The organism is Enterobacter sp. KBR-315C3_2022 (assembly GCF_041399425.1).
Lineage (GTDB): Bacteria > Pseudomonadota > Gammaproteobacteria > Enterobacterales > Enterobacteriaceae > Enterobacter.
This window is the reverse complement of record NZ_JBGKEB010000030.1, coordinates 1-40,693: the sequence shown is the minus strand read 5'-3', so window position 1 is coordinate 40,693 and position 40,693 is coordinate 1. Positions and strand designations below refer to the sequence as shown.

General features: G+C 59.6%; 37 protein-coding genes. 18 read left to right on the top strand and 19 right to left on the bottom strand.

Translation table 11 applies throughout. The features are described 5' to 3' along the window. Nucleotides 1-177: 177 nt before the first annotated feature. The 3 genes from AB8804_RS21135 to dgt all read right to left on the bottom strand — a co-directional run bounded on the left by AB8804_RS21135 (nt 178) and on the right by dgt (nt 4,582). On the bottom strand, nt 178-1,335 hold the full coding sequence (locus AB8804_RS21135) for a CdaR family transcriptional regulator (protein ID WP_371189904.1): 1,158 nt from the start codon (nt 1,333-1,335) through the stop codon (nt 178-180). Nucleotides 1,336-1,499: 164 nt separating this feature from the next. Further along, nucleotides 1,500-2,936, bottom strand: coding sequence for a serine endoprotease DegP (gene degP / locus AB8804_RS21130; RefSeq protein WP_371189903.1), 1,437 nt, complete (start codon nt 2,934-2,936; stop codon nt 1,500-1,502). 131 nt (nt 2,937-3,067) lie between these two features. Then, nucleotides 3,068-4,582 carry a dGTPase gene (gene dgt / locus AB8804_RS21125; RefSeq protein WP_371189902.1) on the bottom strand — a complete coding sequence of 505 codons (1,515 nt, stop codon included), beginning with the start codon at nt 4,580-4,582 and terminating at the stop codon, nt 3,068-3,070. Nucleotides 4,583-4,665: 83 nt separating this feature from the next. On the opposite strand from dgt, the gene mtnN reads away from it, so the two are divergent. From mtnN to AB8804_RS21110, 3 genes are read left to right on the top strand one after another with little or no spacing between them, the layout of a single operon-like run. Beyond that, nucleotides 4,666-5,364 carry a 5'-methylthioadenosine/S-adenosylhomocysteine nucleosidase gene (mtnN, locus tag AB8804_RS21120; RefSeq protein WP_371189901.1) on the top strand — a complete coding sequence of 233 codons (699 nt, stop codon included), beginning with the start codon at nt 4,666-4,668 and terminating at the stop codon, nt 5,362-5,364. After that, a complete protein-coding gene (gene btuF, locus AB8804_RS21115) occupies nt 5,357-6,160 on the top strand; it encodes a vitamin B12 ABC transporter substrate-binding protein BtuF (RefSeq protein WP_371189900.1) in 804 nt (267 codons plus the stop codon). The genes mtnN and btuF overlap by 8 nt, the downstream gene beginning before the upstream one ends. A 25-nt stretch (nt 6,161-6,185) precedes the next feature. Then, the gene (locus AB8804_RS21110; protein WP_371189899.1) at nt 6,186-6,809 is read left to right on the top strand and encodes a TRIC cation channel family protein; all 624 of its coding nucleotides are present in this window, start codon (nt 6,186-6,188) and stop codon (nt 6,807-6,809) included. A gap of 106 nt (nt 6,810-6,915) precedes the next feature. On the opposite strand, the gene erpA is transcribed toward AB8804_RS21110, so the two are convergent. Both erpA and clcA read right to left on the bottom strand, forming a co-directional pair. After that, a complete protein-coding gene (erpA, locus tag AB8804_RS21105; protein ID WP_112012828.1) occupies nt 6,916-7,260 on the bottom strand; it encodes an iron-sulfur cluster insertion protein ErpA in 345 nt (114 codons plus the stop codon). Between the two features lie 79 nt (nt 7,261-7,339). Beyond that, entirely contained in the window at nt 7,340-8,728 is a 1,389-nt protein-coding gene (gene clcA, locus AB8804_RS21100) for a H(+)/Cl(-) exchange transporter ClcA (protein ID WP_371189898.1), read from the bottom strand. A 176-nt stretch (nt 8,729-8,904) separates the two neighbouring features. Here clcA and hemL point away from each other — a divergent pair, with 176 nt between their 5' ends. Beyond that, a complete protein-coding gene (hemL, locus tag AB8804_RS21095; protein WP_371189896.1) occupies nt 8,905-10,185 on the top strand; it encodes a glutamate-1-semialdehyde 2,1-aminomutase in 1,281 nt (426 codons plus the stop codon). Nucleotides 10,186-10,281: 96 nt separating this feature from the next. Here hemL and fhuB read toward each other — a convergent pair whose 3' ends face one another. The 7 genes from fhuB to hrpB form a co-directional block, all read right to left on the bottom strand. Next, nucleotides 10,282-12,264, bottom strand: a complete 1,983-nt coding sequence (gene fhuB, locus AB8804_RS21090; RefSeq protein WP_371189895.1) for a Fe(3+)-hydroxamate ABC transporter permease FhuB — start codon at nt 12,262-12,264, stop codon at nt 10,282-10,284. Then, nucleotides 12,261-13,151, bottom strand: a complete 891-nt coding sequence (gene fhuD, locus AB8804_RS21085; protein WP_371189894.1) for a Fe(3+)-hydroxamate ABC transporter substrate-binding protein FhuD — start codon at nt 13,149-13,151, stop codon at nt 12,261-12,263. Before fhuD ends, fhuB begins: the two co-directional genes overlap by 4 nt. Further along, a complete protein-coding gene (gene fhuC / locus AB8804_RS21080; protein ID WP_371189893.1) occupies nt 13,151-13,948 on the bottom strand; it encodes a Fe3+-hydroxamate ABC transporter ATP-binding protein FhuC in 798 nt (265 codons plus the stop codon). The genes fhuD and fhuC overlap by 1 nt, the downstream gene beginning before the upstream one ends. A gap of 50 nt (nt 13,949-13,998) precedes the next feature. Then, complete coding sequence (gene fhuA / locus AB8804_RS21075; protein WP_371189892.1) at nt 13,999-16,248, bottom strand: ferrichrome porin FhuA; 2,250 nt, start codon at nt 16,246-16,248, stop codon at nt 13,999-14,001. A 236-nt stretch (nt 16,249-16,484) separates the two neighbouring features. Beyond that, nucleotides 16,485-19,007 (bottom strand): bifunctional glycosyl transferase/transpeptidase, encoded by a 2,523-nt coding sequence (gene mrcB / locus AB8804_RS21070; RefSeq protein ID WP_371189891.1) that lies wholly within the window; start codon nt 19,005-19,007, stop codon nt 16,485-16,487. Continuing rightward, entirely contained in the window at nt 18,994-19,200 is a 207-nt protein-coding gene (locus tag AB8804_RS21065) for a hypothetical protein (RefSeq protein ID WP_371189890.1), read from the bottom strand. Before AB8804_RS21065 ends, mrcB begins: the two co-directional genes overlap by 14 nt. Then, nucleotides 19,197-21,626 (bottom strand): ATP-dependent helicase HrpB, encoded by a 2,430-nt coding sequence (gene hrpB, locus AB8804_RS21060; protein ID WP_371189888.1) that lies wholly within the window; start codon nt 21,624-21,626, stop codon nt 19,197-19,199. The genes AB8804_RS21065 and hrpB overlap by 4 nt, the downstream gene beginning before the upstream one ends. Before the next feature lie 73 nt (nt 21,627-21,699). Here hrpB and thpR point away from each other — a divergent pair, with 73 nt between their 5' ends. The 9 genes from thpR to panD all read left to right on the top strand — a co-directional run bounded on the left by thpR (nt 21,700) and on the right by panD (nt 28,657). Continuing rightward, nucleotides 21,700-22,254 carry an RNA 2',3'-cyclic phosphodiesterase gene (thpR, locus tag AB8804_RS21055; RefSeq protein ID WP_371189887.1) on the top strand — a complete coding sequence of 185 codons (555 nt, stop codon included), beginning with the start codon at nt 21,700-21,702 and terminating at the stop codon, nt 22,252-22,254. After that, nucleotides 22,244-22,948 carry a DNA/RNA nuclease SfsA gene (gene sfsA / locus AB8804_RS21050; RefSeq protein WP_371189906.1) on the top strand — a complete coding sequence of 235 codons (705 nt, stop codon included), beginning with the start codon at nt 22,244-22,246 and terminating at the stop codon, nt 22,946-22,948. Before thpR ends, sfsA begins: the two co-directional genes overlap by 11 nt. A gap of 176 nt (nt 22,949-23,124) precedes the next feature. Beyond that, nucleotides 23,125-23,580, top strand: coding sequence for an RNA polymerase-binding protein DksA (dksA, locus tag AB8804_RS21045; protein WP_001155232.1), 456 nt, complete (start codon nt 23,125-23,127; stop codon nt 23,578-23,580). A 57-nt stretch (nt 23,581-23,637) separates the two neighbouring features. Continuing rightward, the gene (gluQRS, locus tag AB8804_RS21040; RefSeq protein WP_371189877.1) at nt 23,638-24,528 is read left to right on the top strand and encodes a tRNA glutamyl-Q(34) synthetase GluQRS; all 891 of its coding nucleotides are present in this window, start codon (nt 23,638-23,640) and stop codon (nt 24,526-24,528) included. Nucleotides 24,529-24,570: 42 nt separating this feature from the next. Next, nucleotides 24,571-25,968 carry a polynucleotide adenylyltransferase PcnB gene (pcnB, locus tag AB8804_RS21035; protein ID WP_371189905.1) on the top strand — a complete coding sequence of 466 codons (1,398 nt, stop codon included), beginning with the start codon at nt 24,571-24,573 and terminating at the stop codon, nt 25,966-25,968. Beyond that, nucleotides 25,965-26,444, top strand: a complete 480-nt coding sequence (folK, locus tag AB8804_RS21030) for a 2-amino-4-hydroxy-6-hydroxymethyldihydropteridine diphosphokinase (protein WP_371189876.1) — start codon at nt 25,965-25,967, stop codon at nt 26,442-26,444. Before pcnB ends, folK begins: the two co-directional genes overlap by 4 nt. Nucleotides 26,445-26,565: 121 nt before the next feature. After that, a complete protein-coding gene (gene panB, locus AB8804_RS21025) occupies nt 26,566-27,357 on the top strand; it encodes a 3-methyl-2-oxobutanoate hydroxymethyltransferase (protein WP_371189875.1) in 792 nt (263 codons plus the stop codon). An 11-nt stretch (nt 27,358-27,368) separates the two neighbouring features. After that, entirely contained in the window at nt 27,369-28,220 is an 852-nt protein-coding gene (panC, locus tag AB8804_RS21020; RefSeq protein ID WP_371189874.1) for a pantoate--beta-alanine ligase, read from the top strand. A 56-nt stretch (nt 28,221-28,276) separates the two neighbouring features. Beyond that, complete coding sequence (panD, locus tag AB8804_RS21015; RefSeq protein ID WP_003856284.1) at nt 28,277-28,657, top strand: aspartate 1-decarboxylase; 381 nt, start codon at nt 28,277-28,279, stop codon at nt 28,655-28,657. Nucleotides 28,658-28,660: 3 nt separating this feature from the next. Here panD and AB8804_RS21010 read toward each other — a convergent pair whose 3' ends face one another. The 4 genes from AB8804_RS21010 to AB8804_RS20995 form a co-directional block, all read right to left on the bottom strand. Next, the gene (locus AB8804_RS21010; RefSeq protein WP_371189873.1) at nt 28,661-29,908 is read right to left on the bottom strand and encodes a polysaccharide deacetylase family protein; all 1,248 of its coding nucleotides are present in this window, start codon (nt 29,906-29,908) and stop codon (nt 28,661-28,663) included. Between the two features lie 63 nt (nt 29,909-29,971). Next, nucleotides 29,972-30,412 carry a PTS sugar transporter subunit IIA gene (locus AB8804_RS21005; protein ID WP_371189872.1) on the bottom strand — a complete coding sequence of 147 codons (441 nt, stop codon included), beginning with the start codon at nt 30,410-30,412 and terminating at the stop codon, nt 29,972-29,974. A 102-nt stretch (nt 30,413-30,514) separates the two neighbouring features. Next, nucleotides 30,515-31,285 (bottom strand): ABC transporter permease, encoded by a 771-nt coding sequence (locus tag AB8804_RS21000; RefSeq protein ID WP_371189871.1) that lies wholly within the window; start codon nt 31,283-31,285, stop codon nt 30,515-30,517. Next, nucleotides 31,282-32,208: an ABC transporter ATP-binding protein gene (locus AB8804_RS20995; RefSeq protein ID WP_371189870.1), complete on the bottom strand. Its 927-nt coding sequence runs from the start codon at nt 32,206-32,208 to the stop codon at nt 31,282-31,284. Before AB8804_RS20995 ends, AB8804_RS21000 begins: the two co-directional genes overlap by 4 nt. A gap of 107 nt (nt 32,209-32,315) precedes the next feature. Between AB8804_RS20995 and can the strand changes: the two genes are divergently transcribed. Next, nucleotides 32,316-32,978 carry a carbonate dehydratase gene (gene can, locus AB8804_RS20990; RefSeq protein ID WP_371189869.1) on the top strand — a complete coding sequence of 221 codons (663 nt, stop codon included), beginning with the start codon at nt 32,316-32,318 and terminating at the stop codon, nt 32,976-32,978. A gap of 82 nt (nt 32,979-33,060) precedes the next feature. Here the strand turns inward: can and hpt are convergent, their stop codons facing one another. After that, entirely contained in the window at nt 33,061-33,597 is a 537-nt protein-coding gene (gene hpt, locus AB8804_RS20985) for a hypoxanthine phosphoribosyltransferase (protein WP_371189868.1), read from the bottom strand. A 207-nt stretch (nt 33,598-33,804) separates the two neighbouring features. On the opposite strand from hpt, the gene AB8804_RS20980 reads away from it, so the two are divergent. Next, nucleotides 33,805-36,195 carry a glucose/quinate/shikimate family membrane-bound PQQ-dependent dehydrogenase gene (locus AB8804_RS20980; RefSeq protein ID WP_371189867.1) on the top strand — a complete coding sequence of 797 codons (2,391 nt, stop codon included), beginning with the start codon at nt 33,805-33,807 and terminating at the stop codon, nt 36,193-36,195. Between the two features lie 85 nt (nt 36,196-36,280). Here the strand turns inward: AB8804_RS20980 and cueO are convergent, their stop codons facing one another. After that, on the bottom strand, nt 36,281-37,849 hold the full coding sequence (gene cueO, locus AB8804_RS20975; protein WP_371189866.1) for a multicopper oxidase CueO: 1,569 nt from the start codon (nt 37,847-37,849) through the stop codon (nt 36,281-36,283). Nucleotides 37,850-37,994: 145 nt separating this feature from the next. Here cueO and AB8804_RS20970 point away from each other — a divergent pair, with 145 nt between their 5' ends. From AB8804_RS20970 to speD, 3 genes are all read left to right on the top strand, one after another. Beyond that, nucleotides 37,995-38,342, top strand: a complete 348-nt coding sequence (locus tag AB8804_RS20970; RefSeq protein ID WP_371189865.1) for a YacC family pilotin-like protein — start codon at nt 37,995-37,997, stop codon at nt 38,340-38,342. Nucleotides 38,343-38,459: 117 nt separating this feature from the next. Continuing rightward, on the top strand, nt 38,460-39,329 hold the full coding sequence (gene speE / locus AB8804_RS20965; protein WP_371189864.1) for a polyamine aminopropyltransferase: 870 nt from the start codon (nt 38,460-38,462) through the stop codon (nt 39,327-39,329). Then, nucleotides 39,330-40,124 (top strand): adenosylmethionine decarboxylase, encoded by a 795-nt coding sequence (gene speD, locus AB8804_RS20960; RefSeq protein WP_371189863.1) that lies wholly within the window; start codon nt 39,330-39,332, stop codon nt 40,122-40,124. 30 nt (nt 40,125-40,154) lie between these two features. Here the strand turns inward: speD and yacL are convergent, their stop codons facing one another. Then, nucleotides 40,155-40,517 carry a protein YacL gene (gene yacL / locus AB8804_RS20955; RefSeq protein ID WP_371189861.1) on the bottom strand — a complete coding sequence of 121 codons (363 nt, stop codon included), beginning with the start codon at nt 40,515-40,517 and terminating at the stop codon, nt 40,155-40,157. Nucleotides 40,518-40,693: the final 176 nt, after the last annotated feature.

Here is a 40,693-nt window from a genome sequence, read left to right as displayed (position 1 = left end):
CCCCCGGAGAGTGAGGCGGCTGAATATAGGTAACGAGTTGAAAAGGATGGGAAAGGAGTACAGTAATATGGTCATGGAGGTATGACCATATTACTGGGGATCCCTCAGCCCACAGGGAGAGGGAGAAAACCATCATGTAGGCCGGGTAAGGCGAAGCCGCCACCCGGCAAAATAACCTCACCGCTGCTCATCCAGCTGCAGCGCCACGTACAGCAGCAGCCTGTCGTCGAAGTTCCCCAGATCCAGCCCCGTCAGCTCCGAAATGCGGTTAAGCCGATACTCCAGCGTATTGCGGTGAATAAACAGCGCTTTTGACGTTGCCAGCGGCTGCACGTTATGGCGAAACCACGCCTGAAGCGTGCGGCGCAGCAGGCCGTTATTATCCATCGCCTTCAGGCGAACGAGCGGACGCGCCAGCTCGTTGGCCTGCCAGCCGCCGCGCAGGCTATCAAGCAGCACCGGCAGCATCAGATCCTGGTAGAAATAGCTCCGGCTTTCCGGCATGCGCTGCTTGCCCACCATCATGGTGGTTCGCGCCGTTCGCCACGAGCGCGCAATGCTGCCCGGCCCGGTAAAGTAGTTGCCCAGCGCCACGCGAAAGCGCAGCTGGCCGTTCTCCTTCATGCGCGAAATCAGCAGCTCCACGCGGCGGCGGTGGTCTTCCGCATCCCAGCGTCCAAATGCGTTTAGCGCGGGCTTCAGCACCACCATTTCCGTGAGGGAGACAATCGCCACCAGGTTATCGCGCTCCGGCGTCGCCAGCGCGTTTTGCAGCTGCTGCAGTTCCGTCATCGCGCTGTCCACGCCAAGCTGGCCGCTATCGACCTCAATCACCGCCACGACGCGCGGCTGATTCAGATCGATGCCCAGGCGCTGCGCCCATTCGCTCAGCGCGGGCGTGTGCTCTTCGGCCTGGATCAGGTTCATGACCAGCTCTTCACGCAGGCGGCTGTCCTGTGCCAGAAGGTGCATCAGACGCGACTGCTCAAGCATCATCTCGGCCGTCATGCAGACCAGCTCGCCGTACTTCCTCAGCGATTCCGGCTCTCCGGTCAGGCCGATGACGCCGACAATTTCCCCCTCAAGCCGCAGCGGCAGGTTTATCCCCTGGCGCACGCCGTGAAGGTGTTTGGCAACCGCGTCGTCAATGTCCACCACCCGCCCCTGAGAGAGCACCAGCAGCGCGCCTTCGTGCAATTCCCCAATACGCTCGCGATCGCCGCTGCCGATAATGCGCCCGCGGGCGTCCATAACGTTAATATTGGTATCGATGATGCGCATCGTGCGCGCCACGATATCCTGCGCCATTTTGGTATCAAGATGCCAGCCAGCCATGCAACCCTCCTCTGAGCAGAGCTCAAGCATAGGTGAGTGAGGCGCGCGCCGCACTGTGCAGATGCACAAAGTGAGCTGAAGAACTATGGACTTGTGGAAAGGGTCACAGAAATGAAAAAACCCCCGCCGAACTCATCCGGCGAGGGCTTTACGCCTCTAACGCATTACTGCATCAGCAGGTAGATAGAAGTATCACCACGCTGAATATTCAGGGCCAGCACGGAAGGCTTGCTGTCGAGAATTTTGCGCAGTTCAGCGATGTTTTTCACAGGCTGCTGGTTAGCGCCCATGATGACGTCGCCTTTCTTCAGGCCGATACGGGCAGCCGGTGAGTTCGCCTTCACGTTATTCACCACCACGCCTTTATCTTCACCCTTGTTGCTCATCTCAGCGCCTTCGATGCCGCTGAAGATGGTGCTGGAATCAACCTGATTCTGGCTGCTCTGCTGGAGCTCGAGGCTGACGTTAACCGGCTTGCCGTCGCGCAGCAGGCCAAGCGTGACTTTGCTGCCAATCGGCATTGAGCCCACTTCGGCGCGCAGGGCGGCGAAGCTGCTGATCGGCTTACCGTTCAGGGAGGTAATCACATCACCCGCTTTGATGCCGGCCTTCGCGGCCGAGGAGTTCGCCATCACCTGGCTCACGAACGCCCCGCGCTGCGCGTCAACCTTCATCGCTTTCGCCAGCTCAGAGTTCAGCTCTGTGCCCATGATGCCAAGCTCGCCGCGTTTCACCTGGCCATACTTGACCATCTGCTCGGTCAGGTTTTTCACCATGTTGCTTGGAATAGCAAAGCCGATACCGATGTTGCCGCCGTCCGGTGCGAGGATCGCGGTGTTAATCCCGATCAGCTCGCCGTTAAGGTTAACCAGCGCGCCGCCGGAGTTACCGCGGTTGATCGCCGCATCCGTCTGGATGAAGTTTTCGTAGTTTTCCGCGTTCAGGCCGCTACGACCCAGCGCAGAGACGATGCCGGAGGTCACGGTTTCACCCAGTCCGAACGGGTTACCGATCGCCACGGTGTAGTCGCCCACGCGCAGCGCGTCAGAATCGGCAAGCTTAATCGCCGTCAGGTTTTTCGGGTCCTGAATCTGAATCAGCGCAATGTCAGAGCGCGGATCTTTGCCGACGACTTTGGCGTCAAACTTACGGCCATCGCTCAGCTGAACCTTAATGGTGTTCGCATTATCCACCACGTGGTTGTTGGTCACGACATAGCCTTTAGCCGCGTCAATGATAACGCCGGAACCCAGCGCCATAAATTTCTGCTGCTGGCCGCCGCCGTTGCCGCTATCCCCGGCACCGCCGCCCTGACAGAACGGAGAGCTCTGGAATGGAGAACCGTCCTGGCAGAACGGCGAGTTATCGCCAAAGAACTGCTGGAAGTTACGCGGCATGCGCGGCGTATTGACGGTCGTACTTCCCTCAACGTTGATACTCACCACCGATGGCATCACTTTTTCGAGCATCGGTGCCAGGCTTGGCATTTGCTGCGCGGTCGTTGCCGAAGAGGCCGTTTCCGCAGCCGTTGCTGCCACAGGGGACAGCGCTAAACCTAAACTCAGAGCCAGTGCACTCATTGCTAATGTGGTTTTTTTCATGTTTCTCTTTCTCGATTCACAGATAACGCAAAATTGCTGTGTAACTCAGATTCATTTTATACCGCTTAGTTCCGGAATTAACTTTATGGGAAAAGTAAAAATTTATTGGCCGTCTTTACAAAACTTGCCGCTTATTCCACGGCCATCAGCTTGCGGTATTCATCCCAGGCATACAAATCGGTCATGCCGCTGATATAGTCCTGAATCAGGCGGCAGCGGTAATAATATTCCAGCACCGGCCACTGCGCGGAGCTGCGCTCAATTTTGCTGACGGACTCTATATAGGCCAGCCGGTGCCGGGTTGAAAGCTTCTGGTACAACCGCGATTCAATAGGCAAGCGGCGCACGCGCTCGTGTTCTACCAGCTCGCTAAACTCATCTACCGATAATTGCAGCAGCGGCCGATAAATTTCCAGCAGGCCGCTGATCACGCGATATCCCTGTAATTCCAGCTGCTCAACGTCGGGATGGCTGAAAACATGGCGGACGGCGACATTTTTATATAGCTCAAGGAGCTGGCTAAAGCTGCTGTCATCTTCCAGCAGCGCATGATTAAAATCGCCGCTGAAAATGGTGGGCAGGTTATCAATAAACCGCGCGGCGGCGTAGGGCACCAGCTTATTAAGGGTATTGACCCGAAGATACATAAAGAATTGATCTTCAGTGCTGCGGCTCAGTGAATTTGAGCGCGATTTTTCCCATGCGTTCTCGACGACCTGAGCAAATAAAGAGCCTTTTTCATGCGGCCCCCAGGCGTCATAAAGATGCTGATAAAGCTCCTCAACGCTGAATATCCGTTTCTCAACGGCATCTTCCAGATCGGCAACGCAATAAGAGATATCGTCAGCGGCTTCCATAATCCACGTTAATGGAAAGCGGCCGTTCGGCGTCAGGGAAAGTTCTTTACGCAGCCTTTCAATATAGGCTTCCTCAGAGAGGTAATAGCCCGGCTTTTTCATCAGGTAGCTGTGCGAAGCAGGAGGATCGCCCATCCACCAGGCCGGACGCGTGTATTTCAAAATGCAGCCGACCTGCGCCCAGGTGAGGTTCATGCGCATCAGGGAATGCACCAGCCGGATCCCCTGCGCATTGCCTTCGAAATGGCACAGATCCTGACGCACCTTGCGCCGCAGGTCGTTGAGGCTCTCCTCGCCCTCGCGCAGGCACAGGTCCCGCACCGCGCAGCGGTCATCGCTGAGCGGCTGGCTTTTGGCATCCGCGGGATAAAGGCGCTGCTTGAACCAGTCGTTGATCGCCGCCTCGCCAAAATGACCGAACGGCGGGTTGCCAATATCGTGCATCAGGCACGCCATCTCGACGATGCTTTCAAACGGCCCGGTAAGCTCGTCCAGGCCGTACGCTTCCAGCAGCCGCTGCTCTTTAAGGCGGCTTAAAATCTCTTTGGCGATGTAGCGGCCAACCTGCTGGACTTCCATGGAGTGGGTCAGGCGCGTGCGCACCGCGGCATTGCGCTCGAGCGGGAAGACCTGGGTCTTCTGCTGAAGGCGGCGAATGGCGGGAGAGTTAATGATGCGCCCGCGATCGCTTTCGAAGATGCGCAGAATTTCATGCTCATTCTTGACGCCCTGCGGCGACCGAAACCGACGGTGCCAGTTTATTTTGCTGCGAAAATCGATCTGCGCCATGTGCTCCCCCGCGTGAGAAATGCGCTTCCACTAAAGCCCATGATAGACTATGCATCTTAACAAGGCACATCGCGAGTAAATCTATGAAAATCGGCATTATTGGTGCAATGGAAGAAGAAGTTACGCTGCTGCGTGACAAAATTGAGAACCGCCAAACGCTCTCCTTAGGTGGGTGTGAAATCTACACCGGCCAGCTGAACGGTGTTGACGTAGCTCTGCTGAAATCAGGCATCGGTAAAGTGGCGGCAGCACTGGGCGCAACGCTGCTGCTCGAACGCTGCAAGCCAGACGTTATCATCAACACCGGTTCTGCGGGCGGCCTCGCGCCGACGCTGAAAGTGGGTGATATCGTGGTGTCCGACGAAGCGCGCTACCACGATGCGGACGTGACCGCGTTCGGCTACGAATACGGCCAGCTTCCGGGCTGCCCGGCGGGCTTCAAGGCCGATGACAAGCTGGTTGCTGCCGCAGAAGGCTGCATCGCCGAGCTGAATCTGAACGCCGTGCGCGGGCTGATCGTCAGCGGTGACGCATTCATTAACGGCTCCGTCGGCCTGGCCAAAATTCGCCATAATTTCCCGCAGGCCGTGGCGGTTGAAATGGAAGCTACCGCGATTGCCCACGTTTGCCATAACTTCAGCGTGCCGTTCGTGGTGGTTCGCGCGATCTCCGACGTGGCCGATCAGCAATCCCATCTCAGCTTCGACGAGTTCCTTGCCGTTGCGGCAAAACAGTCCACCGTGATGGTGGAAACCCTGGTGCAGAAACTGGCACGTGGGTAAATACAGCATCAGGGCGCTGGCCGCCCTGCTTCTGCTTATCCCGGCGTGGCTTATCGCCGCGCCGCGGGTCATCACGCTCTCCCCTGCCAATACCGAGCTGGCCTTTGCCGCCGGCATCACGCCGGTTGCCGTCAGCAGCTTTTCAGACTTCCCCGCGCAGGCCGCCGGAATTGAACAGGTCGCGACCTGGCAGGGGATGAACCTCGAACGCATCGTGGCGCTCAGGCCCGATCTGGTTCTGGCCTGGCGCGGCGGCAACGCCGAGCGGCAGGTCAATCAGCTGACCTCGCTGGGCATTAAGGTGATGTGGATTGATGCGGTGAGCGTTGAGCAGGTCGCCCAGGCGCTGCGCGATCTGGCCCCCTACAGCCCCACGCCGAAAAAAGCCGAGCAGGCCGCGCAGCAGATGCTAAACGACTACGCCGCGCTGAAGGACAAATACGCGACGCAGGCCAAAAAGCGCGTTTTCCTGCAGTTCGGCAGCCAGCCGCTGTTTACCACCGGAAAAGGCTCCATTCAGAACCAGGTGCTGGAGGTCTGCGGTGGAGAAAATATTTTTGCTGCCAGCCGTGTGCCGTGGCCTCAGGTCAGCCGGGAACAGGTGCTGGCACGCCAGCCGCAGGCCATCGTGGTGGTTGGAAATGCGGGTGAGATTCCTAAAATTGAACGGTTCTGGCAGCGCCAGCTCAAAATTCCGGTAATTGCCCTTCACGGCGACTGGTTTGAACGTGCTGGCCCGCGTATTATCCTCGCCGCTAAACAACTCTGTGCCGCGCTGGCCGAGAGTCAAACATAGACCCGAAAAGTTCGAGGATTTCACGATGCTCGTTTATTGGCTGGATATTCTTGGCACAGCCGTTTTTGCTATCTCCGGCGTTCTGCTCGCGGGAAAACTACGCATGGACCCGTTTGGCGTGCTGGTGCTCGGCGTCGTCACGGCCGTCGGCGGCGGGACCATCCGCGATATGGCTTTGGCCCACGGCCCCGTTTTTTGGGTGAAAGATCCCACGGATTTAGTGGTGGCGATGGTCACCTGCCTGCTGACGATCGTGCTTATCCGCCAGCCGCGCAGGCTGCCCAAATGGATACTGCCGGTTCTGGATGCCGTAGGGCTGGCCGTGTTTGTAGGCATTGGCGTGAACAAGGCGTTCCTGGCGGGCACCGGTCCCCTGGTCGCGATTTGCATGGGCGTGCTGACCGGCGTGGGCGGCGGGATTATTCGCGACATTCTGGCGCGTGAAGTGCCGATGATCCTGCGAACGGAAATCTACGCCACCGCCTGCATTATCGGCGGGATCGTTCACGCCACGGCCTACTACACCTTCGCCGTTCCGCTGGAGAACGCGGCGATGCTCGGGATGCTGGTGACGCTGGTCATACGCTTAGCGGCGATACGCTGGCACCTCAAGCTGCCGACGTTTGCGCTGGATGAAAATGGAAGGTAAAAGCAAAAACGGTAACCCTCAGGTTACCGTTTTTAATATTTTCTCCCTCTCCCACGGGAGAGGGAGAGGGCTGGGGTGAGGGCATCAGCCCGCACCGTCAAAAACATTAAATGCTGAACGACGATCCACACCCGCAGGTGCTTGTCGCGTTAGGGTTAGTCACCACAAAGCGCGAACCTTCCAGGCCCTCGGTGTAGTCAACCGAACCGCCCACCAGATATTGCAGGCTCATCGGGTCAACCACCAGCGCGACGCCCTGTTTCTCAATGGTCATATCGCCATCGTTCACCTGATCGTCAAAGGTAAAACCGTACTGGAAGCCGCTGCAGCCGCCGCCGGTAATATAAACGCGCAGTTTCAGATCCGGATTGTCTTCGTCGGCAATCAGGGTTTTCACTTTGTTGGCCGCTGCTTCGGTAAACTGCAGCGGCAGCGCTACGTCATCACTCATCTTATGCTCCCATGAATACTGCCATTGGGTAAAAATCACCCAATTCTTAACGTCATTATCTAATACCCTGGTAATTCATTCAAGTATTCTGCTGAGCCTCCTGCTTCGCCAGGGTGCGAGCAAGAAGGGTGGAGTATAGCGGTTTTCCACCCAGGAATTGGGCTAATAGTGTCGCGCCGAGACAGGTAATGATCATTGGCAAAATGAGCTGATAATTGTCCGTCATCTCCAGAACCAGCACGATGCCGGTGAGCGGCGCGCGCAGCGAGGCCGCCAGCAGCGCGCCCATGCCCGCAATCGCAAAGGTCCCCGCCTCCAGGTGATAGGCCGGAAATCCCGCCGCCGCCGCCATGCCAAACGCGGTGCCGAGCAGCGTGCCGAGCGCCAGCATCGGCGCAAAAATACCGCCGGGCGCGCCGGATGAGAAGCAGAGCACGGTGGTGATCACCCGGGAGATAAACATAAACAGCAGCAGGCCCACGCTGAAGTTTCCCGCTGCCGCAATCGGGATAAGGCCAAAGCCGCCGCCCGCCGCGTTGGGCTCGGCAAAGCCGAGAATGCCGCAGACGCCGCCGAGCAGGCCGCCCACCAGCACCCATTTCGTCGTGTTGCCGCCGTGAATGCGCTGGAACATGTCCTGCGCGCGCAGGATCAGCGTATTAAACAGCGGGCCGACGACGCCAAAAATCATGCCGAGGATCAGATACAGCCACAGCGTGTTCACCGGCGCGTTGGTTAATTTCCCAACCTCAATCACCGCCCCTTCGCCGTTAAAGATGCGAAAAACGATCGCCGACATGATCACGCCGGTAAAGACCGCCTTAATGGAGATCAGGTTGTAGCGAAACTGCGCGCGCATCTCTTCGATGATAAACAAAATGCCCGCCAGCGGGGCGTTGAACGCGGCTGACAGCCCCGCCGCCGCGCCGGTCGCCAGCAGCGTATGGCGCGCTTCGGCGCTGCGCATGCGAAACAGATCGCCCACCATGCGCCCAACGTTCCCACCGAGCTGCACCGTTGGCCCCTCGCGCCCGAGCACCATGCCCGCGCCGAGCGTGCCCATGCCGCCGATAAACTTCACGGGGATCACGCGCCACCAGCGCACCGGGCGCAGCTCTTCGAGCGCGCCTTCAATCTCGGGAATCCCCGATCCGCCCGCCTCCGGCGCAAACCGGCGCACCAGAAAATAGCCGACCATCGCCAGCAGCGCGGAAAATCCAAACGCCAGAACCCAGACCAGCACCCCGCTGTCGGCAAATCCGGCCACCGTTCCAATGCGCCAGTTGAGCACCGCGTTGACCGCTTTCTCAAACGCGACGCCAACCAGTCCGGCCAGCGTCCCTACTACGGCGGCGGCCAGCAGGATCGCCAGCGGGGTTTTATCCCGGTCGAGCAATCGACGGATGCTGATGCGGTGACGCGCGCGCGTAAACTGCTGTTCTTCAAAAGAGGGAGTCTCTGCTTTCATTACCTGCTCGTGTTCGTCATACAAATCGCCGCGAGGATTTTACCAGAGACATTCTTCGCGTCTGCTGAAAAAACCTTAACAATTGTTGAGTCGGGAATGGGCAAACATTTCATTACCTTCCGCGTATCGCATAGAATAGTGTGCTTATCTTCTTTTTACGAACCAGGAACGACGCCATGAGCAAGTCTGAAAACCTCTACAGCGCAGCCCGCGAGCTGATCCCGGGCGGCGTAAACTCGCCCGTCCGCGCATTCACGGGCGTAGGCGGCACGCCGCTGTTTATCGAACGCGCTGACGGCGCGTACCTGTACGATGTGGATGGCAAAGCCTATATCGATTACGTCGGCTCCTGGGGCCCGATGGTGCTGGGCCATAACCACCCCGCCATTCGCAGCGCGGTGATTGAAGCGGCGCAGCGCGGCCTGAGCTTTGGCGCGCCGACCGAGATGGAAGTGAAAATGGCGGCGCTGGTGACCGAGCTGGTGCCGACCATGGACATGGTGCGCATGGTGAACTCCGGTACCGAAGCCACCATGAGCGCCATCCGCCTGGCGCGCGGCTTTACCGGCCGCGACAAAATCATCAAGTTCGAAGGCTGTTACCACGGCCACGCGGACTGCCTGCTGGTGAAGGCGGGCTCCGGCGCGCTGACCCTCGGCCAGCCTAACTCGCCGGGCGTACCCGCTGACTTTGCTAAGCACACCCTGACCTGCACCTACAACGATCTGGACACCGTGCGCGCGGCGTTCGAGCAGTATCCGCAGGAGATCGCCTGCATCATCGTTGAACCGGTGGCGGGCAACATGAACTGCATCCCGCCGCACGCTGACTTCCTGCCGGGCCTGCGCGCCCTGTGCGACGAGTTCGGCGCGCTGCTGATCATCGACGAAGTGATGACCGGCTTCCGCGTCGCGCTGGCGGGCGCACAGGATTATTACGGCGTCGAGCCGGACCTGACCTGCCTCGGCAAAATCATTGGCGGCGGCATGCCGGTGGGCGCATTCGGCGGTCGTAAGGACGTGATGGACGCGCTGGCGCCGACCGGTCCGGTTTACCAGGCGGGCACGCTCTCCGGCAACCCGATCGCGATGGCGGCCGGCTTTGCCTGTCTGACCGAGGTGGCGCAGCCGGGGATCCATGAAACGCTGACCGACCTGACCACGCAGCTGGCAAACGGCCTGCTTAACGCCGCGAAAGAGGCGGGCGTTCCGCTAGTGGTGAACCACGTGGGCGGCATGTTCGGGATTTTCTTCACCGATGCGAAAACCGTGACCTGCTATCAGGACGTAGTGAAGTGCGACGTGGAACGCTTCAAGCGCTTCTTCCACCTGATGCTGGAAGAAGGCGTGTACCTGGCGCCTTCCGCGTTTGAAGCGGGCTTTATGTCCGTGGCGCACAGCAAAGACGATATCAACAACACCATCGACGCGGCGCGTAAGGTGTTTGCGAAGCTCTAAGGGCAAAGCCGGGTGGCGCTGACGCTTACCCGGCCTACGATGTTTTCCCTCTCTCCGTGGGAGAGGGCTTGGGAGAGGGCATCAGCCCGCACCTGACTACCTGCTCTGCTTTCTCAACAGATAAATAAAGTACGGCGCGCCGATAAAGGTCGACAGCAGGCCTGCCGGGATCTGATACGGGAACAGCACCATCCTGCCGCACCAGTCGGCAAAGACCAGCATCACGCCGCCCGTCAGGGCAGACATCACGATATGCGGCATCGTCCGGCGGAAGCCGAGCATTCTGGCGATGTGCGGCGCCATCAGCCCAACAAAGCTCAGCGGACCGATGGTCATGGTTGCCGTGGCCGTCAGGCAGGCCGCCAGCAGCAGCAGGCCAACGCGCGCTGGCGTGAGCGCAATACCCACGGCGCGCGCGGTTTCACCACCGAGCGGCAGAATGGTCATCCAGCGGCGGCACAGCGGCACAATCGCCAGCAGCACCACCATTGCCAGCCCGGTAAACATAACCTGGCCTTCGGTTGCCCGGTAGGTCGAGCCGGAAATCCACGTCAGGATCTGCGCCATGCGCGGATCGCCGCTGGCCTGCAGCATCATCAGCAGCATGGTAAACGCGGTGCTCAGCGCCATCCCCGCCAGCAGCATGCGGTGCGGAGAAAAGCCCCCGCGCCCGGCGGCGATCATGATGATCAGCAGCGTCACCGCCGCGCCGAGGCTCCCGGCAGGCATCAGCCAGCCGAAGGCGTTGCCCGGCACGAAGAACAGCATCAGAACCACGCCGAACGCCGCGCCGGAGCTGATCCCCAGCACTTCCGGGCTCGCCATCGGGTTGCCGGTCAGGCGCTGAATAATGCAGCCCGCGACCGCCAGCATCACCCCCGCAATCAGCGCGGCGCCGATGCGCGGCCAGCGCCACTGGAGCAGATCGTTGAGCAGAGAGCCGCTCGCCCAGTGCCAGCCCGTCGCGTCGCGCCCTAAAGAGAGCGCGGCCACCGCGGCCAGCAGCAGCACCGCCATGCCCGCCAGCGCATACCACAGCAGATGCTGGCGCTCGGTGTACACTTTGTCACCGGCATCCATCGCCGGGGCGCTCATGCTGCGCAGGCGCGGCAGCAGCCACAGCAGCAGCGGCGCGCCGATCAGCGCAGTCACCGATCCGGTGGAGAATTCCATCCAGACCCGCGCCAGCCAGAGAATGATTTGGTCGGACAGCCAGAGGATCAGCGCCCCGATAACCGGCGCCAGCACCAGCCGCGCCAGCAGGCGACGCGCGCCGAGCATTTTCGCCAGCAGCGGCGCAAACAGGCCGATAAAGCCGATGATGCCCACCGCGTTCACCAGCAGGGCGCTCAGCACAATCGCCAGCGTCAGGGCCGCCAGGCGCGCCAGCGACAGCGCCAGGCCGAGGTTGCGCGCAACGCCGTCGTCCAGCCCCATCAGCGTGAGCGGGCGCAGCAGCAGCAGCGTCAGCACCACGCCGCCGATCAGCTGCGGCCACAGGCGATCGACGATGTTCCAGTCGGTCTGGGTCAGCGTCCCCGTGCTCCACAGGAACATGCTCTGCAGCTGATCGTGATGGAACAGCACCAGCAGCTGGTTAATCGCCCCGCAGTAGAGGCTCACCACCAGCCCCGCCAGAATCAGCGTGACGGGAGAAAGACGCTTGCCCCAGGCGACGCCGAAGACCACGGCACCGACGACGCACGCCCCCGCGAGCGCGGCAAACTGGGAGGTTAGCGCTCCCGGCAGCGCCCACAGCGTGGTAATCGTGATCCCGAGCTGCGCGCCGGTGGCGACGCCCAGCGTAGTGGGCTCTGCCAGCGGGTTACGCAGCACCTGCTGGAACAGAACGCCCACCAGCCCCAGCCCGGCCCCCACCAGCAGCGAAATCGCCAGGCGCGGCAGCAGGCTGTAGTGGAACAGCATTTGCTGAATGTTATCGATATCCGGCGCGACAAAGGCCGCGCCCCACTGCCCGCGCGGCAGAGCCGTCGACAGGTTGATCCAGGTGAGCGTGAGGGCGACGACGAATATCAGCCCCAGCAGCAGCGCCGGGAAGCGAGCGATGCGCGTGCTCATGCCTTTCCTCCCAGCGCGTTATCGAGCACGCGCGCGAAATGCATCGCCGACAGCGTCGCGCCGTAGAACCACACGGCGGGGGCGCGCTGGAAGCGCCGCTCGCGCACGAACGGCATCGCCTGCCACAGCGGGGTCGCCATCAGCGCCTGCATCTCGCGCTCGTTGCCGTGGTCGAAGCACAGCACGTCAACGTCCCGGAACGCCGCCAGGCGGTCAATGCCCACGGCGGTGCTGCCCCAGAAGGTCATCTCCCCTTCCCAGGCGTTGCGAATGCCAAAGCTATCAAGCACTTCCTGGAACAGGCAGTTGTTACCGAAGACCAGCATATGGCGGGCGTCCAGCAGCGTGACCATCAGCAGAGGCCGATCGCCGCGATTGGCAAAGCGCGGCCTGAGGGAGTCAATCAGCGCGTCAAATTCGGCGAGATGCGTTTTCGCCTCGGCTTCGCGATTGAGAAACTGCGCCATTTCGTTGATGGACTTTTTCGCCATCGCCAGCGGCTTTTTGCCGTCGCTGAAGGTGAAGCCGCGGCCGGGCGCAATGCGCGACATGATCGCTTCCGACGGGCCGTAGCCCGCCGACCAGAATAAAAATGACGGCTTCATTTGGGTGAGAAGCTCAAGGTTAGGCTCGGTGCGCAGGCCGATGTCGATAACCGACTCCGGCAGCTTCGGCTCGTTCACCCACAGGTTGTAGTTGGGGATATCGGCGACGCCGTAGGGCGTGACGCCCAGCGCCAGCATCAGCTCGACGGGAAGCCATTCCAGCGCCACGATGCGGCGCAGATCGATAGTCTCCGCGCGCGCCGTATTCATCTTCAGCAGCAGCGGGGAGAGCGCCATCGCCGTCAGCAGGCGGCGGCGGGTAATGCGTGTGTTGTCCAGCATCAGTAGACAAAGCTCACCGGTGCAGCCCCGGCAGGGTGAGGCAGAATACCCATTGGAATACCGTAGATGTGTTCCAGCGTTTCGCTGCGCATCAGCTCGGACGGCGAGCCCTGGGCGATCATCTCCCCGCCGCGCAGCGCCACGAGATAGTCACAGTAGCGCGCCGCCATGTTGATATCGTGCAGGACCGCGATCACCGTCAGGCCGCGCTGCTGGCTCAGGCGATGCACCAGCGCCAGCACGTCGACCTGATGGGCAATGTCCAGCGCGGACGTCGGTTCATCAAGCAGGAGACAGCGGCTGTCCTGCGCCACCAGCATCGCAATCCACGCGCGCTGGCGTTCCCCGCCCGACAGGCTATCCACCAGACGGTGCGCCAGCGGCTTAAGCCCGACCAGCGCAATCGCCTCTTCCACCTTCTCCCGGTCGGCCACGCCGAAGCGCCCAAGCGCGCCGTGCCACGGGTAGCGGCCAATCGCCACCAGCTCGCGCACCGTCATGCCTTCCGCCTGCGGCAGCTGCTGCGGCAGATAGGCGACCTTGCGGGCGAAGGCTTTGCTGTTCCAGCTTTCGAGCGGCTGGCCGTCCAGCAGGATCTCGCCTTCCGAGGGTGGCTGGTGGCGTCCAAGCATTTTCAGCAGCGTGGATTTTCCCGAGCCGTTGTGGCCAATCAGGCCGGTCACTTTACCTGCGGGAAACGTCAAAGAGAGCGGGTGCAGCAGCGTGCGCCCCGGAACGCGAAAGGAGAGATCGTGAAGCGCAAAGGTGGTATCGGACTGCGTTTTATTATCCTGCATGTCGGCCAACTTAAATAAACAGGGCACGGCGAACCGTGCCCAAATCGAGATTAGAAGCGGAAGGTCGCCGTCGCGACAACCTGACGTTCGGCACCCCAGAAGCATCCATAGGTGTTGAAGCAGCTGGCAACGTATTCACGATCGAACAGGTTGTTCACGTGCAGCGCCACGTTGGACCCCGCCAGGCCAACGCGGGCCAGATCGTAACGCACCAGCGCATCCACAACGGTGTAGCTGCCCACGGTGAAGCTGTTCGCCGGGTCGCCTTTGCTGGAGCCGGTATAACGCACGCCAGTACCCAGCGTCAGGCCAGACAGCGCGCCGTCATACAGGGTGTAATCACCCCACACGGACGCCATGTGTTTTGGCACCTGCGCAGGCGTGTTGCCTTTGTAGTTGGTGTCGGTGGTGTATTCCGCATCGGTGTAGGTATAAGAACCGACAACGTTCACGCTGGCAGACAGCGCGGCTTTGGCTTCAAGCTCAACGCCGCGGGCGCGGATTTCGCCGCCTTCAACGGAGAAGAATCCGCCCGCCGGGTCGGCCATCAGGTTGTTGGTTTTCGTCAGCTGGTACAGCGCGCCGGTGATCACGATCGGACGATCGCTCGGCACGTACTTCACGCCCGCTTCGTACTGTTTGCCTTTAGACGGCGAGAACAGCTTGCCCTGCGCGTCGGTCTGGGAAGACGGTTCGAAGGATTCGCTGTAGCTGAAGTACGGGGTTACGCCGTTATCGAACAGGTAGTTAACGCCGCCGCGCCAGGTGAACTGGGTATCATCGCGTTTAGAGGTGGTGTTTGCCACGCGGTTATACGACTCCTGATCTGCCCAGTCGTAGCGGCCGCCCAGGGTGACCAGCACCTTGTCCCACTGCGCCTGATCCTGCACGTACAGGCCGGTTTGCTTCTGGCGGTTGAGGATCTGATACGGGCCGGAGTTGGCCGGATCTTTCGCACCAAAATCAAAATCGCTGCTCACCGGATTGTAGAGATCCAGCAGCGGCACGGAGTCGTCGTAGCCGAACCAGGAGTTGATGTCGTTGCGCATGCGCATGAAGTCAACGCCGGTCAGCAGGGTGTGGTCCATCGCGCCGGTCGCGAACTTGCTCTGCAGCTGGGTATCGACGGTGAAGTTCTGCAGCTTCTCGTCATCGATAACGTATTTACGCGCCATGAAATGGCCTTTGTCAGCAGGTGCTAACGCCGCACACTGCTTGCTGCCGGCGTTCGCCGGGTCGGTACAAACGCCGTAGCCGTAAACGCTATTCTGCGAGGTTTTATTCTCGGCGAAGCGCAGGTTCTGACGCACGGTGAAGGTGTCGTTAAACTCGTGGTCGAAGCTGTATCCCACCATCTTCTGGTTACGGGAATAGGTGTTGTTCTTCGCCCCTTCGTTGAAGTTGGTCGGCAGTCGGCTGCCGTTCGGCAGCGGATCGACCGTTCCCTCTTTTGGCAGCCAGCCGTAGTAGCCCGTTTCCGGCTCGTTCTGGAAGTAAGAGAGGAAGGTGAAGGTGGTTTTGTCATCCGGACGCCAGGAGAACGACGGCGCGATGGCATAGCGCTGCTCGCCTTTGTCTTCCTGCTGCGCGTTGTTGGAGCGCGCCACGCCGGTCAGGCGGTAAGAGTAAACGCCGTCGTCATCGATCGCATCGCTGAAGTCAAAGCCGGTCTGGAACAGGCTGTCGGTGCCCATCTTGAACTGGATCTCTCGCAGCGGCTCGGTGGTTGGGCGCTTGCTTACCATGTTCAGCAGGCCGCCCGGGCTGCTTTTTCCGTACAGAACGGAAACCGGACCGCGCATGATTTCAGCGCGCTCCAGCATATAAGGGTCAATTACCGCGTCGTTGTAGAAGTTGCCCTGCATCTTCATGCCGTCGAGGTAGTTGTTCTGGCTCTGGCCGTCGGCCGCAAAGCCGCGGATGACCAGATAGTCATAGGTATTGGACGCACCGCGCGTGCCAACCGCAACGCCCGGCGTGTAGCTCAGGGCTTCTTTCACCGAACGAGGCTGGTGCAGCGCCATCTCTTCGGCGGTGACCACGGAAATAGACTGCGGAACCTTCTGGATCGGCGTGTCTGTTTTCGTCCCGGTCGCGGATTGTCTTGCTGCGATGGTCGCAGCGGGTCCCCAGGCACTTTCCTGTGCTGCCGGTGCGGCGGTGACGGTAATAGTCTCTTCTTTTTTCGGTGCGTCGGCGGCCTGCGCATAAGCAGACATGCCGGCAACCGCTGTGGCAACGACGACCGCGATTTTACGCAGCGACGTATTGATTGGCTGAGCAGTATTGGAAAGCGCCATGATGGTTCTCTGATGAAAGAGTGAATGATAACGTAAACGAGAATTATTATTATGACCGCAGAATAATATGCGAAACGCTGGCGGCATAGCAAGCGATAAGCGGCCCTACGAGAATTAAGGGTTTAAGAATTAAACAAGAGAAAATGAAGCGTTAATTTGAAATAAAATGGCGGTTAAAGAAATGAGATGGAATGGTGAATATATTCCCCCTTCCGAAGAAGGGGGAATGCTGCTCGCTAGTTACCGCCGAACATGTCCTTAATCCAGCCGGCCACGCCGTCGCTGTCTTTCTTCTCGTTCTGCGGCGGCTGCTGTTGTTGCTGCTGCTGCGGTTGAGATGACTGATCGAACGGGTTACCCGTCGGCTGTTCAGGCTGACTCTGCTGGCACAGCGAGTCCGGGTTCGTCGTCCAGACCGGCAGGGTTCGCACGCCGCCGCCGCAAATGAAGTTGCCGGAATCATCCACGCCCATATCGACGATATCCTCCGGCGCGACCAGGTTCAGCGGAACCGGGGACTGATTCGCCAGATAGCGCTGGTAAATCGACATCGCCCCGCTGGCGCCGTACAGTTTGGTCGGCTGGTTATTGTCGCGGCCTACCCAGGTGATCACCACTTCGCGCCCGTCAATACCGGCAAACCAGGTATCCACGTTGTTGTTGGTGGTCCCGGTTTTACCCGCCAGATGCAGGCCCGGGTACTTCGCGCCAAGCTGGCGGCCGGTGCCGCGCTGCACAACCTGCTGCATGGTCCACAGCGTCATATACGCCGCCTGAGCCGGTACCGCGCGCTCTGCCTGCGGGAAGCTCTGGTACAGCACCGAGCCGTCTTCCGCAATCACCGAGCGCAGTGCGGAAAGCGGCGCGCGGTTGCCGCCGCTGGCGATCGTCTGGAACGCCTGCGCCACTTCGATTGGCGTCAGGTTCAGCGCGCCCAGAATCATCGCTGGCACCGGGTGCAGCTGATCCTTCGGCACGCCCAGCTTCTGCCAGGTATCGGTAATCGCTGGCAGCCCCAGCGACATCCCCAGGTTCACCGTCGGCACGTTCATGGAGCGGGTTAACGCATCCACCAGCATCACCTGGCCGCTGAACTGCTTATCGTCGTTCTGCGGCGACCACACCTGGCCGTTAGGCTGGCGCAGGGAGATTGGCGCATCGGCGATCCAGGTGTTCAGGCGATACTGATTCGGCTGGCTCAGCGCGGTGAGATAGGTCGCCGGTTTTGCCAGAGAACCAATCGAACGGCGCGCCTGCATCGCGCGGTTGTAGCCCGCAAACTGCGGCTCGGCGCCGCCGACCATCGCACGGACCTCGCCGGTGTTGCGGTCAACCACCACCATTGCGGTTTCCAGATCGCTCAGCTTGCGCTGCTTCTTCAGCACCGGGATCCCTTCAACGGCGGCCTTTTCCGCCGCGTCCTGCGCAACGGAGTCGAACGTCGTAAAGATCTTCACGCCGGAGAGATCTTTCACCTTATCGCCGAGCTTGCTCTGCAGCTCCTGGCGCACCATCTGCATAAACGCGGGCTGCGGTGAAATCACGCCGCCGCGCGGCTGAACGCCCAGCGGACGCGCGCTCAGCATGTCGTAAAGCTCCTGGTCAATCACCTGCTGCTGTTGCAGCAGACGCAGAACCAGGTTACGACGCTCGAGCGCCAGCTTCGGGTTACGCCACGGGTTGTAGATGGACGCCCCTTTCACCATGCCCACCAGCAGCGCCTGCTGGTCAAGGCTCAGCTCTTCCACCGGACGGCCAAAGTAGTACAGGCTCGCCAGCGGGAAGCCGCGGATCTCGTTGTCGCCGCTCTGGCCGAGGTACACCTCGTTCATGTACAGCTCAAGGATGCGGTCCTTGCTGTAGCGCGCGTCCATCAGTACGGCCATGTAGGCTTCGTTGGCCTTACGCCAGTAGGAGCGTTCGCTGGAGAGGAACAGGTTCTTGACCAGCTGCTGGGTCAGCGTACTCGCGCCCTGCACCGTGCGGCCCGCCGTCAGGTTCGCCAGCACCGCGCGCCCAATGGAGTAAAGGCTGATCCCGTCATGCTCGTAGAAGTGGCGGTCTTCGGTTGCCAGCAGGGTGTCCACCAGCAGATCCGGGAAGCCGTTGCGCGCGACAAACAGGCGCTGCTCGCCGTTCGCCGAGGAGAGCATGGTGATCAGGCGCGGATCGAGACGGAAGAAACCGAACTGGCGGTTGTTATCCATGTTCTCAATGGTTTCCAGGCGATCGCCGTCAAAGGAGAGACGCGCGCGCACCTGCCCCTCTTTGCTGTCCGGGAAGTCGAACGGACGGCGGATCATCTCAATGCTTTTCGCCTGCACGGTAAATTCGCCGGGTCGGGTCATTTTCGTCACCTGACGATACTGCGTGGCCTGCAGCAGCTTCACCATCTCGTTCTTGCTGATCGACATGTCCGGCTCAAGGTTCACCATGCGGCCATACACCGCCGCCGGCAGCTGCCAGACCTTACCGTCGATACGGCTGCGGATCTTCTGATCCAGATAGACGCCGTAAATCGCAACCAGCACGACAAAAACAATGAACAGCTTCAGCAGCAGCCATAGCCAGCCGCGCTTGCCGCGAGGCTTGCGCCCTTTGCCTTTTCCTTTACGCGGCATCGGTTCCTCATCCTCATAATCGTCATCATAGTCATCGTCGTAATCCTCATCTCTGAGTCGACGACGGCTCACTTTTTCTTTCGCCGGACGGGCGGGCTTCCCCTTACGTCCTATTGGCTCGCGGTCATTCCCCGCCATGCTTTTTCTCCGCAACATTCAGGCGCAAAGGCCAGATTCTCTTGTCTTCCACCGAACGATGAAAGAAGAAATCTCTCAAAACAAAAGCAAAACGGTAACGAGAGTTGCCGTTTTTAGTGTTTTCTCCCTCTCCCCGTGGGAGAGGGCCGGGGTGAGGGCACCAGGCCGCACTACCCTCTTTCACCACCATCACGAATACTTCTTCGTCCGACGCGTTGGCGCCGCGTTCGCCGGATCGTCCGGCCAGACGTGCTTGGGATACCGACCCTTCATCTCTTTCTGCACTTCACGGTAGCTCCCCGCCCAAAACGCGCTCAAATCGCGGGTGATTTGCAGCGGACGGTGCGCCGGAGAGAGCAGCTCCAGCACCAGCGGCACCCGCCCTTCGGCAATTGACGGCGTAGCGGCTTCGCCGAACATCTCCTGCATTCGCACCGCCAGCGCCGGAGGATTATCCTCGTGATAACGAATGGCAATCCGGCTTCCGGTCGGCACAGTGTAATGCCCCGGCAGTTCACTATCCAGACGTTGACGTAATGACCAGTCCACTAAATTCTGTAACGCCGCCTTAACATCAAGCGATTTTAACGCCCGCAGCGAGTGAACGCCGCCCATTTGCGGCAGCAGCCAGCGCTCCAGTGACGCCAGCAGCGCCTCATCGTCAACCTGCGGCCAGCCGTATTCCGGCAGCCAGCGCCCGGCGCAGTGCAGGCGAAGACGGTACTGTTCGGCCTCCGGGGTCCAGTTTAGTACGCCAATGCCCTTTTCCCGAATGCCGTTCAGCATTGCCTGGTGCAGCTCCTCTTCCGACGGCTTTGCCAGCGGCTTCATCCCGAGTGTGAGCCTGCCAATCTGGCTGCGGCGAAACGCCTTCAGCGTTCCCTGCGCGTCGTCCCATTCCACGGTGTCAGAGTTTTCCAGAAGCTGAGGGCACGCCCGCGTGAGGGCGTCGATATCCACCGCGAAGGCCTGCAGGATCCGCGCGTCGGGCGAGTGGCTGCCCTGCAGCAGCAGCGGGGCAATCAGCCATTCACGGCGCGTCAGCGGATCGTCGCCGTCCAGCATCGCGCCCATGCCGTTCGCCAGCTGGTAGCGGCCGTCCAGACCGCGCCGCCGGGCAATCCTGTCCGGGAAAGCCTGCGCCAGCAGAACGGGGATACGATCGCTATCAAGCGCCCCGCCCCGGACGTTAAGCCGTTTACAAAGCTGCTGCGCGCGCTGCTGCCAGTTAGCCTGGCTGCGTGAAAACGCCTGCGCCAGATCGCTGCTGCCGCCGCGCGGCGGTTCTTCCAGGATCGCCGCCAGCTTTGCCGCCGTGGCGATTTCGTCATTTCCCTGCGCCGCCACCAGCATGGCGGCCAGGCGCGGATCGTTGCCGAGCGCAGCCATTTTCTGCCCGCGCGGCGTCAGGCGTTCGCCCTCCAGCGCCCCCAGCCGCGCCAGCAGCGCGCGCGCGGCCGCAAGGTTGACCGCGGGTGGCGGGTTTAGCCACGTCAGCTGGGCCGGATCCGGACAGCCCCACAGCAGAAGATCCATCACCAGCGCGGAGAGATCGCTTTGCAGGATTTCCGGCGTGCCGTGCGCCGCCGCGCGATCGGCCTGCTCGGCGCTGGTTAAGTGCAAACAGATGCCCGGCTCAAGACGCCCCGCGCGGCCCGCGCGCTGCACCATCGACGCCTGGCTTATGCGCTGGGTCAGCAGCCGGGTAAGCCCGGTACGCGGGTCAAAGCTCGCCACGCGCTCCTGCGCGCTGTCCACCACCAGGCGGATACCTTCGATGGTCAGGCTCGTTTCGGCAATGTTCGTGGCCAGCACCACCTTGCGCTGCCCCGCAGGCGCGGGAAGGATCGCCTTACGCTGCTCGCTCAGCGGCAGCGCGCCGTACAGCGGGCAAAGCGCAACGTCGCGCCCTACCCGCGGGGCGAGCTGTTCCTGCACGCGCTGGATCTCGCCCACGCCGGGTAAAAACAGAAGCAGCGATCCCGGCTCGTGACGCAGAAGTTCTGCGGTTGCCACGGCAACCGCCTCGTCGAAGCGCTGGTGCGCCGCCAGCGGCTGATAGCGGCGCGCCACCGGAAAGGCTCGTCCTTCGGAGGAGATAACCGGCGCGTCGGGCAAGGTTTGCTGCAGGCGCTCGTTGTCCAGCGTGGCCGACATAATCAGCAGCTTAAGGTCGTCGCGCAGACCCTGCTGCACGTCCAGCAGCAGCGCCAGCGCCAGGTCCGCCTGCAGGCTGCGCTCGTGGAACTCATCGAGGATCACCAGCCCGACGCCGGTCAGCTCCGGGTCGTTTTGCAGCATGCGGGTGAGAATGCCTTCGGTCACCACCTCAAGGCGCGTATTCGGGCCGGTGCAGGTTTCGGCACGCATGCGGTACCCGACCGTTTCGCCCGGTTTTTCATTGAGCAGCTCCGCCAGGCGCTGCGCCACGTTGCGCGCGGCCAGGCGGCGCGGCTCAAGCAGGATGATTTTCCCGGGGATCGCGCCCGCGTTCAGGATCTGCAGCGGCAGCCAGGTGGATTTGCCCGCGCCGGTGGGGGCGTTAAGCAAAACCTGCGGGGCGTAGCGTAGGGCAGAAAGCAGCTCGGGAAGGACGACGGCGACCGGCAATGAGGACACGAACAGCTCCAGAGGGTTAACATTAGTCGGCGTACATTGTAGCATCGGCGCATATCATTACCGAGTCCCTCGTATGTCTGAGTCGAAACGACTTTTCTTTGCCGTTGAATTGCCCGCCGCGATCCAGCGGAAAATCGTTCGCTGGCGCGCCGAAAGCTTCCCGGCGGACGCGGGCCGCCCGATTGCCGCCGCCAACCTGCACCTGACGCTCGCCTTCTTAGGCGACGTAAGCGCCGAAAAGCAGCGGGCGCTCTGCGCCATGGCCGGGCGGATATCCCAGCCGGGCTTTACCCTGCACCTTGACGATGCCGGACAGTGGCTGCGCTCGCGCGTGGTGTGGCTCGGCACGCGCCAGCCGCCGCGCGGGCTGTTGCAGCTCGCCAACATGCTGCGCGCCCAGGCCGCGCGCAGCGGATGCTACCAAAGCCCGCAGCCTTTTCATCCGCACATTACCCTGCTGCGCGATGCGGGCCAGGCGGTTGCGATCCCGCCACCGGGCTTTAGCTGGACGTTTCCGGTGAATAGCTTCGCGCTTTACGAATCCGTCTTTGCACAAGGACGCACCCGATACACGCCGCTGCAGCGCTGGACGCTGGGCGATACCCAAAGGAACCGTGATGAAGTTTAGCCCTGCGCTAAGGCGCGCCACGCTTATTCAGCGCTACAAGCGCTTTCTCGCCGACGTGGTCACGCCTGAAGGCGAAACGTTAACGCTGCACTGCCCCAACACCGGCGCGATGACCGGCTGCGCCACGCCGGGGGACACGGTCTGGTATTCCACTTCAGAAAATCCTAAACGCAAATATGCCCATACCTGGGAAATGACCGAGACCCAAAAAGGGGAATTTATTTGCGTGAACACGCTGCGCGCAAATCAATTAGTGAAGGAGGCGTTAATGAACGGAACGCTTCCTGAGCTGGTGGGTTACGGTACGCATAAAAGCGAAGTGAAATATGGCGATGAGAGCAGCAGAATTGACTTTATGCTACAGGCGGAAGATCGTCCTGAGTGCTATATTGAAGTCAAATCAGTGACGTTAGCGGAAAAGGAAAATGGCTACTTCCCGGATGCGGTGACGCTGCGTGGCCAGAAGCATCTGCGGGAGCTGATGAGCGTTGCGGCGGCAGGTAAGCGCGCCATATTGCTGTTTGCCGTATTGCACTCAGCCATACAGCGATTTTCGCCCGCCCGCCATATCGATCCTACCTACGCGCAACTGTTGAATGAGGCACAAAAGCAGGGGGTAGAAATTTTCGTCTATAAAGCGGAACTTTCTGCCGATAATATGACTCTGAAATCCTCTCTTCCCATTGTCTTATAAGGGATTAGAAGATTGTTTATTATCTGTTCTGGCCACGTGCGCAAATACGCTTTTCCTCACAGGCTTGTCAAGTGTTACGTTTAGATAATTGCCTTACGGAAAAGCATCTGCTATTTATAGCGACCTGATTTTTCCCCCAACATGGGGATCGATAGTGCGTGTTAAGGAGAAGCAACATGCAAGAAGGGCAAAACCGTAAAACATCGTCCCTGAGTATTCTCGCCATCGCTGGGGTGGAGCCGTACCAGGAGAAGCCGGGCGAAGAGTATATGAACGAAGCCCAGCTGTCGCACTTCAAGCGTATTCTTGAAGCATGGCGTAATCAACTTAGGGATGAAGTCGATCGCACCGTTACACATATGCAGGATGAAGCTGCCAACTTCCCGGACCCGGTTGACCGTGCCGCTCAGGAAGAAGAGTTCAGCCTCGAACTGCGTAACCGTGACCGCGAGCGCAAACTGATCAAAAAGATCGAAAAAACGCTGAAAAAAGTGGAAGACGAAGATTTCGGCTACTGCGAATCCTGCGGTGTTGAGATCGGCATTCGTCGCCTGGAAGCGCGTCCAACCGCCGACCTGTGCATCGACTGTAAAACGCTGGCAGAAATCCGCGAAAAACAGATGGCTGGCTAATTCCGGCACGCTAAACATACTGCAAAGGCGGGAGTCTCTCCCGCCTTGTTAATTGATATGTCTGAATCTGATTATATTGGGCGCTTTGCGCCATCCCCTTCCGGTGAACTCCACTTCGGCTCATTAATTGCCGCGCTCGGCAGCTACCTGCAGGCCCGCGCCCGTCAGGGTAAATGGCTCGTTCGCATTGAAGATATCGATCCTCCCCGTGAAGTTCCCGGTGCGGCAGACACCATTCTGCGTCAGCTGGAACATTACGGCCTGAGCTGGGACGAAGAGGTTCTCTGGCAGTCGCAGCGGCACGACGCCTACCGTGAGCGCCTGGCCTGGCTCAGCGAGCAAGGGCTTTCCTACAACTGCACCTGCACCCGCGCGCGCATTCAGAGCGTGGGAGGCGTTTATGACGGCCACTGCCGCTCGCTGAATAACGGCCCGGAAAATGCCGCCGTGCGCCTGCGCCAGCACGCGCCCGTCACGCGCTTTACCGATCTGCTCTCCGGTGAAATCTGCGCGGATGAGCGTCTGGCGCGTGAAGATTTCATCATCCACCGGCGCGACGGCCTGTTTGCCTATAACCTGGCCGTCGTGGTGGACGACCATTTCCAGGGCGTGACGGAAATCGTGCGCGGGGCCGACCTGGTGGAACCTACCGTACGGCAAATTTCGCTCTATCAGCAGTTTGGCTGGCGCGCGCCGGACTACATTCATCTGCCGCTGGCGGTGAATGAGCAAGGCGCAAAGCTGTCGAAGCAAAACCACGCTCCGGCCCTGCCCGGCGGCGATCCGCGCCCCGTTTTAATCGACGCGCTGCGGTTTCTCAACCAGAATGTCATCATCGGCTGGCAGGATCTGACTCTTGACGAACTGCTGAAATTGGCCGTGTCCGGCTGGACGCTTAACGCCGTGCCGAAAATCCAGCATTCTCAAACGCGTCGCGCTGAGCTATGATTAGCCGCTTTTTTCATAACAAAACACACTACGAGGTGTACCATTTTTACCCGAGTCGCTAATTTTTGCCGTAAAGTGCTGAGCCGCGAAGAGAGCATGGCGAATGACGCTATTGCGCAAAACCGCATGTCGGTTGTTCCCCGTGAGCAGCACACCATTTCCCGCAAAGATATCAGTGAAAATGCCCTCAAGGTGCTCTACCGTCTGAATAAAGCGGGCTATGAGGCTTATCTTGTCGGCGGCGGGGTGCGTGATTTACTGCTGGGCAAAAAGCCAAAAGATTTCGACGTGACGACCAGCGCCACGCCTGAGCAGGTGCGCAAACTATTCCGCAACTGCCGTCTGGTTGGCCGCCGCTTCCGCCTGGCTCACGTCATGTTTGGCCCCGAAATTATTGAAGTCGCCACCTTCCGCGGCCATCACGAGGCGGGTGCGAGCGATCGCACGACGTCGCAGCGCGGCCAGAACGGCATGCTGCTGCGCGACAACATCTTCGGCTCAATCGAAGAAGATGCCCAGCGTCGTGATTTCACCATCAACAGCCTTTACTATAGCGTGGCGGACTTTACCGTTCGCGACTACGTTGGCGGTATGCAGGATCTGCAGGAAGGCCTGATTCGCCTGATCGGCACGCCTGAGACGCGCTATCGCGAAGATCCGGTTCGCATGCTGCGCGCCGTGCGCTTTGCGGCCAAGCTGAATATGCGCATTAGCCCGGAAACCGGGGAGCCGATTCCGCGTCTGGCGACGCTCATCAACGACGTGCCTCCCGCGCGCCTGTTCGAAGAGGCGCTGAAGCTGCTGCAGGCCGGCCATGGCTTTGAAACCTACAAGCTGCTGCGTGAATACAGCCTGTTCCAGCCGCTGTTCCCGACGATTACCCGCAACTTCACCGAAAACGGCGACAGCCCGATGGAGCGCATGATTGCGCAGGTGCTGAAGAACACCGACACCCGCATTCAGAACGACATGCGCGTGAACCCGGCGTTCCTGTTTGCGGCGATGTTCTGGTATCCGCTGCTCGAAACCGCGCAGCGCATCGCGCAGGAGAGCGGGCTGGCCTACTACGACGCCTTCTCGCTGGCGACCAACGACGTGCTGGACGAAGCGTGCCGCACGCTGGCGATCCCGAAACGCATCACCACGCTGGTGCGCGATATCTGGCAGCTTCAGCTGCGCATGTCGCGTCGTCAGGGCAAGCGCGCCTGGAAGCTGATGGAGCATCCTAAGTTCCGCGCCGCCTTCGACCTGCTGGCGCTGCGGGCCGAGATTGAAAAAAATCAGGAGCTGCAGCGTCTGGCGCAGTGGTGGGGAGAGTTTCAGGTCTCCGCTCCGCCCGAGCAGAAAGATATGCTGACCAACCTCGACGACGAGCCGGAACCGCGCCGCCGTCATCGCCGTCCGCGCAAGCGCGCGCCGCGCCGCGAAGGGTCTGCATGACCCTCGCGTATATCGCCCTCGGCAGCAACTTAGCCTCTCCGCTGGAGCAGGTTAATGCTGCCGTAAACGCGATCGGCGAGATCCCGCAAAGCCGGATCGTTGCCGTCTCGTCGTTTTACCGCACGCCGCCGCTCGGCCCGCAGGATCAGCCTGACTACCTCAACGCCGCCGTGGCGCTGGAAACGGAGCTGGATGCCGACACGCTGCTGGACAATACCCAGCGCATCGAGCTGCAGCAGGGCCGCGTGCGTAAAGCCGAACGCTGGGGGCCGCGCACGCTGGACCTCGACATCATGCTGTTTGGCAACCACGTGATAAACACCGCGCGCCTGACGGTTCCGCATTACGACATGAAAAACCGCGGGTTTATGCTCTGGCCGCTGTTTGAAATCGCGCCCGCCCTCATCTTCCCTGACGGGATCTCCCTGCAGGCCGTTCTCGACGGTCTCGGCGCGGAAAAACCCGCCCGCTGGTAATCCTGCCCCTCACCGATTCACCCTGAAATATTTGCAGGTAATCGGTTACCTAAAATCATTGTTCCCCCGAATGTTACTGTTAGAATGCGCAAAGATTCGCTTTGGGCTATCAGGAAACAGTATGAAACCAACCACCATCTCCTTACTGCAGAAATGCAAACAGGAAAAAAAACGTTTCGCCACCATCACCGCCTATGACTACAGCTTCGCCAAACTGTTTGCCGAAGAGGGTATTAACGTGATGCTGGTCGGGGATTCGTTAGGGATGACGGTACAAGGACATGATTCCACCCTCCCCGTCACCGTTGAAGACATCGCCTACCACACCCGCGCCGTCCGTCGCGGTGCGCCGAACTGCCTGCTGCTGTCCGACCTGCCGTTTATGGCCTACGCCACCCCCGAGCAGGCGTTTGAGAACGCCGCCGCGGTGATGCGCGCCGGGGCCAACATGGTCAAAATCGAAGGCGGGGCCTGGCTTGTCGATACGGTGAAAATGCTCACCGACCGCGCCGTGCCGGTGTGCGGGCACCTGGGCCTGACGCCGCAGTCGGTGAACATCTTTGGCGGCTACAAGGTGCAGGGCCGCGGCGACGCGGCGCAGACGCTGTTTGACGACGCCCTGGCGCTGGAAGCCGCTGGCGCGCAGCTGCTGGTGCTGGAGTGCGTGCCCGTCGCGCTGGCGAAGCGCATTACCGACGCGCTCTCCATTCCGGTCATCGGCATTGGCGCGGGCAACGTCACCGACGGGCAGATCCTGGTGATGCACGACGCGTTCGGCATTACCGGCGGGCATATCCCGAAATTTGCCAAAAATTTCCTGGCGCAAGCAGGCGACATGCGCGCCGCGGTGCGGCAGTATATTGCCGAGGTTGAGTCCGGGGCCTATCCGGGCGAAGAACACAGTTTCCATTAAGGAGTCTTGTTGTGCTAATCATTGAAACCCTGCCGCTGCTGCGCCAGCACATCCGCCGGGCGCGTCAGGAAGGTAAACGCATCGCGCTGGTCCCTACCATGGGCAATCTGCACGACGGCCACATGAAGCTTGTCGACGAAGCGCGCGCGCGTGCCGACATCGTGGTGGTCAGCATCTTCGTTAACCCGATGCAGTTTGACCGCGCTGACGACCTGGCCCGCTACCCGCGCACGCTGCAGGAAGATTGTGAAAAGCTGAAAAAGCGCCACGCGGACATCGTCTTCGCCCCCGCACCGGCGGACGTTTACCCGCAGGGCACCGACGAGGCAACCTACGTGGACGTGCCGGGGATTTCAACCATGCTGGAGGGCGCGAGCCGTCCGGGGCACTTCCGCGGCGTATCCACCATCGTCAGCAAGCTGTTCAACCTGGTGCAGCCGGACATCGCCTGCTTCGGCGAGAAAGATTTCCAGCAGTTGGCGCTGATCCGCAAGATGGTGGCCGACATGGGCTATGACATCGAGATCGTCGGCGTACCGATCGTGCGCGCGAAGGACGGCCTGGCGCTGAGCTCGCGCAACGGCTATCTGACGGCGGACCAACGCAAGCTTGCGCCGGGCCTGAGTAAGGTCATGAACACCATGGCGGAGCAGCTTCTGGCAAAAGCGCTGGCGGCAGAAGAGATTATCGCTCTCGCCGAACAGGCGCTGAACGAGAAAGGCTTCCGCGCCGACGATATTCAGATCCGCGATGCCGACACGCTGCTCGAACTGACGGAAACCAGCAGGCGCGCGGTGATCCTCGTCGCGGCATGGCTGGGCCAGGCGCGTCTTATCGACAATAAAGTGGTTGAGCTGGCGTAACGCTGTCACCCTCCCCTCTTGTGAGAGGGGTTAACGTATGATGAAAGGTAAACGTAATGATTCGCAAAATGCTGCAAGGTAAGCTTCACCGGGTAAAAGTGACTCAGGCAGACCTGCACTATGAAGGCTCCTGCGCGATCGACCAGGATTTTCTCGACGCGGCGGGCATTCTGGAAAACGAAGCGATTGATATCTGGAACGTGAACAACGGCAAACGCTTCTCCACCTACGCGATTGCCGCCGAGCGCGGATCGAAAATCATCTCCGTCAACGGTGCCGCCGCGCACTGCGCCGACGTAGGCGATATCGTCATCATCGCCAGCTTCGTGATGATGTCTGATGAAGAGGCGCGCCGCTGGCAGCCAAAAGTGGCCTACTTCGAAGGCGACAACGAGATGAAACGTACCGCGAAGGCGATTCCGGTTCAGGTTGCCTGAGCATTACCCCTGCGGCTGGTTGCTGATCAGCCGCGACATCGTCTCCAGCGAATCCGTTCTGAGAATATACAGACGCTTCAGTAAGAACGGATTATCCCCCGGCTTTACCTTCCCTTTTACCGTGGTCACCGCCAGGTGGAAACCCGCGTCATTCGCCGCTTTTATCGCCTTATTGTCGTAGCCGCCAAACGGATAGGAAAGATAGAGCACGCGCGGGTTGAACTGCCCCAGCGCCCGGCGCGAACGCTCAAAATCAAACAGGATCACGTGCTCGCTGCGGCTCAGTAAAATCGGGTGCCGGTAGGCGTCAACGCGGTGCAGAAAGTGCGTATGGGACTGAATGTCGAAGACGTCCTGAATGCCCTTAATTTCCTGTACGCTCATAAACTGCAGCGACTTCGGATCCCACTTCTGAGGACGCCCCTTAATGCGCGACGAAATGATGAACGCCGTGGCGTTAAAGCCATACTCTTTGAGGATCGGATAGGCGTAGCGGCTTACCGACTTCAGCCCGTCGTCGAAGGTGATGACGACGGACCTCGCGGGCAGGTTAACTTTGTTACGCACGTATCCTTCCAGCTGGTACATCGTCAGCGTGGCATAGCCCCGATCGCGCAGCCAGGTCATCTGGTTGCTGAACGCGCGCACGCTGGTGGTGGTAGAGGTGTGTCGGAAGCGGGTGTTTTCTTCATCGCGCAGAATGTGGTGATAGGTCAGCACCGGGATGCCGCTGTCTTCCTGCGCGTCCAGGCTGCTTATCCACGCCAGGCGGTTGCCGATGCGGATCTGAAACCAGGTCTGGTTAAGCCTGTCCTTGAGCTTGTTCAGAATGGGGTAACGCAGGTTTTCGCTGAGCGTGCCGAACGGCGCGCTGCCGCTGCTCGGCGCGTTATACACCGGCGTGTCTTTCCAGGTGATCAGGTTCTGGTTGCTGAGCGGCTTATTTAAATCGCCCAGGCTGTCCGCAACCCGCTGTTTCCCCTGAACCGGCTCCAGATGGCCTTTGTCGATAAAGCCCGTGCCGAAGCCGAAGCGAAATTCGTAGTAGTCCGCCGCCGCGGGAACCACCGCCAGGATCTGCCCTGCCCGCACGTTCCCCACGTTAATGACGTCGTTGCCCACCTGCGCCCATATCGCCGCGTCTTCGGTGGTTTGCATATACTGCGCGGGCAGCCTTTGCTGACTTAACAAGCTGGCAGAACAGATGCCGGAAAAGAAAATAAACAGCAGGAGAGTGAAGCGCGTAAACATGGAATTATTATCGATGCGAGTAAACTGACGCCATTGTAACAAAAGCGCCATCAATACCAACGTCTAATTCTTATACAGGTCGTGAAGCAGGACGAACGGCGGATTTTTCTGCTGCTGGTGCCAGAGGCTGCTGACGCCCGCCCCGCCCTGCGCGACAATGGCGTTACGGAACTCGGCGCTGGTTAATCGCTCGCGCAGCGGATACATTTTCTCAAGCAATGAAAGGCTGATTCCGGAGACAACCTCGCAGCTGTCGTGCTTGTGGCTCATTAACGCCGCCGAGCGGTACGGCGCGGCGCCCGTTTTATCGGTGAGGAAAATGACGCCGTCCCCGGAGTCGGTTTCGTGCAGGGCATCGCACATCATGCGGCTCAGCATGTTGGTGCTTAACCCGCGCCAGTAATTCACCGCGCGGCATTGCGCCAGCGGGCCAAATTTGGCCTCAAGCGCGATCAACATTTCCTGTGCGTCTTCATCGTGGCAGGTGATCACCCATCCCAGCATAACTCTCTCCTTAGCAGGCAAGTAGTTTAGCGGAGTGAAGGTTAGTTTACGGTGATAACTGTCAAAGAAAAGCGCCCGGCAGGCAATCTGCCGGGCGGGAGGCTAGCTGCGCAGGCCGCGGCCGCGCTGGATCAGATACCAGCAGAGCACATAGAAGGCGATGATAAAGATCGCCAGCACCGCGACCGTGGTGAACAGCGGCACGTCGGTAATGCCGAGGAAGCCGAAGCGGAAGCCGCTGATCATGTAGACGATCGGGTTCAGGTGCGACAGCGCCTGCCAGAACGGCGGCAGCAGCGTCAGCGAATAGAACACCCCGCCGAGGTAGGTCAGCGGCGTCAGCACGAAGGTCGGGATCAGGCTGATGTCGTCGAACGTTTTCGCAAATACGGCGTTCAGCAGGCCGGCCAGCGAGAACAGGATCGCCGTCAGCACCAGCGTCAGCGCCACGAAGAGCCACGAATGCACCTGGAACGGCACGAAGAACAGCGAAATCGCCGTAACCAGAACGCCGACGCACAGGCCGCGGGCCACGCCGCCGCCCACGTAACCGGCGATGATCACGTGCGTGGGGACCGGCGCCACCAGCAGCTCTTCAATATTGCGCTGGAATTTGGCGCTGAAGAACGACGATGCCACGTTGGCGTAGGCGTTGGTGATCACCGCCATCATGATCAGGCCCGGGACGATAAACTGCATATAGGTGAAGCCGTGCATCTCGCCAATGCGCGAGCCGATCAGGTTGCCGAAAATAATGAAGTACAGCGTCATGGTAATGACGGGCGGCACCAGAGTTTGGATCCAGATGCGCATAAAGCGGTTAATTTCTTTCGCCCAGATGCTTTTCAACGCGACCCAGTAAAGATGCGTCATGCCTTGTCTCCTTGTTTATCCTGTACCAGAGAGACAAACAGCTCTTCCAGTCGGTTCGCTTTGTTACGCATGCTCAACACCTGAATGCCCTGGGCGCTCAGCTGGGAAAACACGCTGTTAATGCCCTGCTCGCGCAGCACCTCGACTTCCAGCGTTGAGGTATCCACCAGGCGATACTGATACCCTTCCAGCTTCGGCAGCGGGCTTTTCGCCGCCAGATCGAGAATAAAGGTTTCGGATTTCAGCTTGGAGAGCAGCGCTTTCATCGAGGTGTTTTCCACCAGCTCGCCGTGCTGAATAATCCCGATGTTGCGGCAGAGCATTTCCGCCTCTTCCAGATAGTGGGTGGTGAGGATGATGGTGGTGCCTTTGTCGTTGAGATCCTTCAGGAAGCCCCACATGGAGCGGCGCAGCTCGATGTCGACCCCGGCGGTTGGTTCATCAAGGATCAGCAGCTTAGGCTCATGCATCAGCGCGCGGGCGATCATCAGGCGGCGCTTCATCCCGCCGGAGAGCATCCGCGCGCGCTCGTTGCGTTTTTCCCACAGGTCGAGCTGCTTCAGGTACTTTTCGCTGCGCGCAACCGCGTCTTTGTGCTCAACGCCGTAGTAGCCCGCCTGCTGAACGACGATTTGCTGCACCGTCTCGAACGGGTTGAAGTTGAACTCCTGCGGCACGAGCCCTAGCTGGCGCTTGGCGTTCACCACGTCTTTCTGCAGGTCGTAACCAAACACGCTCACCCGGCCAGAGGTCTTGTTCACCAGCGAGCTGATAATCCCGATCGTCGTGGATTTACCGGCCCCGTTCGGCCCCAGAAGCGCATAAAAGTCGCCGGCCTCTACTTTTAGGTCTATTCCGCGCAGCGCCTGAACGCCGCCCGGATAGGTTTTTTTTAGCTGCTCAAGCTCTAGTGCAATCGCCATGAATTAAACTTACCTATAGTTCTGACACACGTTGTGTGGTTTCATTAAAAGTCGAGTTACCCTATATTAGCGCAACGCTATCACTCGGTTACAGGCCGTTAACCTCCATGAACGACATAGATACACTCATCAGCAACAATGCACTATGGTCAAAGATGCTGGTAGAAGAAGATCCCGGTTTTTTTGAAAAATTGTCGCAGGTGCAAAAGCCACGCTTTCTGTGGATTGGATGTTCGGACAGTCGAGTACCGGCCGAGCGCTTAACCGGACTGGAGCCGGGCGAGCTGTTTGTTCATCGTAACGTGGCTAACCTGGTGATCCATACCGATCTCAACTGCCTGTCGGTGGTACAGTATGCCGTTGATGTGCTGGAAGTTGAACACATAATCATTTGCGGCCACTACGGCTGCGGCGGCGTGCAGGCGGCGGTGGAAAATCCGGAGCTGGGGCTGATTGACAACTGGCTGCTGCACATTCGCGATATCTGGTTTCAACATAGCTCACTGCTGGGCGAAATGCCGCAGGAGCGTCGCCTCGATACCCTGTGCGAGCTAAACGTGATGGAGCAGGTGTATAACCTCGGGCATTCCACCATCATGCAGTCGGCGTGGAAGCGCGGGCAAAAAGTGTCGGTTCACGGCTGGGCCTACGGCATCCACGACGGCCTGCTGCGCGATCTGGACGTCACCGCCACCAACCGCGAAACGCTGGAGCAGCGCTACCGTTCCGGGATTGCCAACCTCAAGCTTAAGCACACTAACCATAAATAACCAGCCGTAAAAAAGCCGGGGATTTTCTCCCTCTCCCTGTGGGAGAGGGCTGGGGTGAGGGCATCAGGCCGCACCCACTCAATTACTCGTCCAACAATACCACTTTCCCCACGTACGGCAGATGGCGATAGCGCTGCGCGTAGTCAATGCCGTAACCCACCACGAACTCGTCCGGGATGGAGAAGCCAACATACTCCACGGGCACCTGCACTTCGCGGCGCTCGGGTTTATCCAGCAGCGTACAGATGGCGAGGGATTTCGGCTCGCGCAGGCTCAGGATCTCGCGCACCTTAGACAGCGTGTTGCCGGAGTCGATGATGTCCTCAACGATCAACACATCTTTGCCACGAATATCTTCGTCCAGGTCTTTCAGGATTTTCACATCACGGGTTGTGGACATGCCGCTGCCGTAGCTGGAGGCGGTCATAAAATCGACCTCGTGAGGCACCTGCACTTCACGGCACAGGTCCGCCATGAACATGAAAGAGCCGCGCAGCAGACCCACCAGCACCATTTCGCTGCCGCTGTCCTTGTAATGTTCGGTGATTTGACGACCCAGTTCGGCGATACGCGCTTTGATCTCGGCTTCCGGGATCATCACTTCAACAGTATGTTTCATATTACTAACCATATGATTTTAAAGAAAATCCATCAATGCAGATGACTGTGCATCCAGCATCAATTCGCAAGCGGGCCATTATAACAGCAAATGGATAAGCCTGGCGTATGAGTTATAAAAAGCAAATATTGTGATTCCGATCACACTTGTTAATACCTATAATTAATTGCTAGCAAATAATTAACAAAACTGACGAGTACACTTTCTATGGCTGAATCAAAAACTAAGCAGCCGCGTCTACTGGTGAACTTAACAGCGCTCTTTGCCGCTCTCTGCGGCTTATACCTGTTAATCGGTGGCGTATGGCTGGTCGCAATTGGCGGCTCCTGGTACTACCCGATCGCGGGTCTGCTTATGCTCGGCGTAACCGTCCTGCTCTGGCGTAGCAAACAATCTGCGCTGTGGCTTTACGCTGCGCTGCTCCTCGCAACCATGATTTGGGGCGTCTGGGAGGTCGGTTTCGACTTCTGGGCACTGACGCCGCGCAGTGACATTCTGGTCTTCTTTGGCATCTGGCTTATTCTGCCGTTCGTCTGGCGTCGCCTGCTCGTGCCTTCAAGCGGTGCGGTCGCCGGCCTGGTCGTTGCCCTGCTGATTAGCGGCGGCATCCTGACCTGGGCCGGGTTTAACGACCCGCAGGAGATCAGCGGCACGCTGAACGCAGAATCCACGCCTGCTGCGGCTATCTCGCAGGTTGCCGACGGCGACTGGCCTGCGTATGGTCGTAATCAGGAAGGCCAACGCTACTCCCCGCTGAAGCAGATCAACGCGGATAACGTGAAAAACCTGAAGGAAGCCTGGGTGTTCCGCACCGGCGACCTGAAGATGCCGAACGATCCGGGCGAGCTGACCAACGAAGTGACGCCGATTAAGGTCGGCAACATGCTTTATCTGTGCACCGCGCACCAGCGCCTGTTTGCGCTCGACGCGGCGACCGGTAAAGAGAAGTGGCACTTCGATCCGCAACTGAACTCGAATCCGTCGTTCCAGCACGTGACCTGCCGCGGCGTCTCTTACCACGAAGCGCGCGCGGATAACGCCAGCCCTGAAGTGGTTGCCGACTGTCCGCGCCGCATCATGCTGCCGGTGAACGATGGCCGCCTGTTCGCCATCAACGCCGAGACGGGCAAGCTGTGCGAAACCTTCGCCAACAAAGGCATCCTGAACCTGCAGACCAACATGCCGGACACCACGCCGGGTCTGTATGAGCCAACCTCTCCGCCAATCATCACCGATAAAACAATCGTGATTGCCGGTTCGGTGACGGATAACTTCTCCACCCGCGAAACCTCGGGCGTGATCCGCGGCTTCGACGTGAACACCGGTAAGCTGCTGTGGGCCTTCGATCCGGGCGCGAAAGATCCAAACGCCATTCCGTCGGATGAACACACCTTTACCTTCAACTCGCCGAACTCCTGGGCACCTGCCGCGTATGACGCGAAGCTGGACCTGGTCTACCTGCCGATGGGCGTTACCACGCCGGATATCTGGGGCGGTAACCGCACGCCGGAGCAGGAGCGCTACGCGAGCGCGATCGTGGCGCTGAACGCGACCACCGGCAAGCTGGCGTGGAGCTATCAGACCGTTCACCACGATCTGTGGGATATGGACATGCCGTCCCAGCCAACGCTGGCGGACATTACCGTTAACGGCAAAACCGTACCGGTGATTTACGCTCCGGCCAAGACCGGCAACATCTTCGTGCTGGATCGCAGCAACGGCAAGCTGGTTGTGCCGGCACCGGAAAAACCGGTTCCGCAGGGTGCGGCGAAAGGCGATTACGTCAGCAAAACCCAGCCGTTCTCCGATCTGAGCTTCCGTCCGAAGAAAGACCTGAGCGGTGCAGACATGTGGGGCGCCACGATGTTTGACCAGCTGGTGTGTCGCGTGATGTTCCATCAGCTGCGCTATGAAGGCATCTTCACCCCGCCGTCCGAGCAGGGCACGCTGGTCTTCCCGGGTAACCTGGGGATGTTCGAGTGGGGCGGGATCTCCGTTGACCCGAACCGTCAGGTTGCGATTGCCAACCCAATGGCGCTGCCGTTCGTTTCCCGCCTGATCCCACGCGGTCCGGGCAACCCGATGGAGCCGCCGAAGGACGCGAAGGGCAGCGGTACCGAAGCCGGTATTCAGCCGCAGTACGGCGTGCCGTATGGCGTGACCCTGAACCCGTTCCTGTCTCCGTTTGGTCTGCCGTGTAAACAGCCTGCCTGGGGTTATATCTCCGGTCTGGATCTGAAAACTAACCAGATCGTGTGGAAAAAACGTATTGGTACGCCACAGGACAGCATGCCGTTCCCGATGCCGGTTCCTGTACCGTTCAATATGGGTATGCCAATGCTGGGCGGCCCAATCTCCACCGCCGGTAACGTGCTGTTCATCGCGGCAACCGCAGATAACTACCTGCGCGCGTACAACATGACCAACGGTGAGAAGCTGTGGCAGGGCCGCCTGCCGGCAGGCGGACAGGCCACGCCGATGACCTATGAAGTGAATGGCAAGCAGTACGTTGTCATCTCTGCGGGCGGTCACGGTTCGTTTGGCACCAAGATGGGCGACTATATCGTCGCGTATGCGCTGCCGGACGAAAACAAGTAACTAAAAAGCCCGGTGGCGCTACGCTTACCGGGCCTACGGGTGCTCTATGTAGGCCGGGTAAGGCGAAGCCGCCACCCGGCTTTTTTTATACGGTGAACCCGAGCATCATCCCCGTATCCTCATGCTCCAGCAGGTGGCAGTGGGCCATATAGGCAAATTCCTTCGGCGCGTCGTGGTCGAACTTCACCAGCACCTCGCTGACGCCGCCCTCAACCCTGACCGTATCCTTCCAGCCCCGGCGATGCGCGGCTGGCGCGCTGCCGTTTTCAGACAGGATGCGGAACTGCGTGCCGTGAATGTGGAACGGGTGCAGCATCATGTCGCCCTCACCTGAAATCACCCAGCGCTCAAACTTGCCTTTTTCGGCGGCAAACATCGGCGTGTTCATGTCAAAGGCCTGGCCGTTGATGGTGTTAGCGTTGCGGAAATCAAATCCGTGGCCGCCATGATTCATGTTTCCCATGCCGCCCATCTTCCCGTGATCCATATTCATATGGCCCATCATCTCGCCGTGATGCATTCCGGCCATCGCCTGATTGCCGTATTTCTTCATCAGCGCCTGCATGCCCATCATGTCGAGCATCGGGTCCATCGCGAGCTGCAGCTTGCGCTGGGTAAGCCCCTCAAGGGAAGGCAGCGCCGGGAGCGTAGCCAGCGTGTCCGGCAGCACGCCGGAGGCGGTGACCTGCAGCGGCTGGATGCGCAGCACCGGATGCGGCTTATCAAACGGCGCAACGGCCATCCCCATCTGGCTCACCGGCAGCGTGACGAGGTCAAACGCCTTGCCGTCGCTGATGTCCACCAGCACCTCAAAACGCTCGCCCATCAGCATCGGCAGCTCGCTCACCTTCACCGGCTCGGGCAGCAGGCCGCCGTCGCTCGCCACCACGTACAGCGGGCGCCTGTCGCTGGCGGCAAAATTCAGCGAGCGGGCGTTACAGCCGTTAAGCAGGCGCAGGCGCAGCCAGCCCTTCGGCGCGGCGTGCTGCGGGTAGATCGCGCCGTTAGCCAGCAGCGTATCGCCAAACCAGCCGACCGCCGCGCTCATGACGTCCAGCTGGTAGTCAATCTGTCCGTCCGGGGTGAACTTCTTGTCCTGCACGATAACCGGCACGTCGTCGATGCCCCACTGTTTCGGCAGACGGAGCAGGCGGCTCTCGTCATCCTCAATCAGCACCAGACCGGCCAGCCCCATCGCCACCTGATGGCCCGTTTTGCCGTGCTGATGCGGGTGGAACCAGCAGGTTGCCGCGCGCTGGTCCGGGGTAAAGGTGACGGTACGCTTGCCGCCGGGCTTAATGATGCCGTGCGGGCCGCCGTCCACCTCTCCCGGCACTTCCAGACCGTGCCAGTGCAGCGTAGTCTCTTCAGCAAGGGTATTGTGAATATCAACGGTGACCGCCTTCCCCTTGCGCAGCTGAAGCGCCGGGCCGAGCAGATTACCGTTGTAGCCCCACGTTGCGGCAGTATGTTCAGCAAAGGCGGTTTTCCCCGCCTGGACGACAAGCTGGATCCGCCCGCGCGCGTCGGCGGTCAGCAGGTCGGGGATCGGCAGGCTGGGCCTGTCAGCCGCAAACGCGGCGCGGCTCCACAGCGGTAGCGCGCTGGCGACACCCAGCGCGACGGAATACTTTAAAAAATCACGACGTTGCATGTTCATTTCCTTATTTCCAGCAGGCGATATTTTGAGCATAAACCCTACCCTTACGGGAAGGTCAAGCAAAGCCGTAATAATAAAGATCGCCGCCCATATGCCTGGTGTGCTAACGTTAATTTTCCGTGACGCAGTGGTATAAGCAATGAAGACGTTTTTCAGAACAATTTTGTTCGGAAGCCTGATGGCAATGTGTGCGAACAGCTATGCGCTGAGTGAAAATGAAGCAGAAGACATGGCCGATCTGACGGCTGTATTTGTTTTTCTGAAAAACGACTGCGGCTACCAAAATCTCCCCAACGGGCAGATCCGCCGCGCGCTGGTCTTTTTTGCCCAGCAGAACCAGTGGGATCTGAGCAACTACGACAGCTTTGACATGAAGTCGCTGGGAGAAGACAGCTACCGCGACTTAAGCGGGATCGGCATTCCTACCGCCAAAAAATGCAAAGCGCTGGCGCGCGACTCGCTCAGCCTGCTCGCCTACGTGAAGTAACCCTCCCCCCTGCGCCCCTGTTGATGCTATAGCCGTGCAAGCACGGTTATAGTTCGTTATGATGTTACGCCTGTTTTACCGGGCTGTAACGGATGTTAACGAAGGAGGCGTCAGCCAATGAGCGATAAAAAAACGTGGCATGAAACGCTGCATGACCAGTTTGGCCAGTACTTTGCCGTTGATAACGTGCTGTACCACGAGAAGACCGATCACCAGGATCTGATTATCTTCGAGAACGCGGCCTTCGGGCGCGTCATGGCGCTGGACGGCGTGGTGCAAACCACCGAGCGCGATGAATTTATCTACCACGAGATGATGACCCACGTGCCGCTGCTCGCCCACGGCCACGCGAAGCGCGTGCTGATTATCGGCGGCGGCGACGGCGCGATGCTGCGCGAAGTGTCTCGTCACCGCGCCGTCGAATCCATCACCATGGTGGAAATCGACGCGGGCGTTGTGTCGTTCTGCCGCCAGTATCTGCCTAACCATAACGCGGGCAGCTACGACGATCCGCGCTTTAATCTGGTTATCGACGACGGCGTCAATTTTGTTAACCAGACGACGCAAACGTTTGACGTGATTATCTCCGACTGTACCGATCCTGTCGGCCCTGGCGCATCGCTGTTTACCTCATCGTTCTACGAAGGGTGCAAGCGCTGCCTGAACCCGGGCGGCATCTTTGTCGCGCAAAACGGCGTGTGCTTCCTGCAGCAGGATGAGGCGCTCGACAGCCACCGCAAACTCAGCACCTATTTTGGCGACGTCAGCTTCTACCAGGCGGCCATTCCGACCTATTACGGCGGGATCATGACCTTTGCCTGGGCGACGGACAACGAGGCGCTGCGCCACCTTTCCACCGAAATCATTCAGGCCCGCTTCCACCAGTCCGGCCTCGCGTGCCGCTACTACAACCCTGCAATCCATACCGCCGCGTTTGCCTTACCGCAGTATCTGCAAGACGCGCTGTCCTCTAAGGGGGTGAACTAATTGAAAAAGCTTAAACTGCATGGCTTTAACAACCTGACCAAAAGCCTGAGTTTTTGTATTTACGATATCTGCTACGTTAAAACCGCAGAAGAGCGCGATGGCTACATCGCCTATATCGATGAACTCTACAACGCCAACCGTCTGACCGAGATCCTGTCAGAAACCTGCTCCATTATCGGCGCGAATATCCTGAACATTGCGCGTCAGGACTACGAGCCGCAGGGCGCAAGCGTGACCATCCTGGTGAGCGAAGAGCCCGTCGATCCGACGCTTATCGACAAGACCGAGCACCCGGGCCCGCTGCCGGACGCGGTGGTAGCCCATCTCGATAAAAGCCATATCTGCGTGCATACCTATCCTGAAAGCCACCCGGAAGCCGGCCTGTGCACCTTCCGCGCGGATATTGAAGTGTCGACCTGCGGGGTGATTTCACCGCTAAATGCGCTGAACTACCTTATCCACCAGCTGGAGTCCGACATTGTCACCGTTGACTATCGCGTGCGCGGTTTTACCCGTGATATCAACGGTATGAAGCATTTCATTGATCATGAGATCAACTCCATCCAGAACTTTATGTCAGAGGATATGAAGTCGCTGTACGACATGATGGACGTGAACGTGTATCAGGAAAATATCTTCCACACCAAGATGCTGCTGAAAGAGTTCGATCTGAAGCACTACATGTTCCACACCAGGCCGGAAGACCTGAGCGAAGAAGAGCGCAGGGCGATTACCAGCCTGCTCTGGAAAGAGATGCGCGAAATCTACTACGGCCGCAATATTCCGGCCGTGTAAAGCGCGCGGGAGCAGGGAAGCTCCGGCAGGTTACTTCTGTTTCATGAAGTCGCGGTAGGCGTTTACCACCTGTAAGAAGTCCTCAACGCCGCACAGCGACAGGCTTTCTTCGTCGTAGTAGCTCATCCCCTCTTCCATTTCGTCCCCTGAAAACTCAAGCTGGTTGGCGCGCACCATCACCTCTTCGCCGTCCATCCACAGGGTGTATTCGTGTCCGGCGCGCTGCCAGGAGCGCTCGCTGCCCTTCACCGTCCGCGCCGCCTGCTCTACTTCATCCAGCAGGGCGAGGTTCTCTTTCACCTCTTCGTTAAACCAGTGCCCAACGGCTTCGTGGCCCATCGACATACGCACCTTCACCACGCCGGTGATGTCGCGCAGAAATTCGTAATCCATAGTATTTTCCTCTGCAAAGCCAATAGGGTAATTATCGCAGCAGAGAGGAAGAAAAAAAGCGTGTGGGGTGGGAGGAATGAAAATAAAAAAATACCCCTCACCCTAACCCTCTCCCCAAAGGGGAGAGGGAATATAACCCCCCTCGCCCCTTTGGGGAGAGGGGTTGGGGGTGAGGG

Excerpts from the sequence above, each read along its gene's own strand:
- AB8804_RS21135 (WP_371189904.1), bottom strand. The coding sequence starts at position 1,335 with ATGGCTGGCTGGCATCTTGATACCAAAATGGCGCAGGATATCGTGGCG.
- degP (WP_371189903.1), bottom strand. The coding sequence starts at position 2,936 with ATGAAAAAAACCACATTAGCAATGAGTGCACTGGCTCTGAGTTTAGGT.
- dgt (WP_371189902.1), bottom strand. The coding sequence starts at position 4,582 with ATGGCGCAGATCGATTTTCGCAGCAAAATAAACTGGCACCGTCGGTTT.
- mtnN (WP_371189901.1), top strand. The coding sequence starts at position 4,666 with ATGAAAATCGGCATTATTGGTGCAATGGAAGAAGAAGTTACGCTGCTG.
- AB8804_RS21110 (WP_371189899.1), top strand. The coding sequence starts at position 6,186 with ATGCTCGTTTATTGGCTGGATATTCTTGGCACAGCCGTTTTTGCTATC.
- erpA (WP_112012828.1), bottom strand. The coding sequence starts at position 7,260 with ATGAGTGATGACGTAGCGCTGCCGCTGCAGTTTACCGAAGCAGCGGCC.
- clcA (WP_371189898.1), bottom strand. The coding sequence starts at position 8,728 with ATGAAAGCAGAGACTCCCTCTTTTGAAGAACAGCAGTTTACGCGCGCG.
- hemL (WP_371189896.1), top strand. The coding sequence starts at position 8,905 with ATGAGCAAGTCTGAAAACCTCTACAGCGCAGCCCGCGAGCTGATCCCG.
- fhuB (WP_371189895.1), bottom strand. The coding sequence starts at position 12,264 with ATGAGCACGCGCATCGCTCGCTTCCCGGCGCTGCTGCTGGGGCTGATA.
- fhuD (WP_371189894.1), bottom strand. The coding sequence starts at position 13,151 with ATGCTGGACAACACACGCATTACCCGCCGCCGCCTGCTGACGGCGATG.
- fhuC (WP_371189893.1), bottom strand. The coding sequence starts at position 13,948 with ATGCAGGATAATAAAACGCAGTCCGATACCACCTTTGCGCTTCACGAT.
- fhuA (WP_371189892.1), bottom strand. The coding sequence starts at position 16,248 with ATGGCGCTTTCCAATACTGCTCAGCCAATCAATACGTCGCTGCGTAAA.
- mrcB (WP_371189891.1), bottom strand. The coding sequence starts at position 19,007 with ATGGCGGGGAATGACCGCGAGCCAATAGGACGTAAGGGGAAGCCCGCC.
- thpR (WP_371189887.1), top strand. The coding sequence starts at position 21,700 with ATGTCTGAGTCGAAACGACTTTTCTTTGCCGTTGAATTGCCCGCCGCG.
- sfsA (WP_371189906.1), top strand. The coding sequence starts at position 22,244 with ATGAAGTTTAGCCCTGCGCTAAGGCGCGCCACGCTTATTCAGCGCTAC.
- dksA (WP_001155232.1), top strand. The coding sequence starts at position 23,125 with ATGCAAGAAGGGCAAAACCGTAAAACATCGTCCCTGAGTATTCTCGCC.
- gluQRS (WP_371189877.1), top strand. The coding sequence starts at position 23,638 with ATGTCTGAATCTGATTATATTGGGCGCTTTGCGCCATCCCCTTCCGGT.
- folK (WP_371189876.1), top strand. The coding sequence starts at position 25,965 with ATGACCCTCGCGTATATCGCCCTCGGCAGCAACTTAGCCTCTCCGCTG.
- panB (WP_371189875.1), top strand. The coding sequence starts at position 26,566 with ATGAAACCAACCACCATCTCCTTACTGCAGAAATGCAAACAGGAAAAA.
- panD (WP_003856284.1), top strand. The coding sequence starts at position 28,277 with ATGATTCGCAAAATGCTGCAAGGTAAGCTTCACCGGGTAAAAGTGACT.
- AB8804_RS21010 (WP_371189873.1), bottom strand. The coding sequence starts at position 29,908 with ATGTTTACGCGCTTCACTCTCCTGCTGTTTATTTTCTTTTCCGGCATC.
- AB8804_RS21005 (WP_371189872.1), bottom strand. The coding sequence starts at position 30,412 with ATGCTGGGATGGGTGATCACCTGCCACGATGAAGACGCACAGGAAATG.
- AB8804_RS21000 (WP_371189871.1), bottom strand. The coding sequence starts at position 31,285 with ATGACGCATCTTTACTGGGTCGCGTTGAAAAGCATCTGGGCGAAAGAA.
- AB8804_RS20995 (WP_371189870.1), bottom strand. The coding sequence starts at position 32,208 with ATGGCGATTGCACTAGAGCTTGAGCAGCTAAAAAAAACCTATCCGGGC.
- can (WP_371189869.1), top strand. The coding sequence starts at position 32,316 with ATGAACGACATAGATACACTCATCAGCAACAATGCACTATGGTCAAAG.
- hpt (WP_371189868.1), bottom strand. The coding sequence starts at position 33,597 with ATGAAACATACTGTTGAAGTGATGATCCCGGAAGCCGAGATCAAAGCG.
- AB8804_RS20980 (WP_371189867.1), top strand. The coding sequence starts at position 33,805 with ATGGCTGAATCAAAAACTAAGCAGCCGCGTCTACTGGTGAACTTAACA.
- cueO (WP_371189866.1), bottom strand. The coding sequence starts at position 37,849 with ATGCAACGTCGTGATTTTTTAAAGTATTCCGTCGCGCTGGGTGTCGCC.
- AB8804_RS20970 (WP_371189865.1), top strand. The coding sequence starts at position 37,995 with ATGAAGACGTTTTTCAGAACAATTTTGTTCGGAAGCCTGATGGCAATG.
- speE (WP_371189864.1), top strand. The coding sequence starts at position 38,460 with ATGAGCGATAAAAAAACGTGGCATGAAACGCTGCATGACCAGTTTGGC.
- yacL (WP_371189861.1), bottom strand. The coding sequence starts at position 40,517 with ATGGATTACGAATTTCTGCGCGACATCACCGGCGTGGTGAAGGTGCGT.